Origin of the sequence: Pseudomonas sp. MH10 (assembly GCF_034353045.1) — a bacterium.
Lineage (GTDB): Bacteria > Pseudomonadota > Gammaproteobacteria > Pseudomonadales > Pseudomonadaceae > Aquipseudomonas.
Genome location: NZ_CP133783.1, coordinates 2,519,215 through 2,576,885, shown reverse-complemented (window position 1 = coordinate 2,576,885; position 57,671 = coordinate 2,519,215). Strand labels below are relative to the sequence as shown.

The following is a 57,671-nucleotide window of genomic DNA, read 5'->3' as shown; positions in this document are numbered from 1 at the left end:
GTGTGAAGCCTTTGTAGCCGATCCAGAACTCGCGCAAGGCCAAATAGCTCTTGTCCGGTTTACGCTTATCGCTGCTGTTGTCGGCGTCGTCGGTTTTTTGCAGGGTGTCGGTTTCGATAATGTCGGTCGAGGTCACGGCCTGACCCATGACGTAACCGCTCCAATCACCGCGCTCGCCGTAGGCCCAAGGGCGAAGGTCGAGACCGAGGCCGTTAACATCGCCGCCGCCTCGGGTACCTAAGTCGCGGTCGTCTTCGGACTGGCCGGTGACTTTAACTTCGAGGCCGAAGTTCTTGGTTTCAGTCATGTCGGCGGCCAAGGCAGACGTGGCCGAGAGCAGAGAGATACTCAGGCCCAATCCAGCGGTCATCCAGGAATTCAACTTCATAGGGCTTCCTCGCCATCTACTTGCTGCAATGCACTCAGGGCGCGTGCGTTCTGAGTGGTCGTGCCGCGCAGTTGTTGCTCTTGTTGCAACAGGCGTTGCGCGTCGGCGTGTTGTGCAGGCGGTAGTTGTTCGTTGAGTTGCTGAGCGAGATCGGTGGCTTCGGGTGTGCCTTGGGCCAGCGCCAATTGGCTGAACACGTAGGCATTGAGCAGATTTGGCTGGGTGCCACGGCCTTGGGAAAACAGCTGCGCTAGCGCGTAGTCGGCGCTGTTTTGGCCTCCGCGTGCGGCGATCAGCAATTGGTCGACGGCTTTTTGCGGATCGACTTTGCCGACGTATCCACGGCGATAGATCTGGCCCAAGTAATAGTGCGCGGCGACTTCGCTGCCCTCGGCTTTTTTCAGGTGGGCTTCGGCGACTTTGGCGTCTGGCAACACCCATTTGCCTTCGTAATACAGCTTGCCCAACAGCAGTTCGGCGCGGGGTTGATCCGCCGCCCGACCGTTGTTCAGGTATTCCATCATCTTGTTTACGTCGCCCAGTTCGGGGAAGTCATAAAGCAGTTTTGCCAAGGTCACCCAGGAAATCGGATAACCCGGCGCCACGCCTTCCAACAGGCGTTGCGCGGTTTTTTCGTCGGGCTTGCCCAGGTCGGCATCGCTCAATACGCGGGCCACGCCATCGACCCGTTGCGAGGACACTTTGCCAGTGGCGTGCGCCGCTTCCAGTTGCACGATTAAGGCGGTCTGTTGCTCGACCTGTGCGCGCTTTTGGTAAACAGTGGCCAGTTCGACGTAGCAAATATCGGTGGCGATCAGTGCGGCTTTGCACAGGCGTTCGACGTCATCGAGGTGTTGGTCGTAGGTGTTCTGGGTGCGATAGAGCAGCACTTGCGCCAGGTTGGCTTCCGGGTAACGCGCTGCCGTCCACTGATCGATTTTTTTCTGCGCGTTAACGTTGGGGAAACTTTGCGGGAATTGCAGGTAGAGCATTGCCAGTGGAATCAAGGTGCCGCCTTCGCCCGTAGCAAAGGCTTTTTTCAGCAGGCCTTCGGCTTCATGGTGCTCGGCTTCGGTCGCATCAGGACGCGCCACCAACAACCGACCCAATCGCGCTTGGGCCCGTGGCGAGGTATCAGCCGCCGCGCGGTAAGTGGCCTCGGCCAACTTGAGTTGTTCCGGGTCGTGGGTTTCCACCTGAATATCGGCCAGCCCCACTTGGGCATCGCTATAACCCAGGTCGGCCAGTTGCCGATAATTCTGGGTCGCCAAAGCGGTGTCACCGCGTTTGAGCGCTTCATTGGCCAAGCGCTGATCGGGCAGGTTGATACAACCGCTGAGGCCAATCGCGACCGCCAGGCCCAGCATCGTCGGGGTCGACAGGGTTTTTAGCGGACTTAGAGGGCGGGCCATGATCAGAGACCTGCTGCCGTGGCTTTGTCGATCAGCCAGTTCAACGACGGACCATGGTCGCTGGTGACTTCCACCGGGCGGCCGGACAAAGTGCTGCTCAGGGCTTCATCCGGCTTGATCCGCACGCGGATGTCGGTGGACAAGTCGACGCTGCTCAAGTTGGCGCTGCTGATGATCTTGCCGCCGCGAAGGGTATCGTCGCCAGCCACTTGGAAGTTCACGCGAGCGCCGGGACGTACGTCGGCGAATTGGCGATAGGTGAAACGCGCTTCGATGTCGGCTTGGGTGTTGCGTGGCACGAGTTGGAAAATCACCGCGCCTTTGCCGGCGAACTGGCCATCCGGGATCAGTTGCTTGGCGACCACGCAATCACACGGGCTGGTCAAGGTGCCGCTGAGCTGGCGGGCGAACAGCTCTTCGATTTTTGCCGGTTGCAGCTCAGTGTCTGCCAAATGGTCTTTGAGCATTTCCAGCATGCTGGTATTGAACGAGGCGAGCGGGGCACCTTTGGCCACCACTCCGTCGATGCCTATCAAGCTTTGCACGGTGCCTTCTCGGGGCATCGTCACGTCAAGGCTGGCAACGCTGACCACGCCAGCCGTTGCATGGCTGACGAAGTACAAACCGTAGACCGACTTGAAGATGAAACCGAACGCGACCAGACCGACGACGAAAATGCCGGCGCTGAAGGTCACGGCTCTGACTCGTGCAAAGGCCGACATGCCGCCGCCGCTGCCTTTTTGCTTGCGCGCCTTGGTGAAGTTATCGCGCTGCAAGGTAGCAAGCACTTCGCCCATGGTCACGATGTCGCCGCTCAAGTGCGAGGTGATCAAGTGGCGCAGCGTGGCGATGTCTTGCTGTTCCAGGTTCTGGAATTGGCAGCCGACGCGGCCGGTCACGGCGTCCACCGAACGGACTTGCAATTCAATGTCCATGGCCAGGCCAAGGTTGTCGACCAGGAATTGCAAACGCCCTTTGATGACGTCGCCAATGCAGGGTTTCTGATGGTGGGGCGCGAGGTAACTCAAGCCGCCGGCAGACAGATCTTCAACCCGTACCAGCGGTGCATTGGGCTGCCCGTTGAGCAAGCGCAGCTTCGCGGGAATTTTGATCCGGGCGTGCTGGCGCTGGGCTTCTGATTCGTGCACAACATTGGCATTCACGGCGGTATTCATGGCGTAGCTCCTACTAAATTGATTTGATCCATCGGCCCGCTCACACCATCCCCAGCAGCACCGCAACGAACACGCTGCCAGCCGAGAACGTCATGGTTCGGGACGACCATGTATTGAACCAACGTTGAAAGCTGGCCAGGTCGCGAGTGAGTTTGGTGTCCTGGCGGGTCCAGGACTGTTGATCCAGGCGGAAGAACACGTAGATCTTCACCAGCGCGCCGACGATCTGGTTGTAATAGAGAATCACTGGGTAGGCAGGGCCGATCCGGTGGCCAGTGCAGGACAGCAGCAGGGTCAAAATCAAGCGGGTCAGGCCAATCCACAGCAGATAAACCAGGATGAACGTCACGCCGTATTTGCAGCTGGCAATCACGGCGACGGTCAGGCCAAGAATCGAGGTCCACATCGATACCCGCTGGTCGAACAGCACCACGCTGGTGAACCACCCGAGGCGTCGTACCCCCAGGCCCAAGGCCCGTGAGTTCTGACGCAAATTGTTGCCGTACCAGCGAAACATCAGTTTGCGGCTGGCTTTGAGGAAGCTCTTTTCCGGTGGGTGCTCAACCGTATTGATCGCCGCATCCGGCACGTAGAAAGTGTCGTAGCCCAGACGCATCAGGCTGAACCAACTGGACTTGTCATCGCCGGTAAGAAACTTGAAGGTGCCCAGGCGCCAATGCTCCAGGGAGTCGCTTTCGACGTCAGCAATGAAATCCGGGTTGGTCACCACTTCAGCGCGGAACACCGACATCCGACCGGTCATGGTCAGCACGCGCTTGGAGAGGGCCATGGAACACATGTTGAGGTGGCGCTGAGCGAAGCGCAGTTTGTGCCACTGGGCCATGATGTAGCCGCCGCGCACTTCGCAAAATTCATTGGTGGTCAGGCCGCCGACGTTGCCGAACAGCTGGAACCAGGGCACGGTTTTACGCACCACACCGGGGCTGAGCACGGTGTCACCATCGATCACCGCAACTACGGCGCGGGCATCGGGCAAGTGCCGGGAAATCGCCCGGAAGCCGAAGGCCAGTCCGTCACGTTTGCCGGTACCGGCGATGCGCACGAAGTCCAGTTTCACGTGCTCTGGCGGGTTGAGCCTGGCCCACATGCTCTTGACCAATAGCTCGTCGGACATTTCCACCAACGAACACACCACGGTGGTCGGGTAACCGCAGTCAATGGCTTCCTGAATCACCGAGCGGTACACCTGCGCGGTGGTCAGGGCGTCAATTCGAAAGCTGGTAACCATCAGGAACACATGGGACGGGTCGCCCGCTGCGCCCAACGTACGAACTTTGCGGCGCAAGTGCGGATAAACCACGTACAGAAACAACATGCCGCGCACAAAGTGCGTGGCACCCATGGAGTAGCGCCAGATGCCGACAAAGCCAATCAAGAACAGGAAGTCCTTCGACTGTGGGTCGAAGATACTGGTGGGCAATGCCAGTGCGATGCCCATCAATAAACTGAGATAGAACAGCCAACCGGCAGCCTGAAGGAGCCCGTGCTTTAGCGTGTGCATAATCTGCATCCGTATCGGGAATGGTAAGAGCGAACCGTGGTTCTGTAGGCGCCAACGTGTTGGCGAAGCAATCTAAAGCTCGCCAACACGTTGGCTCCTACAGGTTTGTCGTTACCAGCAAATCCCTTCGATGCGGCCACTTTCGCTGGTGGCGTTGGTCATGAAACCCACCAGGTCGATGACCTGTTTGCCTGCGGGGGCTTTGTCGGCCAAGGCGCGGAACCTCTCATCGCGGTTGCCCAGAATGATCACGTCGGAATGGTTGATCACGTCTTCGAAGTTTGAGTTGAGCAAGGACGAGACGTGGGGGATCTTCGACTCGATGTATTCCTTGTTCGCGCCGTGCATACGGGCGTATTCGACATTGGTGTCGTAGATGCTCAGGTCGTAACCCTTGCCGATCAACATCTCCGCCAAGTCAACCAGCGGGCTTTCACGCAGGTCGTCGGTGCCGGCTTTGAAGCTCAAGCCAAGCAGGGCGATTTTGCGTTTGTCGTGGCTGGTGATGATGTCGAAGGCGTTTTGCACCTGGGAAACGTTGCTGCGCATCAGCGAGTTGAGCAGGGGCGCTTCAACGTCCAACGAACCTGCACGGTAGGTCAGGGCGCGCACGTCTTTGGGCAGGCAAGAGCCACCGAAGGCGAAGCCGGGACGCATGTAGTACTGGGAGAGGTTGAGGGTTTTGTCTTGGCAGACCACTTCCATCACTTCCCTGCCATCGACGCCGACCGCTTTGGCGATGTTGCCGATTTCGTTGGCGAAGGTCACTTTGGTGGCGTGCCAGACGTTGCAGGTGTACTTGATCATCTCGGCAACAGCGATGTCCTTGCGGATGATCGGCGCGTCGAGTTCCTCGTACAGGGTTTGCAGCACATCACCAGACGCGGTGTCGAACTCGCCGATGACGGTCATGGGCGGTTGATCGTAGTCTTTGATCGCTGTGCTTTCGCGCAGGAATTCAGGGTTTACCGCCACGCCAAAGTCGATGCCGGCTTTCTTGCCGGAACAGTCTTCGAGGATCGGAATAACGACGTTGGCGACGGTGCCGGGCAACACGGTGCTGCGCACGACAATGGTGTGGCGAGTGGTTTTATCACGCAGGACAAAACCAATTTCACGGCAGACGGATTCGATGTAATCGAGCTCCAAATCGCCATTTTTCTTGCTCGGTGTACCCACACAAATCATCGATAGATCAGTGTCGCGAATAGCAGCAGCAAAATCAGTAGTGCCTCTTAGTTTTCCGGTCTTAATCCCTAGTGCCAGCAGTTCTTCCAGTCCAGGTTCAACTATGGGCGAGTGGCCATTGTTAATCAGATCAATCTTGGCGCTTGAAATATCCACCCCAACTACATCGTGACCGCGGGCAGACAGGCAGCCGGCACATACCGCGCCGACATAGCCTAAACCAAAGATGCTAATACGCATCGTAATCTCCTTGTTCATTCACGCCATAATTGGCTGGTAAGTAGGTGTCCAGCAGAAATCATCCGCTCAGCAGTGAGCGGCTATAGAAGTCGCGCTGTTGAACGTCGGCATTTTTCAAAGTGTGAGTGCCCGCAAAGGCTGACTCAAGAATACGTAAAACGGGCGAAAACGGCCTGTATTCAGGCTCTTACCCATTTAGAGAGGTGCTTCTCCCGTTCTTTGGCGTGACGGGGAATGCGCGTGTCTCCTGATGCTATCCATCGACTACGATAACGCTGCTTAGAAAGGATAACTTAACTTCCTTGATCGTCCCGCCGCTGTGTAAGAGAAGACTTACGTCGCAGACAATAATTGTTACGGAAGGTAAGAGCTTATAAGTTATATATTAGTTCCTGAGCGGGTTCAGCTATTTCTGCCCAGTGGCAGTGTGCCAAGTGCGCGAAGTAGAGCCTGCGCAATGATGGCCTTTTTAGTTTAAGCCTTAGTTAGCGGGTAGTTGGGACTAAAGGATGTTTATAGGCCACTACTTAAAATGAGGTGTGAGGCGAGGGCGAAATAAGTCATAAATAATGTTGTGCAGCTTAGAGTCTTTAAATTTAGGTTGTTTTATTGGCGTCAAATAGTCGGCACGCTTTAGGCTCGGATTGGCCTATTGGCGCGTATCGCGGTCCATCGCGCTCCCACGCTTAAATATCGATGTGCTTGCCAGGCGTGTCACTCGGTAGGTGTGTCCCGTAGAAATACCAATGTGTCGGTTTTCGAGTGGGCTGGGCTGTAGTGATAGCCGTGGGCATCAAATTGCTTGAGTGCTTCGGGGGTATTGATCTGCTCCTTGATCACAAACCGGCTCATCATGCCCCGGGCTTTCTTGGCGTAGAAGCTGATGATTTTGTACTGGCCGTTCTTCAGGTCACGGAATTGGGTATTGATGATTCGCGCGTTGAGTGCCGAGCGTTTCACCGCCGAGAAGTACTCGTTGGACGCCAGGTTGAGCAGCAGGTCATCGCCTTGTTCGAGTAACGCCTGGTTTAACCATTCACTGATCTGTGTACCCCAGAACGCATACAGGTCTTTGCCGCGAGCGTTGGCCAGTTTGGTGCCCATCTCCAGCCGATACGGTTGCATCAGGTCCAGTGGACGCAACAGACCATACAGACCCGAGAGCATCCGCAGATGGTCTTGGGCGTAAGTGAAATCCGCATCGGTGAAATTTTCTGCCTGCAGCCCGGTGTAGACATCACCTTTGAACGCCAGCAACGCCTGCTTGGCGTTTTCAGGGGTGAAGTCAGGTGTCCAACTGCCAAAGCGGGCGGCATTAAGGCCGGAGAGCTTGTCTGACAGGTGCATCAAATCGGCGATTTGCGCGGGGGCCAACTCACGCAGTTGGACGATCAGTTCTTGAGAGTGGTCCAGGTACTGCGGCTGGGTGAAGCGCTTCGTGACCGAAGGTGTCTCGAAGTCGAGGGTTTTAGCCGGGGAAATCACCATCAGCATAAAGTTGTCTCCTGTAATCGTGGGCGCGATTCTAGGGGGTGATGAGGGTGGACTCCAGTGGCACCTATCAAGCGGGAGCGAATTTATTCGCGAAGCCGGCCGCGCGGTCAACCGGATACACCGCGCCGTTCCTTTCGCGAATGAATTCGCTCCCATAGGGGTTTGGGATTTACCCGTTGTCTGTGGCGCGAACTCATTCACGAAGGCAGGTTATAGTGCGCCGCGAGCTATTTCTGGGGATCTGATTGTGCGCATTGTTTTTTTTATTTCGGCCTGTCTGTTCTGGCTCAACGCCCACGCCGCTGGCCCGGTGCCGCTGGCGACGATTAACCGCAGCTTTTGGCCGGAACAATTGACCACCCCAGCGTTGTTTGATGTCGCGTCGCGTGCCGAAATCCTGGCGTTTGCCCATGCGTTGATTGCCAGTGAAGCCCAAGATGAAGCCGCTCTCAAGGTGCGACTGGGTCTGAGGAAGATCAACATGGTGTCGCTGAACCTGATCCGCCAGCGCTTTTGGACGCGATTGTTGGAGAACTATCAATTTGCCCAACGAAGCTGCGAAGAAGACGCTTCGTTCTGTGTGTTAGTTGATGACATGGAGACGCTGCGTGAACAAGCCACCAAGTTTGTGATCGCCGATGACTCGTTCTACGCCGCCTGGGATCTCCCCAGTCATGCTTTTCAAGAGCGTTACCTGACCGAGTTGCTGCACATGGCAGCGCTGTTTCCGCTGACCAGCAGCGAGATCGAACGCTATAACTCCGACGAACTGACCGGCGATGAACTTGGGGATCGCACGTTCCTGCTCAGCTTCAACAGCGGCCCGACCGTGGTCGATGGGACGACCGACTGGCTGACTGATTACCTGCGTCAGCGCAAACTCAATGCCACGTTCTTCGTGCTGGGGAAAACCTTCCAGACACGCCAAAACGAAACTTCGGCGGCCGATGTGCAGGCGTTGTACAAACAACAATGTGTGGGATCCGAGGGGTGGCAATACCGTTCGCACAGCCAATGGGTCGATTGGCAAAGCTCGGTGACGCGCAGCGCGGTGTTGTTACAGCAGGCGCTGCCAGACGATTACATACCTTTGTTCCGGCCGCCCTATGGCCAACGTCGTGCCGACAGCGCCGAGTTCTTCCGTGCTCAGGGTTTGAAGGTGTCGTTGTGGAATATCGATTCAGAAGACTGGAGCCGTGAGATCACGGCCGATCAGACGGGTCAGCGGGTGCTGACGTTGATGTTGCTATGGCGGCGCGGGGTGATCGTGTTCCATGACACCAACAACAAAATCGAAACCGCATTGCCGTGGTTGCTCGCCAACACCGCACAAAGTGGACTCCAATGGCAGGATTGCCACGGTTATCCCTGAGAGGTCCGCTGGACAAGGCGTGCAATCCATTTGAGTGGAACGCGAAAGAGGGTTTTTTGCGGTCATTCGGGTCAGGCGGACTTCGGACTTTAACGGTGCTTGAGGGTCCCGCCAAGGGCTATTCGTCACACCGCAAAATAAACTTCAAAAAAGTGTCAAAGAGCTTCTTACTGTCATGCCTTTTGCGGTATTACCACTGTAGATCGCCGAAACCTGCAACACAGGTGGCGTCATCCCAGACCCATCTTGAGCATGTCTCCTCTGTCCGAAGAGGAGAGTTCGGCGGCCTTACCGTGGCGCAGCACTGTGTGGTATTGCGTCGCTTGGCTCCTAAAAAAGGTGAGCGAGTATGGATGATCACGGACGCACCCCTTCCTCTAACCAGCCAATCATGTACGTGCTTGATACCAACGTATTGATCCATGATCCAAACGCTTTGCTGAATTTCGAAGAACACCACGTCACCATCCCCATGACCGTTCTTGAAGAGCTGGACAAGCTCAAGGCGGGCAAACACTCCGTCGCTGCCGAATGCCGTCAAGCCATTCGACTGATCGACAAAACATTAGGCGGCGCAACACCAGAGGAGGTTGAGTTAGGCGTACCGATTGATCGCGGCACCGGTATCTGCAAAGGCTTTCTATCGATTCTCATGAACAAGCGTCATGAGCCCAATAGCCTGTTACCTGAGCATCTGAACGACAACATCATCATCAACCAATTGATCGACCTGCATGCGCGCGACAAGGATTTGCGCCTGGTGCTGGTGACCAAGGACATCAACATGCGCCTCAAGGCGCGGGCGTGTGGGATCGCCTCGGAGGACTACAGCACTGATCAACTGGTCGACGACGTTTCCATGTTGTCGCGTGGATATCACACCATGACGGGCTCATTTTGGGACCGCGTCAGCAAGGTTGAAACCCGGCAAGATCACGGGCGCACTTGGCACCGCGTGCAGCTCACCGATAATCTTCCTGCGGTCCACATCAACGAGTTCATCATTGATGCACAAGGTTTTGTGGGCTGGATCAAAGGCATCAAAGCCGATGAATTGCTGATTCTGGACATGCACCAAGAACCCTTGCTGCATCAAGAAGCCTGGGGCCTCAAACCGCGCGACATCTATCAGGGCCTGGCACTGTTTGCGCTGCTTGATCCGGACATTCACTTGGTCAACCTGTCGGGCGCGGCCGGTTCCGGTAAAACCATTCTCGCGTTGGCCGCAGCTATCGAGCAAACCATGGTCAGTAAGCGCTATCGCCGCATCATCGCGACCCGTAGCGTGCAAGGGCTGGATCAGGAGATCGGTTTCCTGCCGGGCACCGAAGCCGAGAAAATGGAGCCTTGGCTGGGCGCCATCACCGACAACCTTGAAGCGCTGCACATGGATGACGAAAACACCCATGGCAGTGTCGACTACATCCTCAGCAAAGTGCCGTTGCAATTCAAATCCCTTAACTACATCCGAGGCCGCAGTTTCCAGCAAAGCCTGATCCTGATCGACGAATGCCAGAACCTGACCCCGCACCAGATGAAAACCATCATCACCCGTGCCGGTGCCGGTTCCAAAGTGGTGTGCCTAGGCAACCTGGCGCAAATCGATACGCCTTACCTGTCGGCCACCAGTTCTGGCCTTACTTACCTGACGGAGCGTTTCAAAGACTTCCCTAATGGGGTGCATATTTCTCTGCAAGGCGTGCCACGCTCGATCCTGGCCGAATACGCGGAGAGTCATTTGTAAGAACGTTTGCTGGCAATGGAGGACCCCTGTGGGAGCGAATTCATTCGCGAAAGCGGCTTATCAGGCGCAAAAGAGGTATCGCCTGCACCGCCGTATTCGCGGATGAATCCGCTCCCACAGGTTTGTTAGCGTACCCCATTTTAGGTTTACACTCCCCGCTCCTGCTCAGGAGTAACGTTGTGCTGACTCATCTCGATTCCCAAGGTCGCGCCAATATGGTCGACGTCACTGATAAAGACGTGACGTTCCGTGAAGCGGTGGCCGAAGCGTTTGTACGTATGCGCCCCGAAACCCTGCACATGATTGTCAGCGGCGGTCATCCCAAAGGGGATGTGTTTGCCGTGGCGCGCATTGCCGGTATTCAGGCGGCGAAGAAAACCTCTGATCTGATCCCGTTGTGCCACCCATTGATGCTGACTGGCATTAAAGTCGAGCTGAGCGCGGACGGTGAAGACGCAGTGCGGATCGTCGCCCGCTGCAAGCTTTCCGGGCAGACCGGAGTGGAAATGGAAGCGCTGACCGCCGCCAGCATCGCGGCGTTGACGATTTATGACATGTGTAAAGCGGTGGACCGAGGCATGGTCATTGAGAATGTACGGCTGTTGGAAAAACTTGGCGGTAAAAGCGGGCATTTTATTGCCGACGAAACGGGTGCTCAATGAGTACTCAGGTGTTGTATTTCGCCCGGTTTCGCGAAGTGTTAGGCCTGGACACTGAAACGGTGGAGGGCGAGTACACCAGCGTCCGAGCGCTGCGTGAGCATTTGATGTTGCGCGGTGGAGCCTGGCAAATCCTGGCTGAACAAAATCTGATGTGCGCGCGTAACGAAGAGCTGTGTCAACTCGACGAGCCGCTGATGTCAGGTGACGAAGTCGCGTTTTTCCCACCTGTGACCGGAGGCTGAACATGGCGATTCGGGTGCAGACAGCGGCGTTTGATCCGGGCCTGGAAGTCAACGCCTTACACGCGGCTAATGTGGGCGTCGGCGCGGTGGTCAGTTTTGTGGGCTATGTGCGTGATTTCAACGAAGGCCGGGAAGTGGCGGGGATGTTTCTTGAACATTATCCGGGCATGACCGAAAAAGCCTTGGCCAAGATCACGGCCGAAGCTGAGCAGCGCTGGCCGTTGCTGAAACTCGACGTGCTGCATCGAATTGGTGCGCTTGAACCGGGTGAGCCGATCGTGTTTGTGGGTGTCGCCAGTGCGCACCGGCAAGCGGCGTTCGATGCCTGTGCGTTCGTGATGGACTACTTGAAAACCCGAGCGCCGTTCTGGAAGAAAGAAAACACCCGTGACGGGCCGCGGTGGGTTGAAGGCCGGGACAGTGATCATGCGGCGGCGGGGCGTTGGGACAAGGCTTGAGGCAAACTCTGAATCTGATCAGATATGCATATCTGTGGGAGTCCGGCTTGCCTGCGAAGCGTTCAGTGGCTGCAGCGCTAATGCTAAGTCGGTTAGACCTGCAGTGGCTGAACGGCTGCTTTCGTCGGCAAGCCGGCTCCCCACAGGTATTTGCGCAAATCCCCGTGGGAAGATTTTCTTACAACGGCACAGCACTCTTGCGCACAACCGGCTTCAACAATTCCACTGGAGGCGTTTCGCAGCTGATTTTGCGGCCCAGCAGCGCTTCGATGGAAGGCAACTGATACGAGTCATCTTCGCCGGCAAAGCTGATCGACACACCGCTGGCGCCTGCACGACCGGTACGGCCGATGCGGTGCACGTAGTCATCCGGTACTTCCGGCAGAGTGAAGTTGATCACATGGCTGATGCCGTCGATGTGAATCCCGCGACCGGCGACGTCTGTGGCAACCAACACGCGAATCTTGCCTTCGCGAAAGCCTTCCAGCGTCTTGATGCGTTTGTGTTGAGGTACGTCGCCCGACAACTGCGCAGCGTTCACGCCATCACGGACCAGACGCTCTTCGATGCGTCGTACTTCGTCTTTGCGGTTAGCAAACACCATCACCCGTTCCCAATTGTTCTCGGTCACCAGGTTATAGAGCAGCTTGTATTTGTCAGCGGCGGCCACGGCATAGATATGCTGCTCGACCATTTCGCTGGCCACGTTCAAGGCTTCGATTTCAACGATTGAAGGCTCGGTCGTCCACTGCTTGGCGAGGTTCATCACGTCTTCGGTGAAGGTCGCGGAGAACAGCAGGGTCTGGCGTTCGCCCTTATGCGGGGTCTGACGGATGATCTGCCGAACTTGCGGGATGAAGCCCATGTCGAGCATGCGGTCAGCTTCGTCCAGCACCATCACTTCGACCATGTCCAAATGCACTTCACCGCGCTGGTTGAAGTCCAGCAAACGGCCCGGCGTCGCCACCAGAATGTCGCAGTGACGGGCTTCAAGCTGCTTGAGCTGCTTGTCGAAGTCCATGCCGCCGACGAACGTCATGACGTTCAGGCCGGTGTATTTGGTGAGGAGCGCCGCGTCTTTGGCGATTTGCACCACCAATTCGCGGGTTGGTGCGATGATCAACGCGCGCGGCTCGCCCATATACCGCTCTTTAGGCGGTGGGGTTTGCTGCAGTTGAGTGATGATCGAAATCAGGAACGCTGCGGTTTTGCCAGTGCCGGTTTGTGCGCGACCAATGGCATCTTTACCCGCGAGGGTGAAACCTAATACTTCAGCCTGAATCGGCGTGCAGTACGGGAAACCCAGGTCGTGGATGGCGTGCATCAATTCAGGCGACAAGTTGAAATCGTGGAAGCGGGTTTTGCCTTCCTGTGGTTCAACCACAAAGTCTTCAAGCTTCCAGGTGCTGACCGGCGGTTTAGCCGCGCGTTCGCGACGAGGGCGTTCTGGCTTGGGTTGTTCGACTTTTGCGGTGACGACTTCTGCGGTTTGACCCTGGACAGGCGCGCTGACAGGTGCCGAATGAGAGGTAGTGCGTTGCCGTACATCGCTGTCGGTTGGGCCGACGGCAACAGGCGAAGAGGCGATAGGGCTGGGCGCGAGTTGCACAACCTCGCTTTTACCGAACATCTTTTTGAGTGCTTTGAGCACGGTCATCTCATCAATTGATTAAGGAATGTACGTCGGGCAGTGTAAAGCAAGAACTCCGCGCGGCGTAGTGCCATACCGAAAGCGCCAGAGGACCTGTCAAGTCAGGGCTTCACAGCGCTTTGTAGGTGGCTTCTTACACTCGCGGCGGAACAATCAACCAAGCTTTTGTGCCAACCAGACCCCGATGTCAGCAATCTCCTGCGGTAACACTTCGTGCCCCATTGGGTATTCCTGCCATGTAACGGTTACGCCCAAGGCCTCAAGGCAGTCATGTGCGGCGCGGCCCATGGCCGTTTGGACCACATCGTCACGGTCACCATGCAAGCAATACACCGGAATCTGTTTTTGGCTCGCAGATATCGTCAGTTGTTCGCTGAACGTGGGGGCATAAGTAGACAGTGCAAGCACGCCACCCAACGGTCCCTGCCAGCGCAGGAACGCGGCGTGGAAAACGACTGCGCCACCTTGGGAAAAGCCAGCCAGAAAGATCCGCGCCGGGTCGATGCCGCTGTCGCGTTGCGCTTCGATCAGGTTCAGCACCATCAGCGCAGAAACCTCCAACTCCTCGCGATTAATGGCCCGCGCGGGGTTCATGGCTAAAATGTCGTACCAGCTGGGCATGGTGTAGCCGCCGTTGATAGTCACGGCCCGGTCTGGGGCCTGCGGCAATATGAAGCGGGTGGTCAGTAGGGTTTGTTGGAGCATTTCTGCAACCGGCATGAAGTCATACCGATCAGCACCAAGACCGTGCAACCAGATCACGCAGGCGTCTGCGGCGTTGACGGGCTCTAGAATCAATGGGTCGCTCATTGCTGCTCCAATAGTGTGCGTACGCGCTTTTTCGGTGCATTGGCGCGGTGCGCAATAGAAATAAATAGTTAAGAAGATGTCGCAAGGTTACAAGTTTTGGGCTTGACCTGTCGCTAATTCGACATTGCCAGCATGCTGGTACGGGCTTTGCTATGTAACCCCTGAGTGAATGCGTTTGCTTCGGCGGTAACACTATCAGGTGGCTGATAGCCGGAGTAGGCACTGAATCCATGCATCAGGTTCTGCGTACAGTTCGTTATGTACCGGATTGGTCCGGCGGACATCATGGGGCTTTAGTCCATTCGACCGATTGCGGGCTATGGTTGTTCGGGTGTCGGGTAGATCTCGCACACGATCCTGGCCCAGGTCTTACGTCGCATGACCCAAAAATAAGCCGACACGGGTCAGCAATGCCTCACAAGGGTGCGACGGGACTGAAGCTCTACACAACAAGAGCAAACTTGGAGGTTTGAATGAAGATGTTGAAATCCACCCTGGCAGTACTGACGGCAACAGCAATTCTTGGCGTAAGCAGCTTCGCTCAGGCGGGCGCTACCCTTGATGCGATCCAGAAGAAGGGTTTTATTCAGTGCGGCGTCAGTGATGGCCTGCCAGGTTTTTCGGTTCCTGATTCCAAGGGCGTTATCCAAGGTATCGATGCGGACTTTTGCCGTGCAGTTGCCGCTGCAGTTTTCGGCGATGCCACCAAGGTTAAGTTCAGCCAGCTGAACGCCAAAGAGCGTTTCACCGCGCTGCAATCTGGCGAGATCGACATTCTGTCGCGTAACACCACCTGGACCAGCTCCCGCGATGCAAGCATGGGCCTGGTGTTTCCTGGCTTCGTGACCTACTACGACGGTGTTGGCTTCCTGGCTAACACTAAGCTGGGCGTGAAAAGTGCCAAAGAATTGGATGGCGCAACCATCTGTATTCAAGCCGGTACCACGACTGAGCTGAACGTTTCCGACTACTTCCGCGCAAACAACCTGAAGTACACGCCAATCACGTTCGACACCTCTGACGAAAGCGCCAAGTCGCTGGAAAGCGGTCGTTGCGACGTGTTGACCTCCGACAAATCGCAGCTTTATGCACAGCGCAGCAAATTGGCCTCGCCAAAAGACTACGTTGTACTTCCTGAAACCATCTCCAAAGAACCTTTGGGTCCGGTTGTACGTAAGGGCGACGAAGACTGGATGGAGATCGTGCGCTGGACTGGCTTCGCTCTGCTGAACACTGAAGAAGCGGGCGTAACGTCGAAAAATGTTATGGATTTGGTCAAAAACGGCAAAAACCCTGACGTTGCTCGTCTGTTGGGCGTTGACGGCGAATACGGCAAAGATCTGAAGCTGCCGAAAGACTGGGTTGTGAAGATCGTTTCGCAAGTTGGTAACTACGGTGAAATCTTCGAGAAAAACCTCGGCAAGGGCACTGCTCTGGCAATCGACCGTGGCATGAACGCGCTGTGGACCAACGGCGGCATTCAATACGCACCACCTGTACGCTGATAGGCCCTGCGCTCGGTAATCCATAACGGTTACCGAGCGCTGTCTGTTCCATTTTTTCCTGGGGCACTACATGCAAAATCAAATCGGCGCACCTAAGCAGAGGCTTACCCTCAGCGACCCCAAAGTGCGTGCGTGGCTATTTCAGATCATCACGGTTGTCGCGGTGGTCTTCATGGGTTGGTATCTGTTTGATAACACCCAGACAAACCTTCAACACCGCGGTATTACGTCTGGCTTCGGGTTTCTTGATCGCAGCGCCGGTTTCGGCATTGCACAGCATTTGATCCCCTACGACGAATCGGACACCTACTCGCGCGTTTTTGTTATCGGTTTGCTCAACACCCTGCTGGTGACGTTTATTGGCGTAATCCTGGCAACGCTGCTGGGTTTCATCGTCGGCGTGTCACGTCTGTCGTCCAACTGGATGATTAATAAGCTGGCGACTGTTTACGTGGAAGTCTTCCGTAACATTCCGCCGCTGCTGCAGATTTTGTTCTGGTACTTCGCGGTCTTTTTGACCATGCCAGGGCCTCGCGGCAGTTACAGCCTCGGCAATATGTTTTTCTTCAGCAACCGCGGCTTGAATATGCCCGGCGCCAATTTGACTGACGCCTTCTGGCCGTTTGTGGTCGGCGTTGTGGTGGCGATTGTGGCCATCGTGTTCATGTCTCGTTGGGCAACCAAGCGTTTTGAAGAGACCGGTGTTCCATTTCACAAGTTCTGGGTCGGGCTGGCGATGTTCCTGGTCATTCCTGCACTGGAGATGCTGATCCTTGGCAGCCCGCTGCACTGGGAGATGCCGGAACTCAAGGGCTTCAACTTCGTCGGTGGCTGGGTAATGATCCCCGAACTGCTGGCGTTGACCATTGCCTTGACGGTGTACACGGCGGCGTTCATTGCCGAAATCGTGCGTTCCGGGATCAAGTCGGTCAGCCACGGTCAGACCGAAGCCGCTCGCTCGTTGGGGCTGCGTCCGGGTCCAACCCTGCGCAAGGTCATCATCCCGCAAGCGTTGCGCGTGATCATTCCACCGCTGACCAGCCAATACCTGAACCTGGCGAAGAACTCATCGTTGGCAGCCGGTATCGGTTACCCGGAAATGGTCTCGTTGTTCGCCGGTACGGTGCTCAATCAGACCGGTCAAGCTATTGAGGTGATTGCGATCACCATGAGCGTGTACCTGGCAATCAGCATCAGCATTTCGCTGTTGATGAACTGGTACAACAAGCGCATTGCGCTGATCGAGCGGTGAGGAAAAGCTCATGACAACTCATTCTTTCAAACCCGACATGACGCCGCCAAAAATGAGCGTGGGCGCCGTGGCGTGGATGCGGGCCAACCTGTTCTCCAGTTGGCTCAATACGCTGTTGACGCTGTTTGCGTTTTATCTGATCTGGCTGATCGTCCCACCTTTGCTGCATTGGGCGATATTCGATGCCAACTGGGTCGGTACCACCCGTCAAGACTGCACCAAGTCGGGCGCCTGCTGGGTGTTTATCGAGCAGCGCTTCGGTCAGTTCATGTACGGCTATTTTCCGGCTGAGCTGCGCTGGCGGGTAAACCTGACGGTCATTTTGGCCATCGTGGGTGTCGCGCCACTGTTTATGAAGTTCCTGACCCGTAAAGCAGTCTATGGCTTCAGCTTTCTGGTCATTTACCCATTCGTGGCTTACTTCCTTCTGCATGGCGGCATTTTCGGCTTGACCGAAGTGGCGACCAGCCAGTGGGGCGGGTTGATGTTGACCCTGGTGATTGCCACTGTCGGTATCGCCGGCGCATTGCCTTTAGGTGTGGTGTTGGCCTTGGGTCGACGTTCTAACATGCCGGCGATTCGCGTGGTCTGCGTGACGTTCATCGAGTTTTGGCGCGGCGTTCCATTGATCACCGTATTGTTCATGTCGTCAGTGATGCTGCCGTTGTTCCTGCCAGAAGGCATGAGCTTCGACAAACTGCTGCGCGCACTGATCGGGGTGATTTTGTTCCAGTCGGCCTACGTGGCTGAAGTGGTACGGGGTGGCTTGCAAGCCATCCCTAAAGGTCAGTACGAAGCGGCCGCTGCGATGGGCTTGGGTTACTGGCGCAGCATGGGCCTGGTGATTCTGCCGCAAGCGTTGAAAATGGTGATTCCGGGCATCGTCAACACGATCATTGCCCTGTTTAAAGACACCAGCCTGGTGATCATCATCGGCTTGTTCGACCTGCTCAACAGCGTTAAACAAGCAGCCGCCGACCCAAAATGGCTCGGTATGGCCACCGAAGGCTATGTCTTCGCTGCGCTGGTGTTCTGGATCTTCTGTTTCGGCATGTCCCGCTACTCCATGCATTTGGAGCGTAAGTTGGACACAGGCCACAAGCGTTAGGAGTTTTGTGATGACTGAAGTGAGCAAACTGCCTCTGGGTGCCGAAGGCATGATCCAGATGGAAGGCGTACACAAGTGGTACGGCCAGTTCCACGTACTCAAAGACATCAACCTGAACGTCCGTCAGGGCGAGCGCATCGTTTTGTGCGGCCCGTCGGGTTCAGGCAAGTCGACCACCATCCGCTGCCTCAACCGTCTGGAAGAGCATCAGCAGGGTCGCATCGTGGTTGATGGCACCGAGTTGACCAACGACCTCAAGCAGATCGAAACGATCCGCCGGGAAGTGGGCATGGTGTTCCAGCACTTCAACCTGTTCCCGCACCTGACCATCCTGCAAAACTGCACCTTGGCCCCGATGTGGGTGCGCAAGATGCCGAAAAAACAGGCCGAAGAAATTGCAATGCACTATCTGGAGCGTGTACGCATTCCAGAGCAGGCGCATAAATTTCCGGGTCAACTGTCCGGTGGTCAACAACAGCGCGTGGCGATTGCCCGTGCACTGTGCATGAAGCCGAAAATCATGCTGTTCGACGAGCCAACCTCGGCCCTCGATCCAGAAATGGTTAAGGAAGTGCTCGACACCATGGTCAGCCTGGCAGAAGACGGCATGACCATGCTCTGCGTAACCCACGAAATGGGCTTCGCCCGTACCGTGGCAAACCGAGTGATCTTCATGGACAAAGGCGAGATTGTTGAAGAAGCCGAGCCTAATGCGTTCTTTGATAACCCACAGAGCGACCGGACCAAGTTGTTCTTGAGCCAGATCTTGCACTAGTGGTTTTGGTGGTGTGAAGAAAAAACCCGGACTTAGTGTTCGGGTTTTTTTATGGGCAGCGGGTCAAATTTTGTGGGCGCTGGCTTGCCTGCGAAGGGGCGGGCGGTGGATATGTGGGTGAATTACACATCCTGTGGGCCCAGCCTGGACAACTCCATCGTGCAATATTTCCATGAAAACGAGGGCGTTGGGCATGGAATACCGCATGTTAAGCCCAACCAGCATCCACACGAAATTCAGCAGCGTAAATCTAGCATTACCCTTGCCTAGAGGATTATTCTCAAAATAGTTGATTGCACGCTGCGCTCCGATCCATAAATAGATTTTTATACCCAGAGAGAACACGACCCAAAGCAAACTCAACCAGAAACCCATGAAAAAGCTCAGCACTAACCCGATAACCGCCAACCCTATCAACCTCTGCAGCAAGTCATTCCAAGAGCTCGATGCGCTGGTGTTAGCGAGGTGATAGGTTCAGGTGATATCGCGATAGCGAATAGCAATTTTCTCTTGAGGTTTGGCGTCATTTTCCGCGATGGAGATTCAGGCGTTACGTATTTTTTCTAAACTTTATAAGTCGAAATTACCGTTTTTCTTAAAGTAGTTAAAGGACCAGTAAAATCCAATTATATTAAGACATGTAAAAAATATAATTACGATGCAGCGCCAAAAAATAGGCTCTAGTGATATAAATTGCATAAGTAATAAAAAGCTGACAGCGGTATAAAACCCAGCGGCAGCGGGGATCAACAATAACATTTGAAAAAAAGCAAAAACCTTTTGGTTAAATGCAGCTTTTTTTTTCATTGCGACACCCTACACTCAAATGTGGTTTTAGACTGTTAGCGCTGGCGACCTAAATGGCATCGCAAGACGAAAACATTTCCTGGGTAATTGGCGCCGTCAGCGCGCAGATTAAACAGCGCAGTGGTTTGTCGATGGGAGAGCTCCTGATCCCACATCCGCTGCAATACAGAGAGCTTGAACTGCTCTGAGTATTTACTCATGAAAAAACCCCAAAGTCAGGACGGGTGTGCAACTTTTGGGATGCAGTCCACATACGGGTTATTAGACATTGAAGCTCCTTCAAAAAACATCAGGGTGACTTGGCCCACGTCAGTCCGGGGCAGTCAAATATCTGAACATCATATTTTCCTCCACTAACGCGAGGTTTTCGTACGACACGAATTTCGGAACGAAAACATCGTAGGGCAGGCTTGTCTGCGAAGGCCATTCATAGCTGAATGTCAGGCAAAACTCAGCGCCTATTTTTTCAATAAGCAACTTTCATTTCCCGGCAGGTTTTGTTCACGTTGGGTTAAAAAAATTTCCGGCCCGGTTTTTTCAAATAAGCACGCATAGCATAAGTCCCGGTGATCAAAAGGAATACAAAGAATATGCCCATGACATATCGCGATTGAATGGGTGTTAATGTTACGATACTCAATAATATATTCCCGATAATAACAGTATAAAATACAGAGCAACAAATAATCACTCCGGCCCTTCCCAAAAAAATCAAAAAACTGATAAAGTTATCTGCAATTCTCATAAAACCTCAAAAGATGAAGATTTTCATTGCTGATTTAAACGACTTTCCAAAGTAATATTCTTCTTCTCCACGGGTAAGCTACAGCTTCAGCATGAAGAATGATCATACAAAATGACACCCAGCCAACCATCGAATTATCGATAGCGTCTAAGAATATAAATTTCCCATCGTTCAAAAACTCTTGGTGAAATATCGCGCAGAAAATGTTGTAAACCAATGCAGCGGTGGATTTTTCTACTGAAAATCCTTCGCCCGAAAGCGCAAACCTCGCCCAGAGAGAAGGTAGATAATTCATAAAGGCGAGCAGTATAAAAATATATGAGATAACCCCATTGGGACCAAACGCTCCCCCGTTGAATTTCGGAATTACAGTATCTGGTCGCGCAAGCCAGTCTTGCAGTGGTTCCAACCAGAACAAAATCAAAACAACAGTGATCACTACATATACTATAAAATTTTTTACGGGCCTTTTTTCCCATTTGGCCAACACTCGTCGTTGGTAGGTCTTTCGGCGGTCCGGACTGGGGCAGGGCAAAACTACTGGCATAGGAACGCGTGAGAACCAGCCTTTTCGTTTCCATGGTACTGGACTGGTGAAGAAGTAAGCGAACATCACGAGGAGTGATGCTCCGGCCATAATGGGGTTTCCCTTCACTCCTACAAATGGGATGTAGTTGTTCTCAAGGTAGTTCAAGTGCACAGCGAAGCATGCGAGGATATACAAATAGTAGCCTAAGTATTTCGTGGGGGAGTAATTATCTCCCGATAAAGCTTTCCTGGCCCATAGAGCAGGTAGGTAAAATAAAATGCTCACAAAAATAAAAAGGCTGCTAAACAAATGATCATTCACTTTTAGCTTTCCAAGTTTTCCACGCTTCCCATGCGTCATATGCAGTTATCGAGGTGGTCGTTGCATCAAGCATTAAAGCCGGGACAGACGCTAGTTTGTATGCTCTTATGAAATCTGACCTTATGTAACGAAATAGGCGTCGCGCCTCTGGTTTTAACATTAGTCGAGCGGAGCCATATCGCATATTTAGCGACGTGCTGCGATTGCTCTACAATATCTTTTATCTTCTTTTTTAGCTCTTTTAACCCCCACTCAGCACTCTTCCTCCCCTCCGCCACATCCCTGACAATCCCCCGCGCGTAGTAAGCAACTTCCCGATTAAACTGGAGCCGCAGCATCCCATCCTGAATATGCTTGGCCGACACGGTGCACGCTTGGCTTGCCAATACACTTGCCGCGTTGGTCACTCGGAAGTAGTCATCGCTGCTAGGCTTTTGCTTGCCGTTTATTTGTTCCATGCGGAGTCATCCCAAGAGCTCCATCCGCTGGTATTGGCGAGGTGATGCGTCCAGGTGATATCGCGATAGCGGATAGCAATATGTTCCTGGGGCTCGGCGTCATTTTCCGAAACAGCATGGGGCATTTCCATTTGCTGGTCGGCTATTAGGCAGTCTTTCAGTTTGATCGTGAAGAACTTTTCTTGAGTTCCGAACTTCGAGATCCGGTAGAACGTAATCTCGCAGTTGACAAGTTCGCGATTGGACAGCGCTTGGGCCAGTAACGGGGTGGCCTTATCGATGTTTTTAGTGATGAGTGCGGGTTGGTGTGTGGCGTGGTTCGAGTTTTCAGCGTTGAACATTCGATGATCGAATGAGAGCACCATTATTTCATCCGTGTGCGCAGTCTGGCACTTGTTGCCAATCGATTCGTGGCTTGAGCAACCGGCTGAAATGAGCCCTTGCTGTGTGCCGGTCATGGTCATGTATCCGTGATAAGCCATAGAGAGAATCTCCTGTGAAAAATTCGGGCCATTGTATGGCGAAAGTTTTTAGTATGCGTGTAGGATCTTTCCGAAAATTTACGAGAATCTTGGAAGTTCACCGTATAACGCTCGATCAATTATTACAAAATGGTACAAGGGCAGTGCAATTCCGCACGAGAGGCCTTGTTAGTGAGTGACATCAATCGGGTATGGATGGTGTATCGCATTCGGCAGCAACTGGCTACTGCGGCGTAATAGTTACTGGAATCCCTTGCTGTATGTTGAGTTTACAAACGAAAAGGATCCGGCAGTACGTCCATAGTGTGTATAGGTCGCGGTGTGATAAAGAATAGAAAGTTTTTCTTGAGTTCCTGATTCGTTTTTCGGTGGTTTGCGGTGCCTGGTATGTATGTCGATGATCGCACCTCCTGTGAGCGCTATGGAGTAGAGTTTTTCACTACTGCCCGATGGCAACTCTTTGTATACGGATATCTCACAGTCGATCATTTCCTCGTTTACCAGTGCATTCATCAACATTGGGGACGAAAGATCCAAATACTTGGTAATGACTAGCGGTGGGTACGAGTCATCTTCTGGATTCTCTGAACCGGTCATTTCGTGCTTTAGAGTGATTACCGTTATTTCGTCAAGGTACTCAAGCAAGCTGTTGTCGCCTTGGGACTCCTTGCTCGTGCAGTTTTTGGAAATAAGACCTTGATCGCGGCCATTGATGGACATTGATATTTTTATACTCATATGATTACCCTCCGTTGAACAGCTGGACATTCTATTTCGAGTATTTCTGCGAAGTCTGTAGGACGTTTCTGAAATTTCGTTCAAGTGTAAAAAAAGTGCCAACTCTCTGTAGGAGCCAACTTGTTGGCGATAGTCCAGGAGCGCCGATAACCAGTGGATTACGGTCCGGCCTTACCCTCGGTTGGCGCTTGCCCGAGATGGGCCCGGGGTCGCGCTCGATCGAAGCGGTCCCAATTGGCCAATCCGGTTCCAACTTAAAGAACCGAGTCGCGGATTTACGACTGCTTCGCAGCCGATCGCGAGCAAGCCCGCCCCTACAGTTTTTGATAAGCGCTGACCAGGGCTGAGATATGCCCGAAGGACTTTCGCCAACAAGTTGGCTCAGATTCGTACCCAGGTGTCGCGCACTAAAATAGCGCTCTACCTTGTTTTCTCCTTCGTTCTCCAACAGGATGCTCGACCCGCCTCAGAATCCTGACCCAGTGAACAACATGCCTACGCCCCACGAAATCAATGAGCTGCTGATCGATGCCGAGGCTGATGATGAGCAGGTTCAGCACTCGCACCCGGTATTAAAGCGACCTTGGTTGCTGCTGCTCGGATTGGTGTTGGTGGCGCTGAACCTGCGTCCGGCGTTGTCGAGCATGTCGCCGTTGTTGAGTGAGGTGTCCAATAGCCTGGGATTGTCGGCGGCCAAGGCCGGGTTGCTGACGACGTTGCCGGTTTTGTGCCTGGGCTTGTTTGCGCCGCTTGCTCCGGTGCTGGCGCGGCGTTTTGGCAGTGAACGGGTGGTGTTGGGGATTTTGCTGACGTTGGCGTGCGGGATTATCTTGCGCAGTTCCCTGGGTGAGTTCGGGTTGTTCGCGGGCAGCCTTTTAGCGGGCGCGAGCATCGGCATCATCGGTGTTTTGCTGCCGGGCATCGTCAAGCGTGATTTTGCCAAACAGGCCGGCGCGATGACCGGTGTTTACACCATGGCGTTGAGCCTGGGCGCCGCCATCGCAGCCGGTGCAACCGTGCCGTTGAGCCAGTATTTCGGCGGCAGTTGGTCGTTGGGCTTGGGCTTTTGGATGATTCCAGCCTTGCTGGCGATGGTGTTTTGGCTGCCGCAGGTGCGTCACGCTCATGGTGCCCATACCGTGGCTTATCGGGTTCGCGGGTTGTTGCGTGATCCGCTGGCGTGGCAAGTCACTCTTTATATGGGCCTGCAATCGTCGCTGGCGTACATCGTGTTTGGCTGGTTGCCCTCGATCCTGATCAGTCGCGGGCTGTCGCCCACTGAGGCGGGTCTGGTGATGTCCGGCTCGATCATTGTCCAATTGGCCAGTGCGCTCACCGCGCCGTGGCTGGCGACCCGGGGCAAGGATCAGCGTCTGGGCATCCTGATCGTGATGCTGCTGACGGTGGGCGGATTATTCGGTTGCCTGCTCGCACCGCTGGACGGTTTGTGGGGTTGGGCGATTGTCTTAGGGTTGGGGCAGGGCGGTACGTTCAGCCTGGCGCTGACCCTGATCGTGTTGCGCTCACGGGACGCCCATGTTGCGGCCAACCTGTCGAGCATGGCCCAGGGTTTTGGTTACACCTTGGCCTCGTTGGGGCCGCTGGCGGTCGGCATCGTCCACGATCAGACAGGGGGTTGGAACGCGGTGGGATGGATTTTCGCGGTAATTGGTTTGGCGGCGGTGATCTTTGGCTGGGGCGCGGGAAGAGCACAATACGTTCAGGTCACTGTCGAAAAGATCTGATCAACGTCATTTCCGCTGCGAATGCTGATGGTCAACGGTCGCATTGCCGATTATCGTGCTGGAATTCTTTCGTTCGTCATGGAACCGACAAAATGAGCGACGCAAACAGCGCAGTAATCATTGAGTTTTACCAAGCTTTTAACCAACTCGACGCTGAGGCCATGATTGCCTGTTATACCGAGGATGTACTGTTTAGCGACCCGGTATTTGGTGAGCTGCGAGGCCGGCAAGCCGGTGACATGTGGCGGATGCTGACCTCCCGCGCCAAAGACTTTTCACTTACATTCGACCATGTACGCGCCAACGACCGCACCGGCGGCGCGCACTGGGTTGCGACTTACTTGTTCAGCCAGACCGGTAATACGGTGGTCAACGATATTCAGGCGCGCTTCGTGTTTCGCGATGGCAAGATTTGCGAACACCATGATCAGTTTGATCTGTGGCGCTGGTCGCGGCAGGCCTTGGGTACCAAGGGGTTGCTATTGGGCTGGACGCCGCTGGTGCAAAACGCAATTCGGGCGCAGGCGCAAAAAGGCTTGAAAGCGTTTCAAGACGGGAATTGAACGCGCACGCCGAGATAATATTTATTTAAGCTTCTTTTGATTTTCGGCTCGATAACGTCAATGCCTTATTCCAGATAAGGCGATTGCACTATGACTTCAACACCTCCACTGATTTTCTCTTCGGTTTCGACCTCTCTCCTAGAACAAATTAAGACGCAATTCAAAAACGACCCTGTTCTGGGTGTTATTCAGAAAAATCTGCCTCCCGCTTTTACACAATCCTCGCTGCAAGAGCGTCAAGACTACTGCTTCGCATTGTTGGCCAGCCGACGCGCCAAGGAAGCGCTAAAAGAGCTGTTCAAGCCGCTCAGGGGGCTCGCTGAGTTTTCCGAACCTTTACTGCTTCGAGCCTTGGACGCCAAGTTCGGTGCGGGCCTGGATGTCAGAAAAGACCGGTTGTTTTATGCCGTCCAGGAAAGAGCGACCCAGGCGGGGACCCAACTCACGCTGTTGGAGTCGGCGCTGCATAACTTTGAGCGCAAAGAGTCGGTGGCGGGTTTTCTTCGGAAAAGTTCAGCGATCCTCGACAGCAACGGCAACACTCACCCCAAGGCGATCAAGCCCGACGCGTTTATTGATCTTTGTCGATACTTGAACCTGGGACGTCAATACCAAGACCATCTAAAGAGCGTGCTCGAACCGGACTCCGCGCCGGGACAGGGGCGCGATTCCGCACGCTTCAATGCGCGTGCGACGTTCATCGCCAATGACCAAGCGGACATGGAAGTCTACGCACGGGCCGCTGCCATGAAAAAAACCATCAGCCAGGAAGCGTGCTCGGCGATGGTCGCGTTGGCCCGTCAGAAGCCTGAGCCTCGGTTCAACGGTGAGCTTCTATTGTTGCAACGGTTGACACTGTTTGGCGTTGAGATTCCACGGGTATTGTTGATCAGTCCGCAACGAACGTGGGTTACGACGCAAGTCCCGACACTTTTGTACATCCCGCAAGACCCCGTTAGCCCTGTCACTGAATACGCCTCGCTGACAGCGCTGGAAGATGGGCTTCGCAGTCGATTAATGGACAAGTCCTACCAGTCGTTTTTCGCTCAGCTCATCGGTGAGCGGCAACGGGCCGCGTTTTTTACCCGGCTAAACAAGCACCTGTTCCCCTTGGTGCCCCAGGACGGGAGTATGTTTACCTTGGGCCTTTGGCATCATAGTGCTGACCCTACGGCGAATCTCGTCGTCGACACCGACGAGCTTAGAGAGAATCCGTTCAGCAGAATGCACCGACAACACGTGTTTCTGCTGAAGGACAACGCCCGATTCCTGGCTGTGCCCACCGAAGAGGAAGACGCTAAAACTCGTCAAGAGCGGCTGCAACTTTGGCTAAGTGTCGGTATGAACATTCTTAACCTCGCTTCGTTCGTGATTCCACCGTTGGGCGCGGTCATGATGATCGATGCGACGGTAGAGCTGATCGGTGAGGTTTATCACGGCCTTCAGGATTTGAGCCATGGCGACATGGAAGAAGGTCTTGATCACCTGATGGGCGCCGCTGAACAGATTGCGTTTATGGCGGCATTGGCGGCGGGTCACACGCTACCTGAGCCGCCCCCGATCCTCAGTAACAATTTTGTCGGCAAAGTGATTCCCATCAAGCTGAGCAACGGACAAACCCGGCTCTGGAAGCCTGATTTAACCCCGTTCGAATTCCGAAGCACGCTCCCGGAAGGCGCCAGCCCCGATCTCAACGGTGTGATTGAACACAAGGGTAAAAAGTACCTGACTATTGAGGGCAAGCGCTATGAGGTTCAGCATCACGCGCCGTTGAATAGATGGGTCATCAAGCACCCGAACAACACGCATATGTTCTCTCCGGCGCTTGAGCACAACGGCGTCGGAGCCTTCCGCCACGAAGGTGAGTCACCGCACGTGTGGGCGAAAAACACGTTGTTCAAACGACTCGGCCATTCGGTAGTGGGATTGTCCGAAAGCGCCTCTGAAAACATTCTGGCCATCGCGGATATCGACGATTCAATACTGCGCCAGGTGCACGTGGACAGCGTGCCGCCTCCGGGACAACTGGACGATACGATCAAGCGTTTTCAGCTGGACTTGACGCTTGAAACGTCCATCGCGGGACCCGGCAGCACACGGGCCGAACACTTCGAGCGGTTGTATAACGCCAGTGAAGTCACGAACGATCCGCTGGTGAAGTTAATCCAGCGAGACTTCCCGACGACGCCAACCGCCGTCGCCCAGGACCTATTGGTCACTCTCACGTCGGAGGAGAAACAACAGATGCTGAACACCGGACGCATCCCTTTGCGTGTTGGCGAAGCGGCGGTCTGGCAGCAGAAGGAAACGCGATTGAACCGCGCTCTTGAAGGTTTTTATCTGGGCTCGGTAAACAACGCCGACACCGACACACTGAGGCTGCGCCTGCTGGAAAAACTACCCGGTTGGTCTGATCAGGTGCGTATTGAAGTCCGCGAAGGTTCTCGCTACGGCACGGTGCTGGAGAGCATTGGTGAAACCCAAGCCCCTGAACGCAAGGTCTTGGTCAAATCCAAGGACCGTTACCAGGCATTTGACGCTGAAGGGAATGCGCTGAATGGTATTTCCCCCAATAACAGCAGCGTCTGTGATTCGATCTTGCATGCACTGCCTGATGGCCCTCGGCGCGCTCTTGGATTTCCCCATCCCGCGCAAAGTGCCGCATTGAATAAAGCACTTGCAGGCCTGGCGGTTGCCGATCGAGGTCAAGTATCACGCCTGCTTGGTCAACAAAAGCCCCGCTTAAAGTTTAATTCGCCTACGCGGATCAAGCAGGTTCACTTGGGCTATGCCCTGAGCGGCAGGGGGGCACTGGCAGGCGACATCCTTGAAGATCATTTGTTGGACAAAATAGGCCTGCTTGAGCTGGAGGACATCACCCCGCAACAGGCTCTGGTCATCATGCGCGATGCTGAGATGACCAACGCTGACATCAGCGCTCGGCTAGATGTGTTGCTGGAGGAGCGACAAGCATTGCGCGCCAGCCTTGGGCAATGGTGCTATGCCTCAAGCGCAATCAGAGGCATGAGCGAGGCGAGAATGGTCAGCCGGACTCGAATCGGCGAAGCAATCATCGGTCACTGGCAAAGCAGCAGCTTGGCGACGCCGAGTGAGGGGCTGGCCACGTTACGCCTGGAGTCCATAGGGTTGGAGGACTTTCCTGAGCAGTTACCAGAATTTTTCATCCAAAGTGTTCAACGGCTTGAAATGTCCAATGTGGTAACGCAGATAGGCCGTACGCATGAATTACCGTTCCAGGACATTAGTCTGTTCGTGCTAGAGACGTTTTTGAGCAGATTTGCCCACATTACCTCGCTGGAAATGCGCAGTTCTATTCAAACTGATTCTTTCATTTCGGAGTTTTATGCCCTGCCGCATATCGTTTCAACCCACCTTCCGAACTTGCGAACGCTGAGCGTGATCAATCAGGGACTGGACATCCGTCCTGCGAATTTCGAGCTTTTCACACGTTTACCACACCTTGAACGGCTGGACCTGAGCGGTAACAGGTTTACATTCTTCGATGCCCCCGCAGGGTCTGTTCATCTGAACCTTCAATATTTGGGGCTCGACCGTGTCGGGCTGGAGCGCTGGCCCGTCTGGCTCAATGCTTTGTTGCCCAATAACATTGCCGAAGTATCACTAGGCGGTAATCACATCGCCATGTTGCCGGACGCTATCATCGACAATGAATTGAGTCTTACTCGTAAGACGCGGATAGGGCTGCTGGGCAATCAGCTATCTCGGAGTGCGATCATCCAGGCGCTTCTGGGTGAGGCGAGAGCGGGCAGGTCGTTCACTTTCGATCTTGATGTGCCCCCCGAACTCCAATCCCACGTGGTCGTGTTGCTTCAAGAACAAGCCGAGTTGGAAACGGCGTTGCGAGACTGGGAAGTTACTTCGAGTGCCGCTGCGTCACCTTTCGACGACAGGGCGTTAATCCGAAGTCAAATGAGTGAGACCTTGCTCAGCCATTGGATCCGAGCGGTTGCGGGGCGCACACCGCTCGCTGTACTGGTTGAGTCATCCCGGTTGTCGGACTTTCCACAGGTGTTGCCCAACGCTTTTTATCGCAATGTCACCCATCTGACGTTACGCAATGTGATTGCGGATGACGCCCAGCTTGAGCAGTTTCTAAGGCGGTTTCAGCACGCTACCAGCCTGGCTATCGTGGAGCACTCTCCTCTGTTGGTCACACCCCCACGCGTACTGGCCGAATTACCCCGTCTGAGGGAGTTGGTTCTAACAAACCAACAAATGTTGATAAACCAAGAGGTCATGGAGTTTCTAAGAGCTCGTCCTCATCTGCAGCATCTTGATCTGAGTGGCAACACCCTTGGCCCCCTTTCCAACACGCCCCTATTGACGGGCCGCTATTGGGACTCGCTGACGCTGGACAATACCGGTCTGACCCAGTGGCCGGAATGGTTGAGCGCGAGTGCACTAACTAGCATCAGTTCGCTTTCACTGTGCGAAAACGGCATAACTGAACTACCCGAAGACCTTCTTAGAAACCCGCGCAGCGATTCTGTACACACCGAGATATCGTTAAACGGCAATCCGCTGTCCCGGGAAACAATGATCCTCGCTCATGTAGGGGAGCACGGTCACCATAGGTCGTACAGCTTCTACATGGACTTGCCCGACGATATTCGCAATTTGCCAACCGAGCGTGCTTACTCATCCGAGCCCGGTAGTTCTGACTTGAGTGCAGACTCGGATTCAGATTCAGATTCGGATTTTGCTTTACACCGGCATGGGGCCGCAGGGTCTTCAACCTCTGTGCTGCCGAGCGTCGAACCTTGGCTGATCGGTTCAAGCGAAGAGGTGGCCGCGCATCGTGCCTTATGGGATCGACTCGAAACGGCTGCTGATGCACCTCGAGTCTTGACGTTGATCAGTCGTCTTCAAGAGTCTTCGGATTTTATCAGGGCGCGCAGCGAATTGACGTCACGGGTCTGGAGCGTGCTGGAGGCGGCGCAGGACGTGGAGTTACGTGCGCTGCTTAACGTCATGGCCGAAGAGCCTATCGTCAATCGAACGTGCGCCGATGGCATTCGCTTGCAGTTCAATCAAATGGAAGTTCAGGTTTACACACGTAATTCACTTCGCGGGATCCCAGAGTCCGAGCGCGGGCCAACACTTTACCGGCTCATGCGTCAGTTATACCGGCTGGATGAAGTTGATCGCATTGCGCTGGCTAATAACCGCGGCCGGGATGCGGCCGAGGTACGCCTGGCTTATCGTTTGGGTTTGGCCGAGCGACTTGGTCTGCCGCAGCCTCCGACCAGTATGCTGTACCGGGTGGCTGCGTCGGTAACTCCCGACGAGCTGACGAGCGTTCAAGCTGAGGTAATGACCCACCAGAATAGCGCGAGCTTTCTCGCGTCGGCAGCGGACCGGGACTTTTGGGTCAGTTGGTTGCGCGACGGGTACGCGGGGGAATTTGCCGAACTGGAGACAACCTTCCAGCAAGAAAGGGCGCGTCTGGAAGATGAGTTTTCAGAGTTGAATGATGAGTACTTGAACCGGGCGAAACTGTTGCAACAGCAGCAAAAGGACCGGGAACGCAACTTCATCAATCAACTGACGCACCGAGAAGGGCTCAAGTACGATGACTAAAAGGCTTTCGGTTCTAGGGTGGGTCATCTGCTAAAATCGCTAGCTTCTTCTGTATCAGCGGTTGTTTCTTAGCCAAATGCCCACCTCTTCCATCAGCGCTGACGCGAGCGCCGCCAAGCCTTGGTTCGTCTACTTGGTGCGCGCCGCTAATGGCTCGTTGTACTGCGGAATAAGCGACGATCCCCATCGTCGCTTCGTGGCTCATCAACGTGGCAAAGGCGCACGCTTCTTCTACTCTAGCCCGGCGGTCGCGCTGGTTTACATCGAAGCGTGTTTCGACAAGGGTGAAGCTCTGCGCCAAGAGCGCTTGATCAAACAGTTGAAAAAAAGCGCGAAAGAAGCACTGGTGTCGAGCTTCGTTGTCGCACCTCAAAGCGTTATTCATCCACCGTCGTGATGACTGGCTATCAGGCTGAGTGGATAGGCTCGCCTCGCGCGGGGAGGTAAGCTTCAGGCTTTCCACCCACACGCGGAGCCGACCATGTCAGAGCTGATCTTGCATCACTATCCAACGTCCCCTTTCTCCGAAAAAGCCCGTTTGATGCTGGGTTTCAAAGGACTCTCATGGCGTTCGGTAATGATCTCCCCGATCATGCCCAAACCTGATCTGACTGTCCTGACCGGTGGCTATCGCAAAACCCCCGTGCTGCAAGTGGGCGCTGACATCTATTGTGATACCGCCATCATTGCCCGTCGGCTGGAGCAAGAAAAAGCCTTGCCGGCGTTCTTTCCTGAAGGTCAGGAGTTCACCGTGGCAAGTTTCGCGGCCTGGGCTGATTCGGTGATGTTCTTGCACGCCGTAAGCCTGGCCTTACAACCCGCTTCTGCGGCGCAGCGGTTTGCAAAACTGCCACCTGAGGGCGTCAAAGCATTCATGGTTGATCGTGCTGGGCTGTTCTCGGGGGGTAATGCCGTGCGGGTTACATTGGAGCAGGCCAAGCACCAATGGCCGACCTTGATGGCGCGTCTGGAGTTACAACTTGAGCGCAACGGTGACTTCCTGTTTGGTAAACCGTCGATTGCCGACCTCGCCTTGGCTCACCCGCTGTGGTTCGTCAAACAGGGATCCGTTACGGCGCCGCTGGTTGACGACTACCCGGCGATTACCGCTTGGTACCAGCGAGTGGAAGCCCTCGGCCATGGCGCGTTCAACGCGTTGAGTTCCACCGACGCACTTGAGATTGCCCGAAACGCCACACCCGCCGCCCTGCCAGACGAAGATTTCACCGACCCCAACGGTTTTAAGCCAGGTCAGAACGTTGTTATCTCAGCCATCGACTATGGCGTTGATCCGATTGAAGGTGAGTTAGTGTTCAGCGGTCGCGAAGAATTGATCCTGCGCCGGGACCATGAACACACGGGCGTGGTGCATGTGCATTTTCCGCGGCTGGGGTTTCGGATTGAGGCGCGTTGAGTCGAGCTACTTCAAAGCCGCCAATATCTCATCCGGGCTGAACCCTCTGATCAGTGTGCCATTGACGTCGATCATCGGGATGCCGCGTCCGCCCAGCGCCTCATAGGCTTTGCGGCCCTCGACGGATTTTTCGATGTCGAACTCTTTGAACGGGATGCCTTTGCTGTCGAGGAAGCGCCGCGTCTGTTTGCAGTAGCCGCACCAGTCGGTGGCGTACAGCACAACCTTGGCGTGCGCCTGGCTTTGGCTGGCCACTGCGGTGTCAGGGCTAAAGAAGTGCTCAATCTTGCCCCAGTTCTGGTAAGCGACCACGACCAGCATGATCAACACGAACTTCTTCAATGTGCGGACGAGCATGGGGTTACCTTTTATCAGTCTGTCTGATGTACCGCGCCGGCTGCTTCCCGAATATATTCGGTCTCACGGCTTGATAGGGGCTGATCGATTCTTCAGCGGCGTTTCAGCTGATCAGTGAGTTGGGTGGGCAGGCCTTTGATGATCAAGGTGCCGGCTTCTTCGTCGTATTCGATCTTGTCGCCCAGCAGGTGCGCTTCAAAGCTGATGGAGAGGCCCTCTGCGCGGCCGGTGAAGCGACGGAACTGGTTCAAGGTGCGCTTATCCGCCGGAATCTCCGGGGACAGGCCGTAGTCCTTGTCACGGATGTGATCGTAGAACGCTCGTGGGCGCTCTTCGTCGATCAAGCCGGACAATTCTTCCAAGCCCATGGGTTCGCCCATTTTGTTTTGGGCGCTGGCGTAATCCACCAAGGTTTTGGTTTTCTCCCGCGCGGACTCTTCTGGCAAGTCTTCGCTTTCTACGAAATCGCTGAACGCCTTGAGCAAGGTACGGGTTTCACCAGGGCCGTCAACGCCTTCCTGACAACCGATGAAGTCGCGGAAGTATTCGGATACTTTTTTGCCGTTTTTGCCTTTGATGAACGAAATGTATTGCTTGGACTGCTTGTTGTTCTGCCACTCGGAGACGTTGATGCGTGCCGCCAGGTGCAGGGTGCTCAAGTCGAGGTGGCGCGAAGGCGTCACGTCTAGCTCGGCGTTTACCGCCACGCCTTCGCTGTGGTGCAGCAGGGCGATGGCGAGGTAATCGGTCATGCCTTGCTGGTAGTGCGCGAACAACACGTGGCCACCGACCGACAGGTTGGATTCTTCCATCAGCTTTTGCAGGTGTTCAACGGCGATCTTGCTGAATGCCGTGAAATCCTTGCCGCCGTCCAAATACTCTTTGAGCCAGCCACTGAACGGGTGTGCCCCGGACTCAGCATGGAAAAAGCCCCACGCTTTGCCTTGTTTGGCGTTGTAGCTCTCGTTGAGGTCAGCAAGCATGTTCTCGATGGCCTGAGACTCGGCGAGTTCTGACTCACGGGCGTGCAGAATCGCTGGCGTACCGTCGGGTTTTTTCTCGATCAGGTGAACGATGCAATGACGGATCGGCATGGGCTTCTCGGTTGGAAAGTCATAGATGAAGAGCGGCGGGGGAGCCTGCGCTCAATTCAAAGTCGGCAAGTGTAACGCACCTTGGGCGGCGTAGATGTGTCCGGCGCACGGCGGGTTTTGGTCGGTTTTGAGTGTTTCTAACGTATTTTTTACCGTTTAACGCTCTAAAGCTGACCAAATGGGTAGGTAGGGGCGGATATTTGATTGCCTCTGTGCTAGTTTTGCCCCGTCTTGCGCACTTGAAGGGCGCTAAGCACGCAGTTTGTAAGCGTCAGGTCGAACCAAAACCCGGTTTCAGCATCTACAGTTCGCGATTGATCGTGGCTGCTACGTGAGGGCCAGGTTTATTGCCTGGCCCCGGGCCGACGCCACATTCTGCAATCCAAATGAATTAGATAGGGAAGGAACACCACCATGGCAATGACTAAAGACCAATTGATCGCCGATATCGCCGAAGCTATCGACGCGCCAAAAACCACCGCGCGTAATGCTCTTGAGCAATTGGGCCAGATTGTTGCTGATCAACTGGAAAACGGCGCTGAAATCACTTTGCCAGGCATTGGCAAATTGAAAGTCACTGAGCGTCCAGCTCGCACCGGCCGTAACCCTTCGACTGGCGCTGCCATCGAAATCGCTGCTAAAAAAGTCATCAAATTCGTACCGGCCAAAAGCCTTAGCGATTCGGTGAACAAGTAAGTATTCGTTTGCCCTGACCGGCAACCAGATCTTGCTGTAAAAAAGCCGTGCTTCGGATCACTCCGAGCACGGCTTTTTACTGTGTGATGCACTGAAAAATATCAGACTTTGGCTGCGGCCCAGCGCTTCTCGCGCCAGATACGCTGTTGCGTGTTGTCGAGGAAGGTCCAGGCCACGAAGCGGCTTGTTTTCTGGCCCTGAGACATCTCCACCACACGGCTGTCGAACACACCGGCTTTCTTCAGCGTGCTTTGAATCAACGGCAAGTTCGAGGCCTTGGAGACCAAGGTGCTGAACCAGAACACTTGTTGTGGCACGTGTTTGCTTTCGTTGATTAGCTGCGTCACGAAGCCAATTTCGCCGCCTTCACACCACAATTCCTGTGATTGCCCGCCAAAGTTCAGCACCGGCAACTTGCGTTTCGGGTCAGCCTTGCCCAAGGCGCGCCATTTGCGTTGGCTGCCGCGTTGCGCTTCTTCCCATGAGGCGTGGAACGGTGGGTTGCAGACGCTCAGGTCAAAACGCTCTTCGCTGTGCAGCAGGTCGAGCAAGATCTGTTTGCGGTTACTTTGCAAGCGCAGGCTGATGACTTTCTGCAGATTGTTGGATTTGACGATGGCGGTGGCGCCGGAGATTGCCGTGGGGTCGATTTCCGAACCGAGGAACTGCCAGCCGTAGTCACTGTGGCCAATCAATGGATAGACGCAATTAGCGCCCATGCCGATGTCCAGTGCGCGAATCGACGCGCCGCGTGGAATCACGCCGTCGTTGCTCTCAGCCAACAGGTCAGCCATGAAGTGCAAGTAATCGGCGCGGCCTGGAATCGGTGGGCACAGGTAATCGGCCGGGATGTCCCAATGCGCGACGCCGTAGAACGACTTGAGCAGGGCGCGGTTGAACACCCGCACTGCCGATGGGTTAGCGAAATCAATGCTTTCGTTACCGTAGGGATTGACCACCACGAACTCGGCCAGCTCGGGGCTGCTTTTGATCAGCTTCGGGAAATCGTAACGGCCTTGGTGACGGTTGCGCGGGTGCATCGTGGCTTTCGGTTTGTCTGGGGTGGTCATGGAATTCAATTCTGTAATGCAGGTGCACCACGCTGTAGGAGCGCGCTTTCCCGCGATTGCTGTGGGTCAGGCACCGTGTTTCATGATCAAAACCTTTGGTGTCTGGGCTGGCCATATCGCGGGCAAGCGCGCTCCTACAGAGAAGCTGGCCCGCGAACGAGCCAGCTTTGATGTCGCCGTTACAAGCTGGCGATGCGTGCGTGTTGTTCCGCCAGCTTGCCCAAGGCTTGTTCAGCCTCGGTCAATTTGGCGCGTTCCTTGGCAATCACTTCAGGTGGCGCTTTGTCGACGAACGCTGCGTTGGACAGCTTGCCGCCCACGCGTTGCACTTCACCTTGCAGGCGCAGGATTTCTTTGTCCAGACGCGCCAGCTCAGCGGCCTTGTCGATCAAACCGGCCATCGGTACCAGCACTTCCATTTCGCCGACCAATGCTGTCGCAGACAGCGGTGCTTCTGCGCCGGCAGCCAACACCGTAATAGATTCAAGCTTGGCCAGTTTTTTCAATAGGTAATCGTTTTCGGTCAGGCGGCGTTGATCTTCGGCGCTAACGTTCTTGAGGAACAACTGCAGTGGCTTGCCTGGGCCAATGTTCATTTCCCCACGAATATTCCGAGTGCCCAGCATCAGGCCCTTAAGCCATTCGATGTCGTCTTCGGCGGCCTGATCAATGCGCGTTTCGTTTGCCACTGGCCACGGTTGCAACATGATCGTCTTGCCAGTCACACCTGCCAGCGGCGCAAGGCGCTGCCAGATTTCTTCGGTAATGAACGGCATGAACGGATGAGCCAGACGCAACGCCACTTCCAGCACGCGAACCAGCGTACGGCGAGTGCCGCGCTGACGCTCGACCGGGGCATTTTCGTCCCACAGCACGGGCTTGGACAGCTCCAGGTACCAGTCGCAATATTGGTTCCAGATGAACTCGTACAACGCCTGTGCGGCGAGGTCGAAGCGGAACTGATCCAGTTGTCGGGTCACTTCGGCTTCAGTGCGCTGCAATTGCGAGATGATCCAGCGATCAGCCAGCGACAGCTCAACGGCTTCGCCGTTTTGGCCGCAATCTTCGCCTTTGTCCAGAACGTAGCGGGCTGCGTTCCAGATTTTATTGCAGAAGTTGCGATAGCCTTCAACGCGGCCCATGTCGAACTTAATGTCGCGGCCGGTGGACGCCAGCGAGCAGAATGTAAAGCGCAGGGCGTCAGTGCCGTAGCTGGCGATGCCGTCCGCGAACTCGTCACGGGTCTGCTTTTCAATCTTCTTCTGCAGTTTTGGCTGCATCAAGCCGGTGGTGCGCTTGGCGACCAGGTCTTCCAGCTCGATACCGTCAATGATGTCTAGCGGGTCAAGAACGTTGCCCTTGGACTTGGACATTTTCTGACCAAGGCCATCGCGGACCAAACCGTGAACGTAAACGGTCTTGAACGGAACTTGCGGTGTGCCGTCTTCGTTTTTCACCAGGTGCATGGTGAGCATGATCATCCGGGCGACCCAGAAGAAAATGATGTCGAAGCCAGTGACCAGCACGTCAGTGGAGTGGAAGGTCTTCAGCGCTTCGGTTTGTTCCGGCCAGCCGAGGGTGGAAAAGGTCCACAGTCCTGAGCTGAACCAGGTGTCTAGAACGTCGTTGTCTTGTTGCAGCGCAACCTCTGGCCCGAGATTGTTCTTCGCGCGGACTTCGGCTTCGTCGCGACCGACATAGACTTTGCCCGATTCGTCGTACCAAGCTGGAATCCGGTGGCCCCACCAGAGCTGACGGCTGATGCACCAGTCCTGAATGTCACGCATCCACGAGAAGTACATGTTTTCGTACTGCTTGGGCACGAACGCAATGCGGCCATCTTCCACAGCCGCGATGGCCGGCTCAGCCAGCGGCTTGGTGGAGACGTACCACTGATCGGTTAGCCAAGGTTCGATGATGGTCCCGGAGCGGTCGCCCTTGGGCACTTTCAGCGCATGGTCGTCGACGCTGACCAGCAGGCCAGCGGCGTCAAAGGCGGCAACGATTTGTTTGCGCGCTTCGAAACGATCAAGACCGGCATAGACGGCGGGCAGCGTGCCGTCGATCAGCTCATTCAGCGTGCCGTCGATGTTGAACACCTGTGCAGCAGGCAGCACGGCGGCGTTTTTGTCGAAAATATTCAACAGTGGCAGGTTGTGGCGCTTGCCGACTTCATAGTCGTTGAAATCGTGGGCTGGGGTGATTTTCACGCAGCCGGTGCCGAATTCAGGATCGCAATAGTCATCAGCGATGATCGGGATGCGGCGGCCTACCAATGGCAGTTCAACGAACTTTCCAATCAGGGCTTTGTAGCGTTCGTCTTCCGGGTTAACGGCAACGGCGGCGTCGCCGAGCATGGTTTCCGGGCGGGTGGTAGCGACAACGAGGTAATCCAGGCCATCAGCGGTTTTCGCGCCATCGGCCAGTGGGTAACGCAGGTTCCAGAGGAAACCTTTCTCGTCGTGGTTTTCCACTTCCAGATCGGAAATAGCGGTGTGCAGTTTGGTGTCCCAGTTGACCAAACGCTTGCCACGATAGATCAGACCGTCTTCATGCAGGCGTACAAACGCTTCTTTCACCGACTCGGACAGGCCGTCGTCCATGGTGAAGCGCTCGCGGCTCCAATCCACCGACGAGCCCAGGCGACGAATCTGACGGCTGATGTTGCCGCCGGACTGATCTTTCCATTCCCAGATTTTTTCGAGGAATTTGTCGCGACCCAGATCATGACGGCTCAGGCCTTGGGCTTCGATCTGACGCTCCACTAGCATTTGCGTGGCGATACCGGCGTGGTCGGTGCCCGGCTGCCACAGGGTGTTGCGACCCTGCATGCGGCGGAAACGGATCAAGGCGTCCATGATCGCGTTGTTGAAACCATGGCCCATGTGCAAGCTGCCAGTGACGTTCGGCGGCGGGATCATGATGGTGTACGGGTCACCAGCGCCTTGCGGAGCGAAATAATTCTCGGACTCCCAGGTCTGATACCAGGAAGTTTCAATGGCGTGGGGCTGGTAGGTCTTTTCCATGCGCGGCTGGACCCTATTGGCATTAATTCAGGAAAGCCGGCAAGTATAGCGGGAGGGGCAGTTTCAAGCCACAAGCTGAGGTCTTGTAGGCGCCGCCGAAGGCTGCGAACGGCTGTAAACCCTATCGCTGCCTCCGGCAGGTCCTACGGTTTTATGCGGTGTTCAAGACGGGTATTGGCTTAATAGCCGCTCCATCCTGGCATCAAGCCGGCGTTTGATTTCGGTTTCTATGTGGGGGGCGAAGTCGTCAATCACGTCTTGCATGATCAATTGCGCGGCGGCGCGCAGTTCGTTGTCCAAGTGCAGCAGTAGATCCGGGTTCGGCGCGGCTGGCTCGACGGTCGGCTCCGGTATTAAGGTCGGTATGTCGGCTTCGTCGTCTTCAATATCGGCAACCTGCGCAACAGGTTCGGCGTCGAAAAAAGGGCTTTCGGCCGCTTGGACTTTGGCCGTTGTCGCTGTTTGAGCGCCGACCACATCGAACAACAACGGGATTTGCACGTCGCTCTTAACGCTGTCGGTCAGCAAGGGCGGTTGCAATGAATCATCACCGAGCAGCTGGCGGATCGACTCGAGGTCATCCAGCAAATGCGCGGAGTCTTTCAGGGGTTTTGGAATATCCATCGTGTGCTCAGAGACGCTGTAACCGGTGATCTTGCAGAGGATAGCCCTGTTCACGATAGAAGCGAAAACTCTCTCGTGCGGCCAGACGAATTGCGGGATCTTCTACTACTACTTCCGCCACACGGGCGAAGCGCTTGAAGAATTCGGGGATACGCAGGTCCAGATTGACCAGCAAATCCTGATGTTGCCCTGGGTCATCGCCCAGTCCCAGTACGATCGGAGCCTCCTGATCGTCCTCGGCGTTGCCGTGCGGTACGAAGCTTTCGCCTTTGAAGCGCCACAGCCGTGCGTCGAGGTCCTCCCGCTGAGCGGCATCGCTGCAATGCAAATAGACCCGATGACCGAGGCGCCAGGCTTTTTCGCTGAGTTTGCAGGCGAAATCCAGGCGTGCCGAAGGATCGGCGCTGGGTAGGATGTAAAAATCGACTTGAGTCATGTCAGTTCCAGAGCGCAGAACGTATCAGCCGGGCGGCCGATACGTCCTGAAGCGTTTTACACGCCAGCGCGGTCGAGCAGGTATTGAGTCAACAATGGAACCGGACGGCCAGTGGCGCCTTTGTCCTTGCCGCTCAGCCATGCAGTGCCGGCGATGTCCAGGTGCGCCCAGTTGTAGGCTTTGGCGAAGCGTGACAGGAAGCAACCGGCGGTAATGGTGCCGCCTTTGGGGCCGCCAATGTTGGCGATGTCAGCAAACGGGCTGTCCAGTTGTTCTTGGTATTCATCGAACAACGGCAATTGCCAGGCACGGTCGTCGGCTTGTTTGCCGGCGTCGAGCAATTGCCCGATCAGTTCGTCGTTGTTACCCATCAGTCCGGACGTATGGCCGCCCAAGGCAACGACGCAGGCGCCGGTCAGGGTTGCGATGTCGATGACTGCCTGGGGCTTGAAGCGTTCGGCGTAGGTCAGGGTGTCACACAGCACCAGACGGCCTTCGGCGTCAGTGTTGAGAATCTCGACGGTCTGGCCGCTCATGGTGCTGACGATATCGCCGGGGCGAGTGGCGCTGCCGCTCGGCATGTTTTCGGCACAGGCCAGCAGGCACACCAGGTTGATCGGCAGTTGCAGTTCAAGCACAGCGCGCAGTGTGCCGAACACACTGGCGGCACCGCACATGTCGAACTTCATCTCGTCCATGCCAGCGGCAGGCTTGATGCTGATGCCGCCGGTATCAAAGGTAATGCCCTTGCCTACCAACACGAATGGCTTGTCGGTTTTCTTGCCGCCCTGGTAATTCATGACGATCAAGCGCGGAGGCTGGGCGCTGCCAATGGAAACGGCGAGGAACGCGCCCATGCCCAAGTCTTTGAGCTTCTTCTCGTCGTGAATCTCGACCTTGAGGTTTTTGTGCTCTTTGCCCAGGCTTTTAGCTTCTTCAGCCAAGTAGCTCGGGTGGCAGATGTTTGGCGGCAGGTTGCCCAAGTCGCGGGTGAACGCCATGCCCGTTGCGATGGCAGCGGCATGGATGGCTGCGCGCTCAGTATCCGCCTGAGTGGTTTTGCTGGTCAGCAGGGTAATTTTTTTCAGCGCACGCGGTTCGGCTTTTTGGCTCTTGAAACGATCGAACACGTATTCGCCATCCGCCAGGGTTTCCACCAGCAAACGTGCTTTACCGTAAGTGTCGCGATTTTTCACAACCAGCCCATCAAGAACTAACACGGCATCGCTGCCACCCAGGCCTTTCAATACGGACAATGTGCTGCTGACGACTTTGCGAAAGTGACGGTCAGACAACTCGCCGGCTTTGCCCACGCCCACCAACAGCACGCGCTCAGCTTTGAGGTGAGGCAGGTTGTGCAGCAACAGGCTCTGCCCGACTTTGCCCGCCAGATCGCCACGTTTCAGGACAGCGGCGATCGCCCCACCGGTCAGGGTGTCGAGGCTTTTAGCCGCGTCGCTAAGCACGCGACCTTCGGCGACGGCGAGAACCAGGGTGGCGGTTTTCAAGGTTTCTGGGCTAGCACTTTTAACAACAAATTCCATGTCGGGGTCCCCGATAAACGGTGGGTTTTCGCAGAAAGAATGAAGCGCACAGTCACAGCGCGTTGTTTCGCACCGGTGATGCCTGCGGCAAGGCCCGCAGTTTGACCCTGACTAACGGACCCTGACAACCCTTCACGTGCCAGGTTTTTACTCACTACGGCGTCGTCGCACACAGAGTCTCGCGCTTCTATGCAGACCGCGCAGTGACAGACACCCTCAATCACAGGATAATGCCGCATATTTTTTTGGTGGTTCGTCTCTGCGAGCCGTTAGTCATCGTGGCTGATACGTTTTTTGTTTGGCCATCTGTGCCTGACAATCCTGGAGTGTCTTGGTTTGATCGTCTTTCGTTATCTGTCCCGAGAAGTGCTGGTGACCATGAGCGCCGTCAGCGCTGTGTTGCTGGTGATCATCATGAGCGGACGTTTCATCAAGTACCTGGCTCAAGCCGCATCAGGTGCGCTCGATCCCGGCGTGCTGTTCATGATCATGGGCTTTCGCCTGCCAGGTTTCATGCAACTGATTTTGCCGTTGGGGCTGTTCCTGGGCATTCTTCTGTCTTACGGTCGCCTTTACCTCGAAAGCGAAATGACCGTACTGGCGGCGACCGGCATGAGTCAGCAACGCTTATTGTGGATGACCATGGCCCCGGCGGCCGTTGTGGCCCTGGTGGTCACTTGGCTGAGCTTGGGGTTGGCACCGCAAGGCGCCGCGCAGGTCGCAATGATCGTCAACCAACAAGACGCAATGACCGAGTTCGACACTCTGGAGCCGGGGCGTTTCCAGGCGCTGCGTGACGGTTCGCGGATTACCTATACCAAAACCCTGTCCGAAGACCGCGCCCAGCTCGGCGGTGTGTTTATTTCTGAAAAGCGCTTGTCTAGCGACGGCAAAAAGGACCAGGGTATTTCCGTACTGGTTGCCGAAAAGGGGCGCCAAGAGGTCAAGCCTGACGGCACCCGTTACCTTATTCTGGAAAATGGTTACCGCTACGACGGTAATCCCGGCGAGGCGAACTACCGCGCCATCAAGTACGACACCTATGGCGCTGTATTGCCTAAGCCGGAAATCAGTGAAGAAGTCACCGACCGCGAAGCCATCCCTACGCGCGACTTGATCGGTAACGACACCTTGCGCGCCAAGGCAGAACTGCAATGGCGTTTGTCGCTGCCGTTGCTGGTCTTCATCGTTACCTTGATCGCCGTGCCGCTTTCCAAGGCCAACCCGCGACAAGGGCGTTTCCTCAAACTGCTTCCGGCGATTCTTCTTTATATGGCGTATCTCACCATCCTGATTGCTGCGCGCGGAGCGCTTGAGCGCGGCAAGATTCCAATAGTCTTTGGTTTGTGGTGGGTACATGCGCTGTTTCTGTCCATCGGCATCCTGTTGCTGTACTGGGAATCTCTGCGGTTGGGCATGGCGAGTCGCCGCGACGCGAAGGAGGTGACCCGTGGTTAAAATTGACCGTTATATCGGCAAAAGCGTTTTAGTCGCGATCCTGGGTGTACTGGGTGTCATTTTGGGCCTGGCCTCGCTGTTCGCTTTCATTGATGAAATGGGCGACATCAGCGACACCTACACTCTGATGGACGCCAGCTCGTTCGTGTTGCTGACGGCACCTCGACGGGTCTATGAGATGTTGCCGATGTCGGCGTTGATTGGCTGTCTGGTGGGGCTCGGCAGTCTGGCCAGCAGCAGCGAACTGACCATCATGCGAGCGGCTGGCGTGTCGGTTGGGCGCATTGTCTGGGCGGTCATGAAGCCGATGCTGTTGCTCATGGTGGCTGGCGTACTGGTTGGCGAATATGTTGCCCCGGTCAGCGAAGACATGGCTCAGTCCAACCGCTCCTTGGCGCAAGGTGGCGGCGACGCACAAAGCAGCAAATACGGCGTATGGCACCGCGAGGGCGAGGAGTTTATTCACATCAACGCCGTGCAACCTAACGGTGTGCTGTATGGCGTGACCCGTTACCGCTTCGACGATCAGCGTCATATGCAGATCGCTAGTTTTTCCAAACACGCGAAGTTTGAGAAGGACCACTGGCAACTGCAAGACGTGACCACCACGGTATTCCATGGTGACAGCACTGAAATCGTAACCAGCCCGAGCGAGCGCTGGGGTGTGACATTAAGCCCACAGCTTTTGAGTACGCTGGTCTTGCCGCCGGACTCGCTGTCGATTTCCGGACTGTGGAGTTATTCGCACTATCTGGCGGAGCAGGGTTTGAACAACGGTCGTTACTGGCTAGCCTTCTGGACGAAGGTCTTGCAGCCGTTGGTGACCATGGCCTTGGTGTTGATGGCCATCTCGTTCATCTTCGGACCGTTGCGATCAGTGACCCTGGGCCAAAGGGTGTTTACCGGCGTGCTGGTGGGCTTTACCTTCCGCATCGCCCAAGACCTGCTGGGGCCGTCGAGTCTGGTGTTCGGCTTCTCACCACTGTTCGCGGTGCTGGTGCCGTCCGGGATTTGCGCTATTGCAGGCATTTGGCTGCTGCGTCGAGCGGGGTAATCCATCTGTAGTAGCTAACGTTAGCGAAGGTCCTTCGGACCTTATCGCAGCCTTCGGCAGCTCTTACAGAAATCTGTGCATCGCCAGAATCCGTGGGACTGAATTCATTCGGGAAGGGCTCCGCGCGGTATTTCAGCAAGGCCGCGCTGCCTGCTATATCGCCCTTTGAAATGTGTCAGGTATAACGCTTCCCGAATAAATGCGGTCCCACACAGCCCCTACAGTTACGCAATATTCCCAGTATCATCCCTTCTGCTTCGGCACCCGTACCAACTGTGTGTCGGAATACATGTCATGCCAGCTACGTTTCTGCTTGTCAAAGAGCACCCAGAAAAACCCCAGCCCTACGCAGAGCCACGAGCCGATCGAGACCACGAAGCGCAGCAGCGCCTGCCACAGGCTGATGCCGGTGCCGTCGGCGTTTTGCACGCGGATGCCCCAGACCTGCATGCCGAGGGTTTGACCCGAGTGGGTCCAGAATTTCGCGAAGAAGCCGAACAGCACAAACAGCAGGATCGTTGACAGCAACGGGTCGCCATCCAGCGTGCCAGCTTCTGATAAGGCTCGCAGTTTGGCTTCGCCGACAAACGCCATCAAAATCAGTTTGTACACCAGGGTGGTGACCATGAGCAGGGCGATGCAAAGCAGGGTGTCGTAAACCATTGCTGCCAAGCGACGACCTAGCCCCGCAATGGGAAAGTCACCTTGGGGACGAAGCTGATGTGTCGACATGGCAGACGCTCGATTACAAAAAAGAAAGCATTTTACGGAATCCCACGCATAAAAAAGCCCCTGATGGTCAACATCAGGGGCTTTTCTGTTCCAGTTACTTACCCTTCGGCTTGAACTTCATCCGCCTGCAGACCTTTTTGGCCCTGCACGGAGATAAAGGTTACTTTCTGGCCTTCTTTCAGGCTCTTGAAGCCGTTGCCCTGAATAGCGCGGAAATGGACGAACAGATCCGGCCCGCTTTCTGGCGTGATAAAACCAAAACCCTTTTCGTCGTTAAACCACTTGACGGTACCGCTCTGACGTTCAGCCATTTTCTTTATTCCTTGAAACTTAAATTAATGACAGTCCCTTTCCGTTGAAAGAGAGCTGGGACTGGTTGCAGGAAGAAAGAATCGTCGAACGGGATGTAGCAATGCTTGGCTCTACTGTCCAGGTCACGGTTCAAGCGACCCATGCAAACACAGTTGAGAAACTTTACGCCAACTTCGTCCGGAAAAACAAGCCCGGTTCAGGACCGGTTTCCGGGGCTCTCCGGCCTGTTTGAAAAATTTAACCGATGCGGTGCAATCGATAGATTTTGCCGGGAAGTTGAGGCTATAAGCGTGGCGGGGAAGGGACTAAGCGCGCGGTTCAACGAGGCGGTATTGCGAGGGGATGACCGTTCTGCGCACTGTTTTTGCTCAGTGCGCAGGTGTCATTGTATTAACCGCGGAAGTAACGCTGTGCCACGAATGGCATTTTGCTGACCTTCATTGGAATTTTTTTGCCGCGCACGATAGCCCAGACTTCGCTGTCCAATGCGACGTGGGCGCTGTCGAGGTACGCCATGACCAACGGACCGCCAAGGCTTGGACCGAAGCCGCCACTGGTGACACTGCCGATAATTTTGTCATCAGCGTCGACGATCTCTGCGCCTTCGCGCACGGGGGTGCGTTCTTGTGGCAGGAGGCCGACACGTTTGCGAGCGACGCCAGCCTGCTGCTGAGCGAAGATCTGTTGTGCGCCAGGGAAGCCACCGACACGCGCGCCGTCGGCACGTCGTACCTTGGAGATGGCCCACAACAGGCTCGCTTCGATAGGTGTGGTCTCGGTGTTCATGTCGTGGCCGTACAGGCAAAGACCGGCTTCCAGGCGCAGCGAGTCACGTGCGCCGAGGCCAATCGGTGCAACTTCAGGCTCGTCCAGCAGGCGTCGGGCCAAGGCTTCAGCGTGGTCCGCCGGAACCGAGATTTCGTAGCCGTCTTCGCCGGTGTAACCCGAGCGGCTGACGTAGCAATCAGCACCCAGCAGTGTCACTTTAGCGAACTGCATGAAGGTCATTTTCGCCACTTCAGGCGCCAGACGTGCAAGCACTGTTACAGCGGCCGGGCCTTGCAGGGCGAGGAGGGCGCGCGCTTCGAACAACGGCTCGATGTCGCACTGACCTGCCAAATGTTTCTGGATATGCGCTAGGTCATCGTCTTTGCAGGCGGCGTTGACCACCAGAATCAACTGGTCGTTACCGATATTGGCGACCATCAGGTCGTCCAGGATGCCGCCGTTTTCGTTGGTGAACATGGCGTAGCGTTGCATGCCCACTGGCAGGTCGATAATGTCGACCGGCACCAGCGTTTCCAGGGCTTTGGCGGCGTTGGCGCCGGTCAAGCGAATCTGGCCCATGTGCGACACGTCAAACAAACCGGCCTGGGCGCGGGTGTGCAAATGTTCTTTAAGCACACCCGCGGGGTATTGCACCGGCATGTCATAACCGGCGAACGGGACCATTTTTGCGCCGAGTTCGCGGTGCAGGGCGTGAAGCGGTGTGGTTAACAAGTGTTCGGTGGACATTGATGACTCCTAAGATTTTCCAGACTCGTCTAAATAGCGACAATTCCAGTGGATGGCATGAGGCTGAAATGTCAGCACTCGATAATGTTCACGGCCAGCCCGCCTCGGGCTGTTTCCTTGTATTTGCTCTTCATGTCAGCGCCGGTCTGGCGCATGGTGCGGATCACTTTGTCGAGGGACACAAAGTGCTGACCGTCGCCACGCAGCGCCATGCGCACGGCATTGATGGCCTTGACCGAACCCATGGCGTTGCGCTCGATGCACGGCACTTGCACCAGTCCGCCAATCGGGTCGCAGGTCAGGCCGAGGTTATGTTCCATGCCGATTTCGGCAGCGTTTTCCACTTGTTGAACGTTACCGCCCAAGACTTCGCACAACGCGCCAGCCGCCATGGAACAGGCTACGCCGACTTCGCCTTGACACCCCACTTCAGCCCCAGAGATCGATGCGTTCTCCTTGTAGAGAATACCGATGGCGGCCGCCGTAAGCAGAAAACGCACGACGCCGTCTTCGTTGGCCCCAGTAATAAAACGCATGTAGTAATGCAGCACCGCTGGAATAATCCCTGCCGCGCCGTTGGTGGGCGCAGTGACGACGCGGCCGCCATTGGCGTTTTCTTCGTTGACCGCCAACGCGTACAGGTTCACCCAGTCCAACACTGACAGCGCATCGCGTAGCGCGGCTTCAGGGTGCTGGCACAGCTGGCGGTGCAGGGCGGCAGCGCGGCGCTTGACCTTCAAGCCGCCCGGTAAAATGCCTTCGTTACGGCAGCCTGCGGTGACGCAGTCCTGCATGACTTGCCAAATCTTCAGCAGACCGCTGCGGGTTTCTGCTTCCGGGCGCCAAGCGGATTCATTGAGTAGCATTACTTCGCTAATGGACAACCCATGGGTGGTGCAATGGCTGAGCAACGCTTTGGCGCTTTTGAAGGGGAAGGTCAGCGGCGTGCTGTCTTCGACAATGCGGTCTGCGCCGGCGGCGTCTTCATCGACGACAAAACCGCCGCCGACTGAATAATATTCGCGACTACGGATCTGCAATCCAGCGGCATCGAAGGCACGGAAAATCATGCCGTTGGGATGGAACGCCAAGGGCTTGCGGATCATCGCCAGGTGTAGTTTTTCATTGAACGCAATACTGTGTTCACCCAGCAGATTCAAGCGTTCACTGCCACGGATCTGTTGCAGTCGCTCGGCGACGGTTTCGGTATTGACCGTGTCCGGGTGCTCGCCTTCCAGGCCCAGCAACACCGCTTTATCACTGCCATGGCCCTTGCCGGTCGCGCCCAGCGAACCATACAGCTCGACCTTGATGCTGGCCGTGCTGGTTAACACGTTGTCGCGACGCAGACCTTCGGCAAACCGAGCAGCGGCGCGCATTGGGCCAACAGTGTGCGAGCTGGAGGGTCCGATGCCGATCTTGAACAGGTCAAACACGCTCAGTGACATGGTGCACTCCGGTATTTTTTGTTGTTTTAAATGCGGTTATCCAGACGTACCGCGTTAAGCCATTCGCGAATAAATTCGCTCCCACAGGGGCCGATGCAGAACCTGTGGGAGCGAATTCATTCGCGAAGGCGGTGTGCCAGACACACCGCAACAGTACGCCCCGTCTAGATCAAGCCTCTTGATAGCTCTCAATCGATGGGCACGCGCAGATCAAGTTGCGATCACCAAACACGTTGTCGACGCGACCCACTGGCGGCCAGTATTTGCCGTCGATCAACGAAGCCACCGGGTACACCGCTTGTTCACGGCTATAGGGGTGAGTCCACTCGCCAACGATTTCGGCCGCGGTGTGCGGTGCGTTTTTCAGCGGGTTGTCTTCCTTGTCCAGCGCGCCGCTTTCCACTGCGCGAATCTCTTCGCGGATGCAGATCATGGCGTCGCAGAAACGGTCCAGTTCTTCCTTGGATTCGCTTTCGGTCGGCTCAATCATCAAGGTACCGGCCACCGGGAACGACATGGTGGGTGCGTGGAAGCCGAAGTCGATCAGGCGCTTGGCGACGTCATCAACGCTGATGCCGCTGCTGTCTTTCAAGGGACGCAGATCGAGGATGCATTCGTGTGCCACCAGACCATTGCTGCCGGTGTACAGCACGGGGTAATGCTCTTCCAGGCGTCGCGATATGTAGTTGGCATTGAGAATCGCCAACTGCGAAGCACGCTTGAGGCCAGCCCCACCCATCATGCGGATGTACATCCAGGTAATCGGCAAAATGCTTGCGCTGCCGAACGGTGCCGCGCAGACCGCGCCCACCTTGCGCTCCATCGTGGCGTGGCCCGGAAGAAACGGGGCAAGGTGCGATTTCACGCCAATCGGGCCAACGCCTGGACCGCCACCGCCGTGGGGAATGCAGAAAGTTTTGTGCAGGTTCAGGTGCGACACGTCGCCCCCGAATTTTCCTGGTGCGCAGAGGCCAACCATCGCGTTCATGTTGGCGCCGTCGATGTAGACCTGACCGCCGTTATCGTGAACGATGCCGCAGATTTCGCGAATGCCTTCTTCGAACACGCCATGGGTCGACGGGTAAGTGATCATTAGCGCGGCGAGGTGTTCGCGGTGCTCGGTGGCTTTAGCGCGGAGGTCTTCGATGTCGACGTTACCGCGTGCATCGCAGGCGGTTACGACGACTCGCATACCGGCCATGTTGGCGGTCGCCGGGTTGGTGCCGTGGGCAGAAGATGGGATCAGGCAGATGTCGCGGCGCTCGTCGCCACGGCTCTGGTGGTAAGCACGAATGGCCAGCAGGCCAGCGTATTCACCTTGAGAACCGGCGTTCGGTTGCAGCGAAATCGCGTCATAACCGGTGGCGGCGCAGAGCATCGCTTCCAGTTCGTCGGTCAATTGCTGATAACCCAGGCTTTGCTCGGCAGGAGCGAACGGGTGCAGATTGCCGAACTCGGCCCAGGTGATCGGAATCATTTCGCTGGCGGCGTTGAGCTTCATGGTGCACGAGCCCAGCGGGATCATGGTGCGGTCCAGCGCAAGGTCCTTGTCGGCCAGTTTGCGCAGGTAGCGCATCAACTCGGTTTCGGAGTGATAACGGTTGAACACCGGGTGGCTGAGGATCGGCGACTGGCGCAACAGCGCGGCAGGCAGCTTCGATTCGACACTGGCGGCCAGTGCATTGAAGTCCGGCAGGCGTTGTCCATCGGCAGCAAATACCAGCCACAACTCTTCAATGTCAGCCTGTTGGATGGTTTCATCGAACGACAGGCCAAGGCGCTGGGCGTCGATTTCACGCAGGTTGATTTGTTGTGCGCGGGCTTTGGCGTGCAGGGTCGCGGTATCGGCGCCAGTGACCAGGGTCAGGCTGTCGAAAAAGAACGCTTGCTCAACGTTCAAGCCTAATTGGCTCAAGCCTTGGGCGAAAATTGCGGTCAACTGATGCGTGCGCTTGGCGATTTGCGTCAAGCCACGAGGACCGTGGTACACGGCGTACATGCTGGCGATATTGGCCAGCAATACCTGAGCGGTGCAGATGTTGCTGGTGGCCTTCTCACGGCGAATATGTTGTTCGCGGGTTTGCATGGCCAGACGCAACGCAGACTTGCCGTGGCGATCAACGGACACACCGACCAAACGGCCAGGCATGTCGCGTTTGAAGGCGTCGCGGGTAGAGAAGTAAGCCGCGTGCGGGCCACCGAAGCCCAGCGGGACGCCGAAACGTTGTGCGCTACCGATGGCCACGTCTGCGCCAAACTCACCCGGCGGGGTCAGCAACGTCAGGGCCAACAGGTCAGCTGCGACCGCAACCAGTGCGTGGGAAGCGTGGAAGCGTTCTACAAGTTCGCGGTAGTCAAACACGTCGCCATTGCTGGCGGGGTATTGCAGCAGCGCGCCGAAGTATTCACCGACCTCGGTCAGTTCGCTTTCATCGGCGACCACTACCGTAATGCCCAGGGGTTCGGCACGGGTGCGCAGCACGTCCAGGGTCTGTGGGTGGCAATGGCTGGAGGCGAAGAACAGGTGGCTGCTCTTGTTCTTGCTCAAGCGTTTGCAGAAGGTCATGGCTTCGGCGGCGGCGGTGGCTTCATCGAGCAACGAGGCATTGGATATCGGCAGCCCGGTCAGGTCGCTGATCAGGGTCTGATAATTAAGCAACGACTCCAGACGGCCTTGGGAAATCTCTGGTTGATACGGCGTGTAAGCGGTGTACCAGGCCGGATTTTCCAGCAGGTTGCGCAGGATCGGCGCCGGGGTGTGGGTGTTGTAATAGCCTTGACCGATGTAGGTCTTGAACAGCTGGTTTTTGCCGGCGATGACTTTGATCGAAGCCAGTGCATCTGCTTCGCTTTGACCTGGGCCCATGTCGAGGACGCTGGTGCCTTTAATGCTTTCTGGGATGACGGCGGCGCTCAACGCTTCCAAGGAGTCGAAGCCCAGGGTGGTGAGCATGGCTTTTTCGTCAGCCGGACGCGGGCCGATGTGGCGCGCGACAAATTCGTTGGCGGTGCTCAACTCGATACGATCAGTCATGGCTATTCCTCAGGCGTCGGCGTTGGCTTTGATCAGGCGGTCGTAGGCGCCCTGATCGAGCAAGGCATTAATGGCGTCAGCGTCTTGCGGGATAAAGCGAAAGAACCAGCCCGCGCCCGACGCGTCTTGGTTAACCAGCTCAGGGGTCGCATCGAGGACGGTGTTTACTTCCACCACTTCGCCATTGAGCGGCATATTGATGCTGCTGGCGGCTTTGACCGACTCCACCACCGAGACCTCAGCGTGTTGAGTGTAAGCCTGCAGTTCCGGGAGTTGCACGTACACCACGTCGCCCAGCGATTCTTGCGCGTAGGGGGTAATGCCGACAGTGACGCTGCCATCTGCTTCGGCACGTAACCATTCGTGATCAACCGTGAATCGCAACTCGCTCATAAAAACTCCTCAAAGGCGCAAAAGCTCGTGACTGGCACGAGCGTAATGGCGAGTTCATAGCAAGTTTGCGGCCAATGTTGGATATACGTTTTAAATCAATGATTTAGGGGGTTCTGCGTAGGGCCCTGTATTTAGCTTTGTAGCGAAATCGCTACAGTGACTGCCCCGTCTAAAATATTTACGGGATCAGAGCCTTGCATACGGTGGTGTACAGCCATGTGTAGCGAAATCGTTCCGTTGTACTGGTTTCAGTACAGGAACGAAGCCATGCCCAATCTTGCAAATAAATGCAGATTCAGTGGTAGCGAACTTGTTCGCGAAGGGAGAGCGACGCGGTTTCCAGGCATACCGCGAGGACAACCTGTTTGATGCAATGTGCCAGCATTGCCTTGGCTTTTATGGGACTGGGTCTTTTCGCAGGCAAGTAAGTCAGCCTCAGCCAGTGGTAAACGAGAGGAAAATATCCCCTGGTTGGCATAAAATTCGATCACCCAATCCGTTGCGATCAACTTCCGCTCGGGCGAAACGCGTGGCTTTTTCCAGATCAATCAGTGTGATCTGCGCCTGCGGGATCGGATCTGGCGAGTGGTCCGGGACTCGGATTGTGATTCTGCGTCTTCCCACCCGATACTCATAAACTCAACTTGCGACTCAGGATGAGCCTCAATGTAATGTTCGCTGAAAGGCTTGATATAAATAACATCCCCGGCCGAGATGTCGCTTCGAATGTTGTTCTGAACAAATGCTCCATCACCGGAAACGAATGTCTGCACCCTTCATCCGTACTTATTGATTTAAATTGTTTCTAGCGAAAGTAACTCGTCGAAAGTCTGACGACGACGAATAACCCTGACCGAGTCGCCATCCAGCAATAACTCCGGGATTAACGGTCGGGTGTTGTAATTGGATGACATGCTCGCACCGTAGGCGCCGCAATCATGGAAAACCAGCAAATCATCCACCTGCAGATCCGGCAGCAATTGGTAATCGATTTCGCCGTTGCTCTGCTGAGTGAACACATCGCCAGCCTCGCACAACGAACCAGCCACCACGGTGTTGCGCCACAACCCCCGATCAGACACAGGGACTTTTTGAATAGCGGTGATTTGGTGAAAACTGCCATACATGGCCGGCCGTATCAAATCGTTGAAACCGGAGTTCACGAGCACAAAATGATTAATCCCAACATCCTTTTTAGCCCTGACCTGAGCCACCAGGCACCCGGATTCAGCGACCAGAAGGCGCCCCGGTTCGATCTCCAGCGTCACCGAATGCCCAAGATGCTCTTCAATTTGGCAACGCGCCAGATCCCAGATCCGGAAGTACTCGCCGATGTCGATCTGCGGATCATCGTCGCGATAGGCGATCGGCAATCCGCCCCCCGCCGAGATCGCCGAAATATCGAACGGGCAACGCAGCACGTGCTCGACCATACTCGCGCAGACACGTTGCAGATGCTCGTAATCGACGCCGGAGCCGATGTGCATGTGCAGCCCTACCAACTCCAGACCGTAGGTTTCGATCAGTTGGTAGCACACATCCAGGTTTTCATGCCAGTTGCCGTGCTTGCTGTGTTGGCCCCCAGTATTGGTTTTGCGGCTATGGCCGTGACCGAATCCTGGGTTTATCCGCAACCAGACTTTATGCCCGGGACTCGCCTTGCCCAGTTGCTCCAGCATTTGCGGTGAGCCGGCGTTGACCGGAATGTTCAGTTCGATCACCCGTTCCAGCGTCGCTTCGTCCAGGACATCACAGGTGTAAACGATTTGGGCGTGACCCTCATCGTTGCGAAATCCGGCTCTGTGGGCTCGTTCAATTTCGCCCAGTGACACTGCGTCGACCATGGCGCCCAGACTTTTCATTAATTTGAGTATCTGAATGTTCGGGCTGGCTTTCTGCGCATAGCGAATCACGTCGAATGCTCGCAATTGCGCGGTCCGGCGACGAATGGAATCGGCGTCATACAGCCAGAACGGCGTGCCGAATTCGTGCGCCAGTTGGTTGATCAGTGAATCGTTGATGTTGTTCAAAGTGAGGCACCCGTTCAAAGAGCCGGAGGGTTTAGCTCGTAGCAGACATAAGCTTTTCGGGACGGTTCGAGCACATTCCATTCGCCCCTGTAACCGGCGGTAAAGACCAGTTGCATGCCGGGTAAAAATAAAACCTGAGTGCCCTGCTCGTCCTCGATCATGATCCGCCCCTCCAGCAGACTAGCGAATTCATGCTCGGTGAAGCTCACCGTAAAACTGCCCACGCTGCATTCCCAGATCCCTACCGAGAACAACCGGTAAGCGCTCTCGAACTGCTTGTGAAAAGTTTGCAATACCCCCTCACATTGGGGCGATTCCAGTTAATCCATTGGCAAGCTTGATCCGCCTCCTGCTCGCCCTTGCAGACTATCGATGACCTAACGGCGCCGTTGAATAAAAGGCACCCCCATCGCACATCTGAAGGCAGCAGAGTGGTGGAGGTTTGTTTGTCGAGCCAGTGTAATTATGTGATCTCTACATTCAAAATATCATTTGTTTTTAGAGATCTTTCATTTTTGATATACCTTGAGCAAGGCTTAAACGGCTCGGCATGCTATGCTCGCTGCCGCTTCTCAATGGATTCTGGCCGTATCTGCCTTGGGGAAAAGAGTGAGATTCAGTTTCAGGCAAGTCGAAATATTCTGGGCGATAATGACCACCGGCAGCGTGACCAAGGCCGCGGTGTTGTTGAAAACCTCACAACCAACCGTCAGCCGTGAAATCGCTCGATTTGAACATGTCCTCGGGCTCAAACTGTTTGAACGAACACAGGCGCGGTTGCAGCCAACCGCTCAGGGGCTGAGCTTGTTCGAGGAAGTGAAAACCTCCTATTACGGGCTCGAACGCATCCACAATGCGGCGCAATCGATCAAGAATTCCCGGACCAGTCTCACGATCGCATGCTTGCCTGCTTTTTCGCAGAGCCTGTTGCCCTATGTGTGTGGTCGATTCATCAATACGTTCCCTGAAGTGAATATCAACATCACCCCGCAGGAGTCCCCGCTGCTCGAGGAGTGGATGACCGCCCAACAGTATGATTTGGGGTTGACTGAAAACAGCGAAACGCCGCCAGGCACTCGATGTGAAAACATATTTACAGGCGATGAAGTGTGCGTGCTGCCATCGAGTCATCCGCTGTGCAGCAAAAAGGTGATTACGCCTTTGGATCTGTCCGGCGTCAACATGGTCAGCCTCGCGGGTCAGGACCCTTACCGGATCATCTTCGACAGGATACTTGCTGACGCGCGTGTCAAATGTCGCACCGTCATAGAAACCCACAGCGCAGCGGCCGTCTGCTTTTTCGTCCAGCAAAACGTCGGGGTAGGTATCATCAATCCGCTAACGGCCTTGAGTTTTACAGATCAGGCTGTGTGCTTACGACGGTTCGCGATTTCTATACCGTTTTCCGTCAACCTCATCACATCGCTACATCGGCCGCAGACGTCAGTCGCTTCGGCCTTCATTGATGAGTTGAAGTTGAGCGCCGGCGAGTTGCACCAGAAACTTCATACGTTACTAGAGTGATGTAGAAGAAATAGGCTCGATCCCCATAAAAAGTGCTGAAGTTAATTCCAGTGCTTGTGGAGTTGCAATGTTGACATGCGCGGTTTGACGTTTGCGTCGCCACGCGCCAAGTCGTCCTGCGCCGAGTTGTCGCTGTCGCTCGGCCAGAATGCGTTGCCTGTACCTGGGTGATGTTCTGGACCGCCATCGAGGTGCAGGCCGAAGATCATCTGAGTATCAACACCAACCCCCGATCAGGCCTTGGGTGAAGCCGGGCTGTTGGCTTGAGTGAGGTGCGTCAAAGCTGTTGTAAGTTAAATGCTCGAACCAACAACGCATTAGTTCGAGCAAAATACTTAAGCCGAAGGTAAAGCCGAACCTTGATCGGAACCCGCCACGTTGTGGGTTTGAGGCCCTGCGCCCGAAGTGATTTCCCGAGCAACTGTCCAAACGATAATCGCCGCGACGATGTCAAAAATTGCCAGCACCACAAGCAGTGGACCGTAACAAACGTGTGTCACCAAAACGCCGCCACCGGGATTGGGTGATGCTCAAATATCGGGTTAGCCCTTCCCCGAAATCCCATACTTGCGCAGCCTGTGGGCGATGGCGGTGTGGGAAGTTTGCAGGCGGCTGGCGAGTTGGCGGGTCGAGGGGTAGCTGACGTAGAGTTTTTCCAGCAAGGTTTTTTCGAAGTCTTCGACGGCTTGTTCCAGGCTGGCGACTTCTCCGTCGGCCTGGCGTGCGACCGAGGTGCCGGCAATGTCTAGGTCACCGATGTCCACCAGGGAACTTTCGCAAATGGCTGCCGCGCGGAAAATCACGTTTTGCAACTGGCGCACGTTGCCCGGCCAGCGATTGCTCAGCAGTGCAGGATAAGTGCCTGGTGTCAGGCGGCAGACCGGTCGTTGAATCTGCGCACAGGCCTGTTCCATGAAATAGCGGGCCAGCAGCAAAATGTCCTGGCCGCGTTCACGCAGCGGCGGCACTTCGAGGTTAAGGACGTTCAGTCGATAAAACAGGTCCTCGCGAAAGGTGCCTTCGCTGACCATCTTTTCCAAGTCGCGGTGGGTGGCGCTGAGGATCCGTACGTTGACCTTCACTTCCCGGTCGCCACCGACGCGCCGGAAGCTGCCGTCGTTCAAAAACCGCAGCAGCTTGGCTTGCAGGTACGGCGACATTTCGCCGATTTCATCGAGAAACACCGTGCCGTGGTTAGCCATTTCCATTAGCCCCGGTTTGCCGCCGCGTTGGGCGCCCGTGAAGGCGCCGGGGGCATAACCGAAGAGTTCGCTCTCGGCGAGGTTTTCCGGCAGCGCAGCGCAGTTGAGCGCCAGAAACGGGGCCGCATGGCGGGCGCTGATGGCGTGACAGGCACGGGCCACCAACTCTTTGCCGGTGCCGGTCTCGCCTTGGATCAGCAGCGGCGCATCCAGCACCGCGACGCGCAACGCTCGGGTTTTCAAGGTGCGTATAGGTAGCGATTCACCCAACAACGAATCGAAACCCTCGGAGTGATCGTGGTGCAGCGCGGCCAGGCGTTCACCGATGCGGCTCGGCAAGTACAGCGTCAGCAGCGCACCGGCGTCAGTGATGGGCGTAGCGTCCAGCAGCAATGCCTCGCCATTAAGCGTGACTTCGCGCAATGGCAGGCGAAAACCGTTTTCCAGCAAGGCCGTGTGCAGACCGGGATCGGCGAACAGCTCAGCGACTGATTCACCCGCAGGCTCCCGGCCACACAGCGCGATCAATGCCGGGTTGGCGAGCAGTACCCGGCCGTTGCTGTCCAGCGCCAACACCGGGTCGGTCATGGCGGCGAGCAGGGCATCGAGTTGCAGGTGCCGACGTTGGCCGGGAAGGATATCGACCACAGTGATCGCTTCGACCCCGCGCACGCGAAACAGTCGGTCTTTCAATTCTTCCAGCACTTGTGGGCTGAGGGTGGGGGCGTCGATATACACGTTCGGCGGAACCATCTCCACCGCGTCCAGATTCAGATTGCGCCCGCCGAGAATTGCCAGCACTTCCTGGGTAATGCCAACGCGGTCGATGAAGCAGACGTGGATACGCATGGGGCGGCTGAATGTTCCGGGCGGCGAGGGCGGCAATTATGCCAGTAAACAGAGTGGTGGCGTGGCGGACGCTTCGCTAACACGTTGACTCCTACAGAGTCGACGTGTTGGCGAAAGGATTTGAACATTACTTCAAATGCTCAGGATTCACCGGCTCGCCCGATTTAATGGCGAGCTTTGCCCGGACGTCTTCGAACATCTCGTCGTATTGCTTGTGCATCGCTAGCGGCAGGGTCGCGGTGTGTGGCAGGCCGTGTTTGATTGCAATTTTGTTAGCCACGCTGGCGAAGTTAAAAGCGCTGTCACGCGGCAGATCAAACGTATCTTCGAACGCGTCGCCGTTGACATCGCCGACCATGGAGAAATGCATGTAAGCGCCGTCTTTTGGGTCTTGATGCACTTCGTAGTGGATATGGATGTCATACCCGAAGTCATTGGGTTGCAGCGCAGCGCGAGTGATATACAAATGACCTGGCTCGTACATGTGCGTTGCTCCTTTACGGTACAAAAGTGTAGGAATAGACCACATGGTCGCTTCCCAGGTTCACCGATAGTGAATGCCTTGGCTGGCGGTGCTGATCCGGGTTCCGGCATAACCGTTGACGATGTCTTCGATGTCCGCCAGCGAACCGATCACGGCCTCTTTTCCGGTGTTGCGCGCGAATTCGCAGGCAGCCTGCACTTTAGGCCCCATCGAGCCTGCGGCAAAGCCCAGTTTTTCCATGTCGTCGGGATGAGCCTGGGCGATGGCCTTTTGCGTCGGCTTACCCCAGTCGATAAACGCTGAATCAACGTCAGTGGCAATCACTAGCAAATCGCAGTCCAGTTGCTCCGCCAGCAAGGCCGAGCAC

General features: G+C 55.6%; 50 protein-coding genes and 1 pseudogene (2 of these 51 only partly in view). 19 read left to right on the top strand and 32 right to left on the bottom strand.

Annotation, left to right across the window (positions count from 1 at the left end):
* From RHM59_RS11505 to yaaA, 6 genes are all read right to left on the bottom strand, one after another.
* On the bottom strand, positions 1–388 hold the start of the coding sequence (locus RHM59_RS11505; protein WP_322167828.1) for an alginate export family protein. 1,085 nt of this gene lie to the left of the window's left edge; 388 of the gene's 1,473 nt are visible here — the first part of the coding sequence; its start codon is at positions 386–388; its stop codon lies beyond the left edge, outside the window.
* Positions 385–1,800, bottom strand: a complete 1,416-nt coding sequence (gene algK / locus RHM59_RS11500; RefSeq protein ID WP_322167829.1) for an alginate biosynthesis TPR repeat lipoprotein AlgK — start codon at positions 1,798–1,800, stop codon at positions 385–387. Before algK ends, RHM59_RS11505 begins: the two co-directional genes overlap by 4 nt.
* A 2-nt stretch (positions 1,801–1,802) precedes the next feature.
* Positions 1,803–2,975 carry a PilZ domain-containing protein gene (locus RHM59_RS11495; protein ID WP_322286582.1) on the bottom strand — a complete coding sequence of 391 codons (1,173 nt, stop codon included), beginning with the start codon at positions 2,973–2,975 and terminating at the stop codon, positions 1,803–1,805.
* A gap of 40 nt (positions 2,976–3,015) precedes the next feature.
* Positions 3,016–4,500 (bottom strand): mannuronan synthase, encoded by a 1,485-nt coding sequence (alg8, locus tag RHM59_RS11490; protein WP_322170756.1) that lies wholly within the window; start codon positions 4,498–4,500, stop codon positions 3,016–3,018.
* Between the two features lie 108 nt (positions 4,501–4,608).
* Positions 4,609–5,925 carry a UDP-glucose/GDP-mannose dehydrogenase family protein gene (locus RHM59_RS11485; RefSeq protein ID WP_322167831.1) on the bottom strand — a complete coding sequence of 439 codons (1,317 nt, stop codon included), beginning with the start codon at positions 5,923–5,925 and terminating at the stop codon, positions 4,609–4,611.
* Between the two features lie 714 nt (positions 5,926–6,639).
* Complete coding sequence (gene yaaA, locus RHM59_RS11480) at positions 6,640–7,419, bottom strand: peroxide stress protein YaaA (RefSeq protein ID WP_322167832.1); 780 nt, start codon at positions 7,417–7,419, stop codon at positions 6,640–6,642.
* Positions 7,420–7,666: 247 nt separating this feature from the next.
* Here yaaA and RHM59_RS11475 point away from each other — a divergent pair, with 247 nt between their 5' ends.
* The 5 genes from RHM59_RS11475 (at position 7,667) to moaE (ending at position 11,897) form a co-directional block, all read left to right on the top strand.
* Positions 7,667–8,791 (top strand): polysaccharide deacetylase family protein, encoded by a 1,125-nt coding sequence (locus RHM59_RS11475; RefSeq protein WP_322167833.1) that lies wholly within the window; start codon positions 7,667–7,669, stop codon positions 8,789–8,791.
* A 349-nt stretch (positions 8,792–9,140) separates the two neighbouring features.
* Positions 9,141–10,535: a PhoH family protein gene (locus RHM59_RS11470; RefSeq protein ID WP_322167834.1), complete on the top strand. Its 1,395-nt coding sequence runs from the start codon at positions 9,141–9,143 to the stop codon at positions 10,533–10,535.
* A gap of 179 nt (positions 10,536–10,714) precedes the next feature.
* Entirely contained in the window at positions 10,715–11,197 is a 483-nt protein-coding gene (gene moaC, locus RHM59_RS11465; RefSeq protein ID WP_322167835.1) for a cyclic pyranopterin monophosphate synthase MoaC, read from the top strand.
* Positions 11,194–11,439, top strand: a complete 246-nt coding sequence (gene moaD, locus RHM59_RS11460; protein ID WP_322167836.1) for a molybdopterin converting factor subunit 1 — start codon at positions 11,194–11,196, stop codon at positions 11,437–11,439. The genes moaC and moaD overlap by 4 nt, the downstream gene beginning before the upstream one ends.
* Positions 11,440–11,441: 2 nt before the next feature.
* Positions 11,442–11,897: a molybdopterin synthase catalytic subunit MoaE gene (moaE, locus tag RHM59_RS11455; RefSeq protein WP_322167837.1), complete on the top strand. Its 456-nt coding sequence runs from the start codon at positions 11,442–11,444 to the stop codon at positions 11,895–11,897.
* Positions 11,898–12,075: 178 nt separating this feature from the next.
* Here moaE and rhlB read toward each other — a convergent pair whose 3' ends face one another.
* A complete protein-coding gene (gene rhlB, locus RHM59_RS11450) occupies positions 12,076–13,554 on the bottom strand; it encodes an ATP-dependent RNA helicase RhlB (protein ID WP_322286581.1) in 1,479 nt (492 codons plus the stop codon).
* Positions 13,555–13,701: 147 nt separating this feature from the next.
* A complete protein-coding gene (locus RHM59_RS11445; protein ID WP_322167839.1) occupies positions 13,702–14,358 on the bottom strand; it encodes an alpha/beta hydrolase in 657 nt (218 codons plus the stop codon).
* 473 nt (positions 14,359–14,831) lie between these two features.
* Here RHM59_RS11445 and RHM59_RS11440 point away from each other — a divergent pair, with 473 nt between their 5' ends.
* The 5 genes from RHM59_RS11440 (at position 14,832) to RHM59_RS11420 (ending at position 19,993) form a co-directional block, all read left to right on the top strand.
* On the top strand, positions 14,832–15,863 hold the full coding sequence (locus tag RHM59_RS11440) for an amino acid ABC transporter substrate-binding protein (protein WP_322167840.1): 1,032 nt from the start codon (positions 14,832–14,834) through the stop codon (positions 15,861–15,863).
* A 70-nt stretch (positions 15,864–15,933) separates the two neighbouring features.
* Positions 15,934–17,115, top strand: a complete 1,182-nt coding sequence (locus RHM59_RS11435) for an amino acid ABC transporter permease (protein WP_322167841.1) — start codon at positions 15,934–15,936, stop codon at positions 17,113–17,115.
* Between the two features lie 10 nt (positions 17,116–17,125).
* Positions 17,126–18,223, top strand: coding sequence for an amino acid ABC transporter permease (locus RHM59_RS11430; protein ID WP_322286580.1), 1,098 nt, complete (start codon positions 17,126–17,128; stop codon positions 18,221–18,223).
* 10 nt (positions 18,224–18,233) lie between these two features.
* The gene (locus RHM59_RS11425; protein ID WP_322167843.1) at positions 18,234–18,998 is read left to right on the top strand and encodes an amino acid ABC transporter ATP-binding protein; all 765 of its coding nucleotides are present in this window, start codon (positions 18,234–18,236) and stop codon (positions 18,996–18,998) included.
* Between the two features lie 860 nt (positions 18,999–19,858).
* Entirely contained in the window at positions 19,859–19,993 is a 135-nt protein-coding gene (locus tag RHM59_RS11420) for a hypothetical protein (protein WP_322286761.1), read from the top strand.
* A gap of 591 nt (positions 19,994–20,584) precedes the next feature.
* Here the strand turns inward: RHM59_RS11420 and RHM59_RS11415 are convergent.
* From RHM59_RS11415 to tssD, 4 genes are all read right to left on the bottom strand, one after another.
* On the bottom strand, positions 20,585–21,400 hold the full coding sequence (locus RHM59_RS11415) for a hypothetical protein (RefSeq protein WP_322167845.1): 816 nt from the start codon (positions 21,398–21,400) through the stop codon (positions 20,585–20,587).
* Positions 21,393–21,560: a hypothetical protein gene (locus tag RHM59_RS25525; protein WP_323562504.1), complete on the bottom strand. Its 168-nt coding sequence runs from the start codon at positions 21,558–21,560 to the stop codon at positions 21,393–21,395. The genes RHM59_RS11415 and RHM59_RS25525 overlap by 8 nt, the downstream gene beginning before the upstream one ends.
* Positions 21,561–21,845: 285 nt before the next feature.
* The gene (locus RHM59_RS11405) at positions 21,846–22,340 is read right to left on the bottom strand and encodes an Hcp family type VI secretion system effector (RefSeq protein ID WP_322167847.1); all 495 of its coding nucleotides are present in this window, start codon (positions 22,338–22,340) and stop codon (positions 21,846–21,848) included.
* A gap of 240 nt (positions 22,341–22,580) precedes the next feature.
* Entirely contained in the window at positions 22,581–23,078 is a 498-nt protein-coding gene (tssD, locus tag RHM59_RS11400) for a type VI secretion system tube protein TssD (RefSeq protein ID WP_322167848.1), read from the bottom strand.
* Between the two features lie 491 nt (positions 23,079–23,569).
* Here tssD and RHM59_RS11395 point away from each other — a divergent pair, with 491 nt between their 5' ends.
* The 5 genes from RHM59_RS11395 to RHM59_RS11375 all read left to right on the top strand — a co-directional run bounded on the left by RHM59_RS11395 (position 23,570) and on the right by RHM59_RS11375 (position 32,422).
* Positions 23,570–24,823: a CynX/NimT family MFS transporter gene (locus RHM59_RS11395; protein WP_322167849.1), complete on the top strand. Its 1,254-nt coding sequence runs from the start codon at positions 23,570–23,572 to the stop codon at positions 24,821–24,823.
* A gap of 92 nt (positions 24,824–24,915) precedes the next feature.
* Positions 24,916–25,386 carry a nuclear transport factor 2 family protein gene (locus RHM59_RS11390; protein WP_322167850.1) on the top strand — a complete coding sequence of 157 codons (471 nt, stop codon included), beginning with the start codon at positions 24,916–24,918 and terminating at the stop codon, positions 25,384–25,386.
* A gap of 90 nt (positions 25,387–25,476) precedes the next feature.
* Positions 25,477–31,008, top strand: coding sequence for an NEL-type E3 ubiquitin ligase domain-containing protein (locus RHM59_RS11385; protein ID WP_322286579.1), 5,532 nt, complete (start codon positions 25,477–25,479; stop codon positions 31,006–31,008).
* Positions 31,009–31,084: 76 nt separating this feature from the next.
* A complete protein-coding gene (locus tag RHM59_RS11380; protein ID WP_322167852.1) occupies positions 31,085–31,405 on the top strand; it encodes a GIY-YIG nuclease family protein in 321 nt (106 codons plus the stop codon).
* An 84-nt stretch (positions 31,406–31,489) separates the two neighbouring features.
* Positions 31,490–32,422, top strand: coding sequence for a glutathione S-transferase family protein (locus RHM59_RS11375; RefSeq protein ID WP_322286578.1), 933 nt, complete (start codon positions 31,490–31,492; stop codon positions 32,420–32,422).
* A gap of 6 nt (positions 32,423–32,428) precedes the next feature.
* Here RHM59_RS11375 and RHM59_RS11370 read toward each other — a convergent pair whose 3' ends face one another.
* Together RHM59_RS11370 and yejK are read right to left on the bottom strand one after the other, a co-directional pair.
* Positions 32,429–32,779 (bottom strand): glutaredoxin family protein, encoded by a 351-nt coding sequence (locus RHM59_RS11370; protein WP_322167854.1) that lies wholly within the window; start codon positions 32,777–32,779, stop codon positions 32,429–32,431.
* 92 nt (positions 32,780–32,871) lie between these two features.
* Positions 32,872–33,873 carry a nucleoid-associated protein YejK gene (gene yejK, locus RHM59_RS11365; RefSeq protein ID WP_322286577.1) on the bottom strand — a complete coding sequence of 334 codons (1,002 nt, stop codon included), beginning with the start codon at positions 33,871–33,873 and terminating at the stop codon, positions 32,872–32,874.
* 414 nt (positions 33,874–34,287) lie between these two features.
* Here yejK and RHM59_RS11360 point away from each other — a divergent pair, with 414 nt between their 5' ends.
* Complete coding sequence (locus tag RHM59_RS11360) at positions 34,288–34,569, top strand: HU family DNA-binding protein (RefSeq protein WP_299829188.1); 282 nt, start codon at positions 34,288–34,290, stop codon at positions 34,567–34,569.
* Between the two features lie 101 nt (positions 34,570–34,670).
* Here the strand turns inward: RHM59_RS11360 and rlmF are convergent, their stop codons facing one another.
* From rlmF to RHM59_RS11335, 5 genes are all read right to left on the bottom strand, one after another.
* Positions 34,671–35,639 carry a 23S rRNA (adenine(1618)-N(6))-methyltransferase RlmF gene (gene rlmF / locus RHM59_RS11355; RefSeq protein ID WP_322286576.1) on the bottom strand — a complete coding sequence of 323 codons (969 nt, stop codon included), beginning with the start codon at positions 35,637–35,639 and terminating at the stop codon, positions 34,671–34,673.
* Positions 35,640–35,818: 179 nt separating this feature from the next.
* The gene (locus tag RHM59_RS11350; RefSeq protein WP_322167857.1) at positions 35,819–38,665 is read right to left on the bottom strand and encodes a valine--tRNA ligase; all 2,847 of its coding nucleotides are present in this window, start codon (positions 38,663–38,665) and stop codon (positions 35,819–35,821) included.
* A 162-nt stretch (positions 38,666–38,827) separates the two neighbouring features.
* Positions 38,828–39,289 carry a DNA polymerase III subunit chi gene (locus tag RHM59_RS11345; protein WP_322286575.1) on the bottom strand — a complete coding sequence of 154 codons (462 nt, stop codon included), beginning with the start codon at positions 39,287–39,289 and terminating at the stop codon, positions 38,828–38,830.
* A gap of 7 nt (positions 39,290–39,296) precedes the next feature.
* Positions 39,297–39,725, bottom strand: a complete 429-nt coding sequence (locus RHM59_RS11340; protein ID WP_322167859.1) for a DNA polymerase III subunit chi — start codon at positions 39,723–39,725, stop codon at positions 39,297–39,299.
* A 56-nt stretch (positions 39,726–39,781) separates the two neighbouring features.
* Positions 39,782–41,269 carry a leucyl aminopeptidase gene (locus RHM59_RS11335; protein ID WP_322286574.1) on the bottom strand — a complete coding sequence of 496 codons (1,488 nt, stop codon included), beginning with the start codon at positions 41,267–41,269 and terminating at the stop codon, positions 39,782–39,784.
* A gap of 336 nt (positions 41,270–41,605) precedes the next feature.
* Here RHM59_RS11335 and lptF point away from each other — a divergent pair, with 336 nt between their 5' ends.
* Together lptF and lptG are read left to right on the top strand one after the other, a co-directional pair.
* Entirely contained in the window at positions 41,606–42,727 is a 1,122-nt protein-coding gene (lptF, locus tag RHM59_RS11330) for an LPS export ABC transporter permease LptF (RefSeq protein WP_322167861.1), read from the top strand.
* The gene (lptG, locus tag RHM59_RS11325) at positions 42,720–43,781 is read left to right on the top strand and encodes an LPS export ABC transporter permease LptG (RefSeq protein WP_322286573.1); all 1,062 of its coding nucleotides are present in this window, start codon (positions 42,720–42,722) and stop codon (positions 43,779–43,781) included. Before lptF ends, lptG begins: the two co-directional genes overlap by 8 nt.
* A 243-nt stretch (positions 43,782–44,024) precedes the next feature.
* Here lptG and RHM59_RS11320 read toward each other — a convergent pair whose 3' ends face one another.
* The 8 genes from RHM59_RS11320 to RHM59_RS11285 all read right to left on the bottom strand — a co-directional run bounded on the left by RHM59_RS11320 (position 44,025) and on the right by RHM59_RS11285 (position 53,538).
* Positions 44,025–44,513, bottom strand: a complete 489-nt coding sequence (locus RHM59_RS11320) for an RDD family protein (RefSeq protein WP_322167863.1) — start codon at positions 44,511–44,513, stop codon at positions 44,025–44,027.
* Positions 44,514–44,611: 98 nt separating this feature from the next.
* Positions 44,612–44,824 carry a cold-shock protein gene (locus RHM59_RS11315; RefSeq protein WP_005790849.1) on the bottom strand — a complete coding sequence of 71 codons (213 nt, stop codon included), beginning with the start codon at positions 44,822–44,824 and terminating at the stop codon, positions 44,612–44,614.
* Positions 44,825–45,215: 391 nt separating this feature from the next.
* Entirely contained in the window at positions 45,216–46,340 is a 1,125-nt protein-coding gene (gene gcvT, locus RHM59_RS11310; RefSeq protein WP_322286572.1) for a glycine cleavage system aminomethyltransferase GcvT, read from the bottom strand.
* Positions 46,341–46,411: 71 nt separating this feature from the next.
* The gene (locus RHM59_RS11305) at positions 46,412–47,788 is read right to left on the bottom strand and encodes an L-serine ammonia-lyase (protein ID WP_322286571.1); all 1,377 of its coding nucleotides are present in this window, start codon (positions 47,786–47,788) and stop codon (positions 46,412–46,414) included.
* A 169-nt stretch (positions 47,789–47,957) separates the two neighbouring features.
* Positions 47,958–50,822 carry an aminomethyl-transferring glycine dehydrogenase gene (gcvP, locus tag RHM59_RS11300; RefSeq protein WP_322286570.1) on the bottom strand — a complete coding sequence of 955 codons (2,865 nt, stop codon included), beginning with the start codon at positions 50,820–50,822 and terminating at the stop codon, positions 47,958–47,960.
* A 9-nt stretch (positions 50,823–50,831) separates the two neighbouring features.
* Positions 50,832–51,215 carry a glycine cleavage system protein GcvH gene (gene gcvH, locus RHM59_RS11295; protein ID WP_322167867.1) on the bottom strand — a complete coding sequence of 128 codons (384 nt, stop codon included), beginning with the start codon at positions 51,213–51,215 and terminating at the stop codon, positions 50,832–50,834.
* A 794-nt stretch (positions 51,216–52,009) separates the two neighbouring features.
* Complete coding sequence (gene lysA, locus RHM59_RS11290) at positions 52,010–53,245, bottom strand: diaminopimelate decarboxylase (protein WP_322286569.1); 1,236 nt, start codon at positions 53,243–53,245, stop codon at positions 52,010–52,012.
* A gap of 14 nt (positions 53,246–53,259) precedes the next feature.
* Entirely contained in the window at positions 53,260–53,538 is a 279-nt protein-coding gene (locus tag RHM59_RS11285; RefSeq protein ID WP_322286568.1) for a cupin domain-containing protein, read from the bottom strand.
* 262 nt (positions 53,539–53,800) lie between these two features.
* On the opposite strand from RHM59_RS11285, the gene RHM59_RS11280 reads away from it, so the two are divergent.
* The gene (locus RHM59_RS11280) at positions 53,801–54,769 is read left to right on the top strand and encodes a LysR family transcriptional regulator (RefSeq protein WP_322167876.1); all 969 of its coding nucleotides are present in this window, start codon (positions 53,801–53,803) and stop codon (positions 54,767–54,769) included.
* Positions 54,770–54,810: 41 nt separating this feature from the next.
* On the opposite strand, the gene RHM59_RS25520 is transcribed toward RHM59_RS11280, so the two are convergent.
* The 5 genes and pseudogenes from RHM59_RS25520 to arcC form a co-directional block, all read right to left on the bottom strand.
* Positions 54,811–54,978 carry a hypothetical protein gene (locus RHM59_RS25520; RefSeq protein WP_322184155.1) on the bottom strand — a complete coding sequence of 56 codons (168 nt, stop codon included), beginning with the start codon at positions 54,976–54,978 and terminating at the stop codon, positions 54,811–54,813.
* Between the two features lie 126 nt (positions 54,979–55,104).
* A pseudogene (locus tag RHM59_RS11275) lies at positions 55,105–55,278 on the bottom strand (MFS transporter); the annotation flags it as partial.
* A 33-nt stretch (positions 55,279–55,311) separates the two neighbouring features.
* Complete coding sequence (locus tag RHM59_RS11270) at positions 55,312–56,820, bottom strand: sigma-54-dependent transcriptional regulator (RefSeq protein WP_322167877.1); 1,509 nt, start codon at positions 56,818–56,820, stop codon at positions 55,312–55,314.
* 127 nt (positions 56,821–56,947) lie between these two features.
* Positions 56,948–57,304 carry a DUF5064 family protein gene (locus RHM59_RS11265; RefSeq protein ID WP_322167878.1) on the bottom strand — a complete coding sequence of 119 codons (357 nt, stop codon included), beginning with the start codon at positions 57,302–57,304 and terminating at the stop codon, positions 56,948–56,950.
* Positions 57,305–57,364: 60 nt separating this feature from the next.
* On the bottom strand, positions 57,365–57,671 hold the end of the coding sequence (arcC, locus tag RHM59_RS11260; RefSeq protein ID WP_322286567.1) for a carbamate kinase. 623 nt of this gene lie beyond the right edge of the window; 307 of the gene's 930 nt are visible here — the last part of the coding sequence; its start codon lies beyond the right edge, outside the window — the gene reads right to left on this strand; it ends in the stop codon at positions 57,365–57,367.

What these genes read in the sequence shown, in the direction of transcription:
- algK (WP_322167829.1), bottom strand. Translation starts at nt 1,800, where the DNA reads ATGGCCCGCCCTCTAAGTCCGCTAAAAACCCTGTCGACCCCGACGATG.
- RHM59_RS11495 (WP_322286582.1), bottom strand. Translation starts at nt 2,975, where the DNA reads ATGAATACCGCCGTGAATGCCAATGTTGTGCACGAATCAGAAGCCCAG.
- RHM59_RS11485 (WP_322167831.1), bottom strand. Translation starts at nt 5,925, where the DNA reads ATGCGTATTAGCATCTTTGGTTTAGGCTATGTCGGCGCGGTATGTGCC.
- yaaA (WP_322167832.1), bottom strand. Translation starts at nt 7,419, where the DNA reads ATGCTGATGGTGATTTCCCCGGCTAAAACCCTCGACTTCGAGACACCT.
- RHM59_RS11470 (WP_322167834.1), top strand. Translation starts at nt 9,141, where the DNA reads ATGGATGATCACGGACGCACCCCTTCCTCTAACCAGCCAATCATGTAC.
- moaD (WP_322167836.1), top strand. Translation starts at nt 11,194, where the DNA reads ATGAGTACTCAGGTGTTGTATTTCGCCCGGTTTCGCGAAGTGTTAGGC.
- moaE (WP_322167837.1), top strand. Translation starts at nt 11,442, where the DNA reads ATGGCGATTCGGGTGCAGACAGCGGCGTTTGATCCGGGCCTGGAAGTC.
- rhlB (WP_322286581.1), bottom strand. Translation starts at nt 13,554, where the DNA reads ATGACCGTGCTCAAAGCACTCAAAAAGATGTTCGGTAAAAGCGAGGTT.
- RHM59_RS11445 (WP_322167839.1), bottom strand. Translation starts at nt 14,358, where the DNA reads ATGAGCGACCCATTGATTCTAGAGCCCGTCAACGCCGCAGACGCCTGC.
- RHM59_RS11440 (WP_322167840.1), top strand. Translation starts at nt 14,832, where the DNA reads ATGAAGATGTTGAAATCCACCCTGGCAGTACTGACGGCAACAGCAATT.
- RHM59_RS11435 (WP_322167841.1), top strand. Translation starts at nt 15,934, where the DNA reads ATGCAAAATCAAATCGGCGCACCTAAGCAGAGGCTTACCCTCAGCGAC.
- RHM59_RS11430 (WP_322286580.1), top strand. Translation starts at nt 17,126, where the DNA reads ATGACAACTCATTCTTTCAAACCCGACATGACGCCGCCAAAAATGAGC.
- RHM59_RS11425 (WP_322167843.1), top strand. Translation starts at nt 18,234, where the DNA reads ATGACTGAAGTGAGCAAACTGCCTCTGGGTGCCGAAGGCATGATCCAG.
- RHM59_RS11420 (WP_322286761.1), top strand. Translation starts at nt 19,859, where the DNA reads ATGGCATCGCAAGACGAAAACATTTCCTGGGTAATTGGCGCCGTCAGC.
- RHM59_RS25525 (WP_323562504.1), bottom strand. Translation starts at nt 21,560, where the DNA reads ATGTTAAAACCAGAGGCGCGACGCCTATTTCGTTACATAAGGTCAGAT.
- RHM59_RS11405 (WP_322167847.1), bottom strand. Translation starts at nt 22,340, where the DNA reads ATGGCTTATCACGGATACATGACCATGACCGGCACACAGCAAGGGCTC.
- tssD (WP_322167848.1), bottom strand. Translation starts at nt 23,078, where the DNA reads ATGAGTATAAAAATATCAATGTCCATCAATGGCCGCGATCAAGGTCTT.
- RHM59_RS11395 (WP_322167849.1), top strand. Translation starts at nt 23,570, where the DNA reads ATGCCTACGCCCCACGAAATCAATGAGCTGCTGATCGATGCCGAGGCT.
- RHM59_RS11390 (WP_322167850.1), top strand. Translation starts at nt 24,916, where the DNA reads ATGAGCGACGCAAACAGCGCAGTAATCATTGAGTTTTACCAAGCTTTT.
- RHM59_RS11385 (WP_322286579.1), top strand. Translation starts at nt 25,477, where the DNA reads ATGACTTCAACACCTCCACTGATTTTCTCTTCGGTTTCGACCTCTCTC.
- RHM59_RS11380 (WP_322167852.1), top strand. Translation starts at nt 31,085, where the DNA reads ATGCCCACCTCTTCCATCAGCGCTGACGCGAGCGCCGCCAAGCCTTGG.
- RHM59_RS11375 (WP_322286578.1), top strand. Translation starts at nt 31,490, where the DNA reads ATGTCAGAGCTGATCTTGCATCACTATCCAACGTCCCCTTTCTCCGAA.
- RHM59_RS11370 (WP_322167854.1), bottom strand. Translation starts at nt 32,779, where the DNA reads ATGCTCGTCCGCACATTGAAGAAGTTCGTGTTGATCATGCTGGTCGTG.
- yejK (WP_322286577.1), bottom strand. Translation starts at nt 33,873, where the DNA reads ATGCCGATCCGTCATTGCATCGTTCACCTGATCGAGAAAAAACCCGAC.
- RHM59_RS11360 (WP_299829188.1), top strand. Translation starts at nt 34,288, where the DNA reads ATGGCAATGACTAAAGACCAATTGATCGCCGATATCGCCGAAGCTATC.
- rlmF (WP_322286576.1), bottom strand. Translation starts at nt 35,639, where the DNA reads ATGACCACCCCAGACAAACCGAAAGCCACGATGCACCCGCGCAACCGT.
- RHM59_RS11350 (WP_322167857.1), bottom strand. Translation starts at nt 38,665, where the DNA reads ATGGAAAAGACCTACCAGCCCCACGCCATTGAAACTTCCTGGTATCAG.
- RHM59_RS11345 (WP_322286575.1), bottom strand. Translation starts at nt 39,289, where the DNA reads ATGGATATTCCAAAACCCCTGAAAGACTCCGCGCATTTGCTGGATGAC.
- RHM59_RS11340 (WP_322167859.1), bottom strand. Translation starts at nt 39,725, where the DNA reads ATGACTCAAGTCGATTTTTACATCCTACCCAGCGCCGATCCTTCGGCA.
- RHM59_RS11335 (WP_322286574.1), bottom strand. Translation starts at nt 41,269, where the DNA reads ATGGAATTTGTTGTTAAAAGTGCTAGCCCAGAAACCTTGAAAACCGCC.
- RHM59_RS11320 (WP_322167863.1), bottom strand. Translation starts at nt 44,513, where the DNA reads ATGTCGACACATCAGCTTCGTCCCCAAGGTGACTTTCCCATTGCGGGG.
- RHM59_RS11315 (WP_005790849.1), bottom strand. Translation starts at nt 44,824, where the DNA reads ATGGCTGAACGTCAGAGCGGTACCGTCAAGTGGTTTAACGACGAAAAG.
- gcvT (WP_322286572.1), bottom strand. Translation starts at nt 46,340, where the DNA reads ATGTCCACCGAACACTTGTTAACCACACCGCTTCACGCCCTGCACCGC.
- RHM59_RS11305 (WP_322286571.1), bottom strand. Translation starts at nt 47,788, where the DNA reads ATGTCACTGAGCGTGTTTGACCTGTTCAAGATCGGCATCGGACCCTCC.
- gcvP (WP_322286570.1), bottom strand. Translation starts at nt 50,822, where the DNA reads ATGACTGATCGTATCGAGTTGAGCACCGCCAACGAATTTGTCGCGCGC.
- gcvH (WP_322167867.1), bottom strand. Translation starts at nt 51,215, where the DNA reads ATGAGCGAGTTGCGATTCACGGTTGATCACGAATGGTTACGTGCCGAA.
- RHM59_RS11280 (WP_322167876.1), top strand. Translation starts at nt 53,801, where the DNA reads ATGCTCGCTGCCGCTTCTCAATGGATTCTGGCCGTATCTGCCTTGGGG.
- RHM59_RS25520 (WP_322184155.1), bottom strand. Translation starts at nt 54,978, where the DNA reads ATGATCTTCGGCCTGCACCTCGATGGCGGTCCAGAACATCACCCAGGT.
- RHM59_RS11270 (WP_322167877.1), bottom strand. Translation starts at nt 56,820, where the DNA reads ATGCGTATCCACGTCTGCTTCATCGACCGCGTTGGCATTACCCAGGAA.
- RHM59_RS11265 (WP_322167878.1), bottom strand. Translation starts at nt 57,304, where the DNA reads ATGTACGAGCCAGGTCATTTGTATATCACTCGCGCTGCGCTGCAACCC.